This is a genomic window from Novosphingobium sp. HR1a (assembly GCF_015594425.1).
Taxonomy (GTDB): Bacteria; Pseudomonadota; Alphaproteobacteria; order Sphingomonadales; family Sphingomonadaceae; genus Novosphingobium; species Novosphingobium resinovorum_A.
Map to the genome: position 1 here is coordinate 1 of NZ_JABXWS010000067.1, position 57,671 is coordinate 57,671.

Below are 57,671 nucleotides of genomic sequence, written 5' to 3' on the forward strand. Positions count from 1 at the left end.
CAGGCGGTGGTGGAGGGGGATAAGCAGGCCCCCTCCGTCAGCCCTAACGGGCTGCCACCTCCCCATCGCTTCGCGACAGGGAGGATTTTTTGCGGCTACCTCGCGCCCCAACACCTCGTCACCCTGAACTTGTTTCAGGGTCCATTGCGCCGCAAACGCTGCGTCGGGACCAGTAAACCGCCGGTGCCATTTGCTGTTCTGCACTCCGGCACCCACTGCCCGATGGACCCTGAAACAAGTTCAGGGTGACGGCGTGGCACTGCTGCGGACTTTGTGCTCCCACCCTGGGATTCGGCACGAAAAAGGCCGGGCGATTGCTCGCCCGGCCTTTCCCTCCCCTCCAGGATCAGATCAGAAGCGCAGCGTCGCTTCCATGCCGAACTCCGGCGGACGCGGCGCCGAGGCGTAGAGGCACTGCTGGTTCGTGCCATACGTCGCGGTGTCGCGCTCGATGAACATGCAGCTCGCGGTCGCACCCGCGAGGCCCGAACCGGTCGCGCGCTGGTTGTTGAGGATGTTGCGGCCGAACAGCGCAAGGTCGATCAAATCGCTGGTCAGGTTGAGCCGCGCATCGACCGTCCAGGCCGAACGCACCTTCACCGTGTTCGACAACGTGGCGAAGTAGCTGCCGCGATAGCTGCCGTCGACACGCAGCGAGGGCAGGAAGCCACCGACTTCGGGAAGCTGGTACTCGCCGCCGACGAAGCCGTTCCAGTAAGGCACATTGGCCTGGGTCAGCCCGTCGAGCACCACCGAACCGTTCGTCGTCACCGGGAAACCCGCCGTCGAGCCCGAGCTGATCAGGATCGGGTTCGGATTGGTGAACTCCTGCTTGGCATAGCCGACCGAGCCGCGCAGCGTCAGCTGCGGGGTCACGCGCCAGTTGCTCTCTGCCTCGAAGCCGACGATGCGCGAGGAACCGACGTTGCCTACCGCCGAAACGGTTACGGTCTGGCCGGATACGGTGCGCTCCAGCGTGCTGACCAGCTGCTGGTCCTTCACCTCGTCATAGAAAGCCGCAAGGTTCAGCGTCAGCGCGCCGCCGAAGAAGCTGTTCTTGCTGCCGATCTCGTAGTTGTAGAGCTTTTCCGGGTCGGCATAGACCGGCTGGGTGACACCGCCCACCGTCACGTAACCGGCGCGCGCACTCTTCACGCCCTTGGAGAACAGCGCATAGAGCATGTTCTGCGGCGTCGCCTTGTAGCTGACGGTCACGCGGGGCGAGAAGTCCTTCGACACCTGCGAATAGTCGCTCGTGGTCGGGTAGAAGGCGCAGCTCGGACAGCTCGGCGCGAAGATCCTCTCACGCGCATAGCGGCCTTCGAGGCTGAGGGTCAGCTGCTGGGTGAAGTCCCAGTCGAGACCGCCGAAGATCGCGCGGTTCTCCAGCCGGTCGTCGCGGGTGCGGCCCGCCGGGTTGGCCGTGGTGGCGAAGGACGTGAAGCCGGTGTCGTCGCGTTCCCAGAAGTAGTAGGCGCCCACGCGCCAGCGCAGCGGCTTGTCACCTGGCGAAAGCAGCATCAGCTGGTGGCTGGTATTGGTGAACTTCTCGTAGGACGGGAAGGTGCCGAGCGAGGCGGCGCGCAGGGTCACTTCGTTGTTGGCAAGCGCCTCGCCGAAGACCTTGTCCTGGCCCACGCCGCTGGCGCGCGGGGCATTCGGCGCGTCGGCGGTGCGCGATTCATTCACGTAGCCGCCGCGATAGCTCAGTTCGTAGTCGCCGAACATCTTGGTGACGACGGCGCTGGCGAAGTAGCGGTCGCGCGCATAGCCGTCCGCGCCGCTGGTGCCGATGTTGTCGATGTCGGGATCGGGCAGGTACTTGGGGAAGATCGACCCGTTGCCGCGTGCGAAGGGCGCGGTGGCGATGCCCGACTGCACCCATTCGCGCGGCTGCTCGACGACTTGTGCGGCCACCGAGTCCCGGTCATGCTGGTACATGCCGCGCAGCTTGATCGAGAACGTGTCGTCGGGCTTGAAGTAGAGCGTGCCGGACACCGCCTGCGTGCGCTCGCGTCCGATCGGCGCGCCGCCGTCGCGCGACTTGGCGATGGCGCCGTTCTGGAACACCGAACCTGCGACCGAGGCCCAGAGCGCGTCCTTCACCAGCGGCGCGGTGACCGTGCCGCCGAAGTAGTAGCTGGCTTCCGGCGCGGAATTCATCAGGCTGCCGCGTGCCTTGACGAAGCCGGTGACCTCGTCGCCCGAAGGATCGACGGTGACGTAGTTGATCGCGCCGCTGTACGTGGCGCGGCCGAAGTTGGCGCTCTGCGGCCCTTTGATGACTTCGACGCGCTGCAGGTTCTCAAGGTCGAGCGAAGCCAGCTGGCCCGACAGCGCGACGCCGTCGATGAACACCGAGATGCCCTGATAGCGTTCGTCCGAAGTATTGGGCGCAAGACCACGCAGCGAATAGGCGGAAGGATCGTTGCGACCCGAGCCCGCGAAGAGGCTGAGGTTAGGCGTCACCTTCTGAAGATCGCGCACGTCGCGGATCTGCGCGCTGGCAAGATCGTCGCTGGTGAGGGCGGTAATGGCGAGCGGAACTTCCTGCAGCGTTTCCTTGCGGCTCTTGGCCGTCACGATGATCGCATTGGAAGAGACGTCTTCATCGGCGGCGACTTGCGCCAGTGCCGACGTACTGCAGAACATCATAGCGATTACTGCAATACCAACAGAAGATGAAACAGTCCTCATCATTACCAACTTCCCCTTGATGTGTTTGATTTTATCGATATGCGCTTGAGAGAACTCCAAGCTAAGTCATGTCGATTTCTCGACAACAATTTGTGATTTAATGTTCGCTAGGCGAGTATTATTCAAATCTTATCAGGTATAAATAAAACTTTATCTTGACAAATAGTGATGGGCATGGGCCGGCAGCGCAGCGCCGACCCACACCTCAACCCGCTGCGCCGATGCGCTTGCGCAGGACCGGGACCAGCCCCTCGCCGAACAGGCGCACGTCCTCGATCGTGTAGAAGCCGTTGAGCAGGAACCGGTCGACGCCGATGGCGTGATACTGCTCCAGCGCCGCCGCGACCTCGTCCGGCGTGCCGACCAGCGCGGTTGCATGGAGCCGTCCCTCGGTGGCGCGGGTCATGCCGGTCCACAGGCGTTCGTCCAGCCGATCGCCCATCGCCGCCTGCCGCTTCAGCGCCAGGGTGCCGGGATCGTTGTCACCCTTGTCGCGGCCGATCTGCCTGCCGCTCGCCAGATGATCCATGACGGTGCCGAGCAAGCGCTCCGCCTTCTCCCATGCCGCATCCTCGGTATCGGCGACGATGACCCGCATCGACATCGACACGTCGGGATCGCGCCCGTGCAGCGTCGCTTCCTGCTTGAAGCGCGCGATCGTCGCCCGGGTATCGGCAAGCGTCGCGGGGCCGATCGCATAGACGTCGCAGACTTGCGCGCCCATCTGCACCGCCGCGTCGGAGTTCCCCGCCCAGAACACCGGGATCTGCTCCTGTACCGGCTTCACCAGTGCGAAGGCGCCGTTGAAGCGATACCATTCGCCCGCGTGGTCGAAGGGAACCTCGCTCGACCAAATGCGGCGCAGGATCTCCACGTATTCGCGGCTGCGGTGGTAGCGTTGCTCCTTGGTCAGGTAGTCGCCGTCCGCCTGAGTCTCGACGTCGCTGGCGCCGGTGATGATGTGGACGCCCGCACGCCCGCCACTCGCCCGGTCGAGCGTCGCGAACATGCGCGCGGCCATGGTCGGCGCGATGAAGCCAGGGCGATGCGCGACCATGAATTTCAGCGTCTTCGTCACCGCCGCGATGTGCGCGGCGGTCGAGAGCGGATCGGGCCAGGTCGCCGTCTGCCCGACGAGGACGCGGTCGAAGCCCGCCTCCTCGTGCGCGACGGCATAATCGCGCAGAAACTGCGGGTCGTATACCCCGCGCACCGGATGGGCCTCGGAGGAATCCGCGAAGAAGTGAAGGCCGACGACTTCGAAGGCCATTACCGCACCTCCATCGCGGCTTCCCGCTCGGCCACCTTGCGGCGCAGGGCGGGAATGATGTCGCGACCGATGATCTCCGCGTCCCCGATCGGGTCGTAGCCGCGCAGGATGAACTTGTGCACGCCCGCGTCCCAGTAATCCATGATCGCGTCGACGAGCTGGTCAGGATCGCCGACAAGGGTGCCGCTGTTGCTGTGCGCGCCGCGGATCTCGTTGATGCCGTTCCAGAAGCACTTCTCCAGCCGTTCGCCCTTGCCGGCGAGTTCGGCCGTGCGCGCGAATCCGGCAGCGCTGGCGGCGACCTTGTTCTTCTCCGCCTTGCTCTCGAGCGCGGCGATGCGGCTCTTGAGGTCCGCCGCCTGCGCCCACGCCTTGTCTTCACTTTCCCCCACGACGAGGCGCAGCGAAACGAGGAAGTCGGGCTTGCGGCCCAGGGGCTGCGCGGCGGCGGTGACTTTCTGCACCACCTCGGTCATGCCCGCCACGGTATCGCTGAGCGTGGCGAAGACGTCGGCGCAGGCCGCGCCGGTAGCGATCGCCATCGGCGACATGCCGCCGAAGAACACCGGGATCGTGCCGTTCAGCGGCTTGATCTCGGCATAGCCGCCGTTGAAGCGATACCACTTGCCGTCGTGGTCCACCGGGGTCTCGCTCGCCCAGATGCGGCGCAGGATGTCGATGTATTCGAGGCTGCGGTCGTAGCGTTCCTCCTTGGTGTGGAAGTCCCCGTCGCACTGCATCTCGATGTCGCTGGCGCCCGTGATGACGTGGACGCCCAGCCGCCCGCCGAGCAGCCGGTCGAGCGTCGCCAGCATCCGCGCGGCCATGGTCGGCGCGATGAAGCCGGGTCGATGGGCGAGCATGACGCCCAGACGCTCGGTGACGGCGCCGACATAGGCGGCGGTGGTGAAGTTGTCCGGCATCGTCGCGGCATTGGCGATCAGCACGCGGTCGTAGCCCGCCGCCTCCTGCACTTTGGCCAGCTTCACGATGGCGTCGATGTCGTAGTGCGACACCGGCACCGGCGACAGTTCGGAGGCCATGTTGTGATTGATGAGACCGTTGATTTCTATCGGCATGCGCGTTCCCCTGGAATCTGCGCAAAGCCTATGTGCGCCTCCATGCATGGCCTCAGCAGCCGGGCGCATATCTCCGCATGACGGTTAGAATCCCCGCAATCGGCGCGTTTGCGGCGAAGAACGCATAGGATGATGCGGCGGACTCATGCCCCCTGCAGAAGCAATCTTGCAGCGATCAACTCCACAGAGCGGACATGCCTTCCTCGGACGGTTGTGTCCTGCACGCCAAGCGCATTGCATGCCCGCATGATCGAGGTCATTCCGATCTCTGACCTACCGGAACGATGCGCATGTCGACCTCCCTTTCCCGCCGTACCCTTCTTGCAAGCGCCTTGCTGGGCGCCACCGCCGCCTGTGCGGGCGGTGCATCGCGCAGCGTCGTCGCGGCACCGATGCCTGATCGCCGGACGTTCGACCTCACCGGTCCGGGCGAACGCACCATCTCGATCAGCGAGTGGGCGGGCACCAGCGGCAAGCGCGGGACGATCCTGTTCTCGCACGGCGCCCTGTCCGCGCCGTGGTTCTACGACCGCATCCTCCAGCCGCTGCTGGCATCGGGTTACCGGGTGCTCGCGCCGCTCCACGTCGACTCCGCGCAGCACCCGCACACGGCCGAGTACAAGGGCCTTGCCAGCTGGCGCTGCCGCATCGAGGACATGCGCACCCTCATCGCGCATATCGGCGACACGCCGTTCATCGCCATGGGCCACAGCTACGGCGGCCTGATCGCCACCGTTCTCGGCGGCGCGGCGGGCGTCATACCCGAAGGGATGGAAGGCCCGCTCATGTCGCGGCTCGCGACGAGCGTGGTGGCGTTCTCGCCTCCGCCGATGATCCCGGTGATGATGACGGCGGAAGGGTACGGCGCCCTCGCCGTGCCCGCGCTGATCCAGACCGGCACCATCGACCTGCTCCCCGGCATGACGCCGAGCGATGCGGAAGGATGGCGCGCGCACCTCGCCGCGTTCGACGCCGCCAAGCCGGGCGGGCACCGCTACGGCCTCGTGCTGGAGGGCGTGAACCACTACTTCGGCGGCGCGATCTGCGATTTCAGCCAGCCCGGTCCGATGCAGCTTGACGGGCTCAGCCACGCGAATGCGGTGGCGAGGCTGTTCCTCGACGCCTTCGCCAGCTGCAAGGCGAACGCCAAGGCCCTCGCGAGGCTCGACGCCGGGATCACCGACGCCCTCCCCATCCGCCTGATGCGGCGCTGAGGCCAGCGCTCGTGACTGACGTTCTGGGCTGGCGCAGGCTGCTGGGGGTGATCGCACCCTCGACCAACACCGTCGTGCAACCCGACATGGAGCGCATGCGCCCGCCCGGCGTCACCAACCATCTCTCACGCATACACGTCGAGGACCCGGTGGCGCTCTCGAACGAGGACTTCATCGCCGGAACCACCGCCATTGCCGAGAACACGCTGGACGCCGTGCGCTCAGTGATGACCTGCCGCCCGGACTATCTGGTGCTCGGCATGTCGGCGGTGACCTTCTACGGAGGCGTGGACGGCTCTCGCCGCTTCAAGGCCCGGATCGAGGCGGAAGCTGGGGTGGGCGCAACCACCGGGGCGGAGGCCGTCGCCGCCGCCCTGACCGCCGTGGGCGCGAAGGCGGTGAGTTTCGTCTCGCCCTACTACCCGGTGGCGAATGCCGAAGTCCGCCAGTTCCTTGAAGAATCGGGCTTTGCCGTCAGGCGCGACCGGGCGCTGCACTGCCGCCGCTGGACCGACATCGCCAAAGTCACGCCCGAAACGCTGCGCGAAGTCATCGCGCAGCTCGACGGTGACGACGTCGACGCCATCGTTCAGGTGGGCACCAACCTCTCCATGGTCGATCTCGCCGCCGAGTACGAAGTGACGCTCGGCAAGCCGGTGATCGCCATCAACACCGCGACCTACTGGCACGCCCTGCGCGCCTGCGGGATTTCGGACAAGCTGCCCGGCTTGGGTCGCCTGTTGAGCGAATTCTAGAACGACAAAACACGTCGTCATCCCCGCGCAGGCGGGGACCCATCTGATGCACTCTCCCGTTGCGCAATGGGATGGGTCGGGAGATGGGTTCCCGCCTGCGCGGGAATGACAAGATGAACAGACCACACATCGCAAATCCACCCTGCGGCCATATCACCAAACGGCATTAGGCCATCGCCCCGAGCCCCCGTGTTCTGCGTCTCAAGCACGAGTACGGAGAACCGCGTGGCAACAGGATCAGGTAGGGCGGCCCATGCAGGCGCCGCAAGTTCCAGGGCATGGTCGATCAGGATAGGGTCGCTGCTGATCCCCCTCGCCCATGCGGCGGGACAGAACGTCGTGACCGTCCTCGGCCTGCGGTTCATGACGGACAGTCTGGCGATCTCCGCCGGGACCGCGGGGCTCATCTTCGCCCTCGTGAAAATCTACGACGGCTTTCTCGACCCCACCGTCGGCGCGTGGAGTGATCGCTTCCAGTCGAAGTGGGGTCGCCGCCTGCCATTCCTCTTCGCGGGCGGACTGGCGATGCCGCTGGGCGTCGTCATGCTGTTCGGCGCACCCGACGTGGGATCGGTGCTGCTGACCGAGGCGTTCGTGACGCTGGCGCTGATCATCCACGCATCCGGCTATACGCTGATGACGATCCCCGGCTTCGCGATGGTCGTCGAAAGTTCCACCGACCCCGACGAGCGCGCCCGGCTCATGGCATGGCGCACTTACGGCAACGCGGTCGGCACCCTGCTCGGATCGACGCTGCCGACGTGGCTGCTGGGCATGATCGGGCCGGGCCGCCAGAGCCACCTCATCCTTGCGGTGCTGGTCGGCGCGATCGTCTTCGTCGCGACCACCGCCGCCGTACGTCTGCTGCGCGACGCCCCCCGCACGGCGCCGAGTGCCGAGGCCGCCCGCAAGCCGCGCGGCCGCTTCGAACTGTGGCGGCAACTGGTGGTGGTCTGGGCCAACAAGCCGTTCCAGATCCTCGCCATCGCGCATGTCTTCCTGCTGTTCGGCACCGTGATCGGGTCGGCCACCCTCGCCTACTTCACCCGCGTCGTGCTGAAAGTCGGCGATGCCACGCTGGGCACCTATTTCATGCTTTCGACTGTCGCGATGGTGCTGTCGATGCCGGCGTGGGTGTTCGGGTCGCGCCATCTCGGGCGCAAGGCGTGCTACATGATCGCCCTCGCCGTCTATGGCGCCAACCATCTGACCTGGCTGCTTGCCGGGCCGGGCGAGAGCACCCTCGGCATCGGCGCCCGTGCCCTCGTCGGCGGCTTCGCGGGCGGCGGCATGATCCTGTGCGCCTATGCCCTGCTCTCCGATGCCGTGCGCTACGATTTCGTCCGCAGCGGCGAGCGTCGGGAGGGCGCCTTCGCGGGCATCACCACGCTGCTGGACAAGCTGTCCTCCGCCGCCTCGCTGGCTGCGCTGGGCGCGTTCCTCTCGGCGATGGGCTACGTGTCCTCGGCCAGTGGTGCTTCGGGCGCGCAGGGTGCCGACGCGGAATGGGCGATCATGATGTGCGAGTCCGTGATCCCGGCGCTGGCGATGGCCGGTGCCTTCATCACGATGTGCTTCTACCGCCTCGACGCCGGGGAACTGGCGCTGGCGGAAACGACGGCAGCGCCCGCGCTTGACCCTGCGGTCGATCCCACGGGCGAGCCGACCTGAAGGAAACGGCAGCCCCGGCACTGACCGCCGGGGCTGCCGTATATCAATTCGCGTGAGGACGCTTTTCCACCAGAACCGCAACCGGAACATGCGGGATCGCCCGGCTTTCCTCCACGTCCGGCCGCCCGACATGGGCGCGCAGCTTCTCCGCGAAGAGTTCCGCCGAACGCTTGATCTCGGCATCCGCCCGGAACAGCAGTCCCGCGCGCAGAGGGCGCGGCATCCGCTCGACATTCAGCGCGACCGCGCCGGTGCCCTCCATCAGCGCATCGGGCAGCATGCCCAGCATGCCTTCCTCCAGTACCAGCGACTTCATGAACGAAACCGAGCTGGTCCTGACCCCGGCGGCCGGCATCCCGGCGTTGCCGACCGCGAAGTAGTTGCGAGTGGCTGCCAGCCAGTGCTTCTGGTCCAGCATCGCCCATGCCCAGCGCGTCAGCTCGGCGGGCGTGATACCGCTACGATGCGCAAGCGGGTGCCCGGGCGCGGCGTAGATCGAGCAGGACGAACTGCGGATCCGCTCATAGGCCAGCTTCTCCTGCATCGTCGTGGCCGGGACGGTGGTGAAGACGAGATCGACCTTGCGGTCCATCAGAGCGGGAACGGTCTCGTCAACATGCCCCTCGACGATCCGCAGCGATACGTCGGGATGCTCGCGCGTGAATTCCGCCACGACGGCGCGCAGACCCATCTGTGCCTGCAAGGGGCAGATCGCGGCCACCAGTTCCTCGCCCAGCCCGCGCTTGGCAAGGGCGATGCGCTGCTGCGCCCGCTCCTGCTCGTTGACCATGAGCCGGGCATGCTCGAGCAGAGCCGTGCCCGCCGCCGTCAGCTCGACCCCGCTGGAACGGCGGTCGAACAGCCGCGCATCGATCTCGTCCTCAAGGGTCTTGATGCTGCGGGTAAGCGCGGGCTGCGTCAGGAAGACGCGCTCTGCCGCCCGGGAAAAATTGCCCAGCTCCGCAACCGCAATGAAGTGCCGCAACTGACGAAGATCCATGATCCCACCTCAAGCCCTATGACGGAAAGAGGAAGGGGAACCCGGAGCCGCCCCCGGGTCCAGAATTTAACGCTTCCTCCCCGCTCTGCGGACAATCCCCCGCGCTTATTTCCCTGCTGCGGGTGCCGCCGGAAGTGCGTCGATCCATGCCTTGAGGTCGCGCCCGGTCTGCTCGGGCAGTTCGATCATCGGGTAGTGGCCGACGTCGGGATAGTGGATGATCTTCATCGGCGCATTGGCGAACATCACCCGCGCGTCGTCGGCCCGGTCCTTCGGGATGACGATGTCTCGGTCGCCCCACTGCAGCAGCACCGGCACCTTCACCGCCGCCGCCGCGTCGCCCGCACCGGACTTCCACACCGCCTTGGTGTTCGCCTCGTAATAGGTCTTCACCCGCGCGAAACCGCCGGGGATGTTGTTGGTCATGTAGTACCAATGGACCGTCTCGGGCTTCAGCCGCTCCGGACGCCCGTAGAGTTCGGCCAGCGAATGGCGGTAGAAGAACTCCGGCATGTAGTTGGGCACGAGGTTCGTGTGCACCCACAGGACCGATGAAACGAGAGCCGAAGTCTCGGTCGGAGGCGGCGCCTTGAGCGGCAGGGTAGAGACCGCCAGCGCGCGGACCTGCTCGGGATGGCGCGCCGTGTACATCGTCGCGATCGTCGCCCCGCTGGAGCTGGCGACGATGACGAACTTGCCAAGGCCCTTCTGCTTCACGAAGCGCTCGATCAGTTCCACGACGCTCGGCATCCCCTGCGAGGCACGCGGATCGACCGACAGCCCGTAAGGCGGCCAGTCGAAGCGGATGACGCGGTAGGAGCCCTTGAGCTGGTCGGCCCAGCCGTCCCAGATCCGCAGGTTCGACATGGAACTGTGGAGCATCAGGATGACCGGCCCCTGCCCTTCGTCGCGGACATGCAGCTTGACGTCGCCGACCATCTCGAACTTCGACGGCCCGGTCGCCTGCTCGGCCGCGACAGCCTCATAGCTGGGGTTCCACCAGCCAAGCCGCATAGTGCCCAGCGTTCCCGCCGCGACGAGCGCCACTGCCGCCACCACGCCGCCGACGATCCTGCCCACCCGGCGGCTGCCCTTTGCGGAACTGCTTTCGGCCCGATCCCTGACGCTCATCCATGATCCCCTGTGCTGAAACGCCGATGATGACGGGGAGCGCGGCGCGGCTCCAATCAGTAGATTGCAATGAGCCATACCCGCACCGCATGGCGCCACACTCCGCGAGCCAATGTCTCCGGCAGGTGGGCAAACGGCGCCTCACCCAAGAATAAGCGGCGGAAAATCGCGCTATCGAACGCTCCAAACCGACAGAGGGAGACCAAGATGCGCCACGCCCCGCCCCCGCCTTATGTCCTCGCCACGTGCGCCTCGGCGCCGCAGTGCGTGTTCGCGAATGGCGCCGTGGACCGCGCCGCGATCGACCACAACATCGCGCAGACCATCGCCTTGGCCGAGCGGGCGGTCGGTGATCACGGGGCACGGCTGGTCGTGTTCCCGCAGTTCGGCCTGACCGGCTATGCCATGGTTTCCCCCGAGGCCTGGCACGACGCCGCCTTCGCGCTCCCCGGCCCGGAGATCGAGCGCATCGCCGAAGCCTCCCGCCGCACCGGCGCATGGATCGCCGTCCAGGTGCCCGAGCGCCACGACGCCTTTCCGGGTCGCCATTTCCTCTCCTGCGTCATCGTCGGCCCCGACGACGGCATCGCCCTCGTCCACCGCAAGGGCTATTCGCTATCGCTGCGCACCAGCCCGATCGATGTGTACGAGCGGTTCGTGGAAGTCTTCGGCAAGGAGGCGTTCCACCCCGTGATCGACACGCCGATCGGCCGTCTCGGCGCGGTGATCGGTGCCGAACTCCATTGGCCGGAAGTGTGCCGCTCACTGGCACTCAACGGCACCCAAGTGGTACTTAACCCCATAGCAGCCGCCCCGCACCTCGACTATCTGCAGCGAGCAGGCGCGCTTCAGGTCCGGCCTGTGCGGGCCTTCGAGAACATGGTGTACCTCGCCGCCGCCAACATCTCCGGACCGGAAGACGCACCGCGCTCGACGATCTTCGACTACAAGGGCGTCTCGATCGCAAATCCCGCGCCCGATGCGCCGGACATCACGCTCGCAACGATCGACATCCCGGCGCTGGAAGCATGGCGGCGTGAGCCATCCGCCAATTTCCTCGCCCAGATCCAGGCCGACACCACGGTTCAACCTGATCCGAGCCATCACTGGCCTCGTAACGCATGGCCGGCGCATGCCCCCTCCGGCTTCGAAGATCTGATCGCGACGGAGGCGGCGGCATGGGACAAATTCAACGCCCAATGGGGATAGGCAACGGCTTGTTCGACCGATTGCATAGCGAACACGATTTAGATATACATATGACTGTGAAACATCCGATAAACAGCGAAGTATCGGCCAACTAATCATGAGTTTGAGGCCAGACAACGACCGGTTCAAGGCCCGCGATGCCGACGCCGTCATGACGTTTGGGCAACTGTGCGGGGCCCTGTCCTACTGCTCCGAGGCCACCCTTCGCGTCTTTGCGGGACAGGCCTTGCGCCATGCCCTAATCTCGGCACTTCGCCAGGAAGGACACGCCTTCACCGACATGCGCTTTCATGCCTGGTTCGCGGGCTTGACCACCTTGTCCGACGAAAGCCCCAGACATGCCCGCGACCCGCGATCTGTGTGCAGCGCGATCCTGACCGAACTTGCCAACTGGGACGATGCCATAGTCAGCCAGCTGGCAGAGCAGCTCAAGACCGCCCTACTGGCCCCGCTGGACAGTTCCGGGCACAACGCGAACGCCGAAGCCCACCGGATCGTCGAGGCCGCGCGCATGCTGGTTCGCGGATTGCCCTCGGCGGATTCCCCGGCCCCGCTTTCCGATCTCGCCGCATTGCACGACGCCCTTGCCTCCAGCATCGACTTTGCACCGTCTGAGCGAACGACCACGCGCCTCGCATTCGCTAATCGCCAGTTCGACGTCGCCATACCCGCTCCTCAAGCCCCCCTCTGGGCCATCGACATGCTCGCCGGGCGGCACTTGTGCGATGGACAAGGCTTGCGCATCGCCTTCCCCATGCCCGGCCTTGCGAGGCTGGAGGCCTTTGGCATGACCGATGGCCTTCGGCGACGCCAATCGGGCGCGCCGGGCCTGCTCGAAGCCGCTGGAAAGATGCTTTCACAGTTGCGCTCAGCACACGCCCTTGCGAGCTTCGTGCATGCTCCGGTGCCCGGGCGGCGCGGCAGTTCACGGGCGCCGATGCTGATGGAACTGCTCGCCGGGTTTGGCCCCTTGCGCTCAAGACAGATAGAAACGATGCTCGGCGCCTCACGCCTTGGCGTTACCGGTATGATCGAAAGTTGGGAGGCCCAAGGCGCGATCGGCCGAACGACGATCTCAGGTTCTCACCTGCTGGAACTGCGCGCGACGCCAAGGGACTTGCAAAGGCCCACCGCACCCGAGCCATCGGCATTCTCGGCCGGTGCTCTCGACGATTATGAGGCATCGCTCGAAGCGATCGATCGACTGCTGGCACGTCGCAACAATCTACCTCCCGTTGACGACGAAGACTGAAACGCCGCAAAATCGGCCTGCTCGGAGCGTATCGACTCCCAATTCAGCCCTGTGACCCGCTTTTGCGACCCTGCCGGAAAGCGCCCTTACAGCCCCGACAGGATCGCCCGACGACCACGGATATATAATTCGCCTCCCTGCGCTCAGAGACGCCCTCAGAGGAAATTCGAGTTTTTCGAGGCCAACACCTTATGATGTTGCCTCGATCGCGCTTCATCCCTCGATCAGCCCTCGGATCGCGCCAAGCAGTTCGTCCGTGGATGCGCCCGAGCGCGGAACGATCTTCAAGGTCAGTCCGCTTCGCGCCGAGCGGGCGTAGCGAAGCATCGGCTTCCCGTTCCCGGCCTTGACCACCAGTTCACCACCGCCGCTTTTCGTCTTGGCCACCGTCGCAGCGATCAGGCGCTTGGCGACTTCGGGGCCGGACAGCTTCACGCCAAGGTCGGTGCGCTCAGCGCACACCCCCCTGCCCTCTTCGACCATAAGCGCCAGCGCGCGCGGATCGCCGGTAAGCGGTTTGATGTCCCTTGCCACGCGCACGGTGATGTCATGGGTATCGGCAAAGACCGCCACGATCTCTTCGGGCAGACGCGCGACGTCGAGAAGACGGCTGAGCCAGGAACGCGAGATCTTCAGGTGCTCGGCCATCTCGCTTTGCGAGCCGTCGTAGAACTCATCCAGTGCCCGCATATACTCGTTGGCGCGCTCCCAGTCGGAAATGTCCTTGCGCGAGCGGTTCTCGATGTCCGAGACGCGGAACGCCTCCTCGTCCGACACGTGCTGGATGGTGACGAGGTATTCGTATTCGGGGTGATGATGCGTGCGCAGCCACTGCACGGTCCACCACCGGCGGACACCCGCGATGATCTCGTAGTCGTAATCAGGGTCGTTCGTCAGCCTGCGGACGATCGCCGGGATGCGCTGCTTCTTCGCCGAGAGGAATGCGTCGATCAGGTCCCGGCAACTCTCTTCATCGAGGTGATCGATGTCGCGATTGTGCAACCGCCAGGGGCGGCACCGAGCCGGGTCCACCCATTCGGTGCGGTCGGTCACGACCTTGCCCGAAGCGAGCCGCGCAAGGGTCTGGCTCCGGCTGGCCATGATGCTTTCGGACGGCGCCGAGGTGTCCAGCTCCGCATCCTCGAGCCCCTCGGTGAGGCTGCTCCCAAACCCGCGATTACCCTTTGCCATAGTCATTTCCCGTCCGCCGCAGCGTATAATCCTACCGCCGGTTGCCACGTGGCAACACCGGTATTCGTGTTCATTGTCGCCTTCGATCCAATTGCAGGCAATCACCGGATCGAATTTTACATCACTTTGAATTTATAGTGTTTTGTCGTTCGTTGCCACGTGGCAACAGATCAATCCACCTTCCCGGCGCGGCTTTCCCAGGTGCGCAAAACGTCCTGTTCAATGTCATGGCAGACGTCGTTGAGGAAGCGTACGCACCGATTATGGACCTCATGCGAGGTGACCGGGCGGTCGAGTTCGAAGACCGTCTTCATACGCGAACTGGCATTGTCGATCTCGGCGCTGACCTTGAGCACCGAGCCGATCATCGAGCCGCCGAACACCTGCCGCATCATCGCCAGGATCTCGCGGTGCATGGACTTGCTGTCGTCCACACGGCTGGCGACGAGGCGGATGAAATTGTAGGCAGGCCTCACCCTGCCCCCCAGCTGCTCCAGCTGCTTCATGGTGGTACGGGCCATGTCGATGAAAGAGACGGTCGATGCGAAGTCGATCACGCTGGGCGGCGCGGGGATGACCATGGCGTTGGCAGCCTGAAGCACGGCCATCGACACCATGCCCAGTGCCGGCGGCGGATCCATGACCACGATGTCGTAGTCGTCCACGACCTCGTCGATCGCCTGGGCAATGATGTCGATGATATCGAAGCTCTGGTTCTGGGCCAGGTAGCCGGCGATCTCGTACTCCAGGTTATAGAGCTTGAGATTGGCGGGGATCAGATCGAGCCCGAAGAAGTGCGTCTTGCGGATGATCGAACGCACGCCGAGCAGTTCGGGATTATGGAAGTGCCCATAGAGCGTGTCGTCCTCTCCGAGATCGACGTCCGGACGATAGCCGAACATCATCGTCGAGCTGGCCTGGCTGTCGCAGTCGATGAACAGCACACGGTAGCCGCGGATCGCGAAGTGCTGCGCCATATGCAGGGCGAGGGTGGACTTGCCGACGCCGCCCTTGAAGTTCGACACCGAAAGGATCGCCGGAGTATCGCCCGGCGCGCGCCACGGCCGCGTGCCGAAGACGGCGCGCATGTGATCGAGTTCCTCCAGCGTATATTGTACCCGGTGCCCGGACGCGGTGCGGTCTCGCTCGGGCAGGCGGCCGTCGCGCTCGGCCTCGCGGATCGCCGAGGCCGTCCGCCCGACCAGGGACGCTGCCTTGGAGATCGGGTAGGAGGGACCGACCTTGTGGCCGGTCTCCGGATCGAGCGCTCCGTCGCGGATACGCTTGAGAATGGTGAGAGCCTTGCGGTGAAGCAGGCCAAGGCTATCTTCCAGCAGTTCGTCGCCGCTGATGTCAGAAGGAGCAGGGGTCGTCGCCATAGATACCCGTCTTGTGAGTTTGAAGCCCGACCCTACCCGGGTTGGAAGTTTCGAGCAACGACCGTCCACCAGTGTTACAAAAGCACCGATGATCTCCGTGCTTTTTGCCCCGAAAAGAACGAAGGCGGCTATTGCCTCGATTCGCGCGACCGATGATCTCGGTGCCGTTGGCGACCTGCAGACGCAGAATCGCCCTTCAGGGGCAGCGCATCCCGGTCGTTTGCGAACGCAGGGGCGAGGTTTTCCCCAAAGACCGATGATGACGGTGCGCAGCGATGATGACGGTGCGTTTGAACGATGATCTCGGAGCGGTTGGGACCGATGATCTCGGAGCGCATACCTATTACAAGAATCCCTAATCAATATCCGATTCGCGAATCGGCTTGATTGAAAAACAGGGAAATTTGGCAGTGGCGCGAGAAAGGCACCGAGATCATCGGTGAGCTTGTAGGTTTCAACCGCCAATTCCTGCCGAAACTGCCAACCTCCTTGCCAATCAGGCCGAAACCTGTTGTCTAAGCGGGACATTACAGGTCCCTGAGTCGGGGCAGAGCAGGGCGACATGAACGGAGATAGCAGCAAGCCGATCGGACACCAGTACGCGCTCGCCATGCTCGATGGCGGCGAGGCGCGGGTGCGTTCACTTGCCCAGGCTGCCGGATCGCAATTGACGATGGATGCGTTTCTGCGCGTCCACGACGAGGAACCGGTTCCGGCGTTCCTCCATTCGGCGCTATGCGCCATGTCGCTGCCGACCAAGCGGCCCAAGGACGAGACCCAGCCCATCCTGCGCGAAGATGGCAAGTATGCGCTGGCCATCAATCCGCGTCCCGTACTGCAGACGGTGGACGGCAAGCCGGTGCTGCGCAGTCTCGGTGTGCCGTATGGCGCCTATCCGCGCGTCGCGCTCATCTATCTGCTATCGCAGGCCGTCTCGAAGCGGTCGCGGGACGTCTATCTCGGGCGCAACTTCACCGAATGGATGCGCAGGCTCGGCTACCAGACCGTGTCCTATGGACCGCGCGGCACGGCGAACCGCATGCGCGAGCAGGTCGATCGCCTGCTCGCCTGCGAATGGCAGATCCGCTGGGACGGCACAGAGGCTGGCGATAATGCTTTCGCGGTGCGCGACGTCAAGATTTCCAACGAATATGCCGGATCGCTCGAGAAGAACGGGGCCTTCGCGCGCGAAATCCGCATGTCAGAAGGGTTCTATTCGCACCTGATCGAGCATGCGGTGCCGCTCAACGAAGTCGCCATCCGCGAACTCAAGGGCACGCCCACGGCGCTCGACCTCTATACGTATCTGGCCTATCGGCTGCCGCGTATCGGCGTGGACAAGGGGCAGACAATCTCCTGGGACCAGCTGGCGCGCCACCTCGGCAACGACGCGGACAGCAAGCGTTTCCGCCAGACCGTGCGCGAGACCATGCAACTCGTCTCGGCAGTCTACCCGAACGCCAATATCGACATGTCCGGGCGAAAGGTCGTGCTTTATCCCTCGCCGGCGCCGCTGGAGCGCAAGCTGGTCGGACCGCATCTGCGGCTGCTGGGCGCTCCCGCGGCAAAAGAGGCACCGAGATCATCGGTCCCGGCGAAGGGCAGCAGCAAGCTTCGCCCGGATTCCGGAAATGCCGCGTCCGACGAACCCCTGCTCGACTTCCCGAACGGCAGCATGAGCTTCGGCGCGCGGGAAGCCGCGTTTCGCAAGATCGGCCTGGACAAGGGCCATCCCTGGGCGGTGGACCAGATGGCCGACGCATTCCGCGCCGGCTTCCCCGGGATTTCGCGCAAGCGCAGCGAAACCGAGTGGTTGCGGGTGTGGGACGCCTTCGTCGTCAGCTATGCCAGACGGCGTAGCGCTACCGAGGCCGAATGACCGATGATGTCCGAGCCGTTTGACGGCTGCGGGCACACCATGTCACTCGCCTGACAGTTCGATCAGGCTGCGGAAGTTGCGCGTCGTCGGAGAGGCATCGCGCAAATGCAGCATCAAGAGCTGGCTGGAGAACGGCATCTCGATCGACCGGAAGGTCAGCGTATCGACATTGAAGCGGGCAAGCGAACGCGACAGGATCGTGATCCCGAGCCCTGCGGCGGTAAGCCCCACGAGTGTACCGAAGCTGTCGGCCTCCAGCGACACGGTCGGACGGAAACCGAGTTCCTCGCAATGGAGGCCGAGCATCTCGTTGAAGCCGGCGCCGTTCATCGAACTGAAGAGGATCAACTGTTCGCCTTCGATGTCGGCCAGCGTAAGCGGGCGATCGTACCGGGTGAACGGGTGATCGCGGCGCATCGCCAGCATCATTCCCTCGCACTGGAGCGGAAGCATCTGCATCTGCGGCAGCAGCGTCAGCGGTGAGAAGGCGCGCAGGATACCGATGTCCAGCGTTCCGCGCTCGACGCCGCTGATCTGGTCCTCGCGCGGGAGTTCGTGCAGTTCGACGCTCACTTCCGGAAACTTCGCCCGGAACCGGGCGAGTGCGTCCACCACATAAGGGGTGAACGGCACCGAAGGCGAGAAGCCGAGGCTGAGACGGCCGACCTCTCCGGAATCCGCCAGTCGGGCAATGCGGGCGGCGCGATCGGCCTGCGCCAGCGTCTCGCGCGCGTGCGGCAGGAAATGCAAGCCGGCCCGGGTCAGCTTGACGCTCCTGCTGGTGCGTTCGAACAGGCGCACGCCCAGTTCGTCCTCCAGCGCGCGGACCTGCTGGCTAAGGGGAGGCTGGGAGATTCCCAGGCGCCGGGCTGCGGCGCCGAAGTGCAGTTCCTCGGCCACGCAGATGAAGTAGCGCAGGTGCCTGAGCTCCAAGGGTCATGCTCCGATTGATAGGTTTTGGATATTGATCATGCGTCCATATATATTGGACAGAAAAGATCCAAGCGCGCATCGGCGATCCCGTGAGGGGTTCCTCTCACGATGCGGCCGGCCAACACCGCTCCCGAACAACAAGGCGGGTGACCGATCCGTTTCCTGACCCGGCATCGCCGGCCGGGCTTTCGTCTTGCGCCTCGGGCGCGGCGGGGCAGGGCGGTGCGGTCGGTCTACGACGAGGATGGCGTTGAAGGGGTCGCGAGGCACGGATCGACCGTGTCTTCGCGGCGCATGGAGAAGTCGATGATCGGTATCGTCAAAGTCGCCCTGAACCGCCCGCTGACGTTCATCGTCATGGCCATCCTGATTGCCGTCGGCGGTATCCTCGCGGCGTTCAGAACGCCGGTCGACATCTTTCCCGAGATCAAGGTTCCGGTGATCGCGGTCGCCTGGCAATATGCGGGCCTGCCGCCGCAGGACGTCGGCGATCGCATGATCACCCCTTACGAACGCGTGCTGACCACCACCGTCAACGACATCGAACACGTCGAGAGCCAGTCCTACCAGGGCATCGGCATCGTCAAGATCTACTTCCAGCCGGGCGTCGATATCCGCACCGCGACGGCGCAGGTCACCTCGATCTCGCAGACGATCCTCAAGCAGCTTCCGCCGGGTGCGACGCCGCCGCTGATCCTCAACTATTCCGCTTCCACCGTCCCGATCCTACAGCTTGCGCTATCGGGCAAGGGGCTGACCGAGCAGCAGCTTTTCGATCTGGGCCAGAACCAGATTCGTCCGCGCCTCGTCACCGTGCCCGGCCTTGCCATGCCGTTCCCGTCCGGCGGCAAGCAGCGTCAGGTCCAGATCGACCTCGATCCGCAAGCGCTGCAGGCGCGCGGGCTTTCAGCGCAGGACGTCGGCAACGCCATTGCCGCACAGAACCAGATCAACCCAGCTGGTTTCGTGAAGATCGGTGCGACCCAGTACAGCGTGCGCCTCAACAACTCGCCGAGCACGATCGACGCGCTCAACGACATCCCGGTCAAGGTCGTCAACGGCGCCACCATCTATATGCGTGACGTCGCCTACGTGCGCGATGGCAGCGCGCAGCAGCAGAACATCGTGCATGTCGATGGCAGCCGCTCGGCGCTGCTGACCGTGCTCAAGAACGGCGCAGCCTCGACGCTGGCCATCGTTAACGGGGTGAAGGAGGCCATGCCTTCCATCCAGCAGACGCTGCCCGACACGCTCAAGGTCCTGATCGTGGGCGACCAGTCGCTGTTCGTGAAGGCGGCGGTCAGTGGCGTCATCCACGAAGGCGCGATCGCCGCCGCGCTGACCTCGCTGATGATCCTCCTGTTCCTCGGCTCCTGGCGCTCGACGGTGATCATCGCACTGTCGATCCCGCTGGCGGTGCTGGCCGCCGTCATGGCGCTGGCGATCTTCGGGCAGACGCTCAACGTGATGACGCTGGGCGGCCTTGCGCTCGCGGTCGGCATCCTCGTCGATGACGCGACGGTGACGATCGAGAACATCAACTGGCACCTCGAGCAGGGCAAGGGCGTCGTGGAATCCATCCTCGACGGCGCGGCGCAGATCGTGACGCCGGCGTTCGTCTCGCTGCTGTGCATCTGCATCGTCTTCGTGCCGATGTTCTTCCTGCCGGGCGTCGCGGGCTATCTTTTCGTGCCGATGGCGCTGTCGGTGGTCTTCGCGATGATCGCCTCGTTCATCCTGTCGCGCACGCTGGTGCCGACCATGGCGATGTACCTGCTCAAGCCGCATGCCCCGCACGGCGAGAACCATCACAACGCCGGAGAGCCAGGCTCGCGCAACGTGTTCGTCCGCTTCCAGCGCGGCTTCGAGGCGCGGTTCGAAAAGGTGAGGGCGGTCTACATCAGCCTGCTGCGCCGGGCGTTGGGATCGAGCAAGGGCTTCATGATCGGCTTCCTTGCGATCGTGCTCGTCTCGTTCGGACTGATGCCATTCCTGGGCAGCAACTTCTTCCCGGCGGTCGATTCCGGGCAGATCGCCATGCACGTGCGGTTGCCCGCAGGCACCCGCATCGAGACTTCGGCCTCGCGGTTCGAGGCGATTACCAGCGAGATCCGCCGGATCATTCCGGCAGAACAGCTTGGCACCGTCACCGACAACATCGGCCTGCCGGTCAGCCCGCTCAACACCATCTATTCGAACAGCGGAACGATCGGTCCGCAGGATGGCGACGTTCTGGTCACTCTCAAGGAAGGCCACCAGCCGACCGAGCAATTCGTCGATCGTCTGCGTGTGGAAATGCCGCGCCGTTTCCCCGGCGCCACGTTCGCCTTCCTGCCCGCCGACATAACCAGCCAGATCCTCAACTTCGGTTCGCCTTCGCCGATCGACATCCAGATCGCGGGCAAGGACCAGGACGCCGCGCGTATCTACGCGCACAAGCTGATGACCAGACTTTCGCGCATTCCCGGGATCGCCGACATGCGGCTGCAGCAGCCCGCGCGCTCGCCGCAGCTTGACGTGGAGGTCGATCGGGCACGCATCGGTCAGTACGGACTGAGCGAAAGGGACGTGACGACCAGCCTTGCCAGTTCGCTGGCCGGCACGGCGCAGACCGCCCCTCTGTTCTTCGTGAATCCGGAAAACGGCGTGTCCTATCCGGTCGTGGCGCAGGCGCCGGAGTATCAGGTCGGTTCGATGAACGCGCTGTCGGACATCCCGGTCTCGGGCACTGCCGGAACGCCCACGCAGCCGCTCGGCGCGCTGGCCTCGCTTACCCGGTCGAGCACGACCTCGGTGGTCTCGCACTATAACATCCAGCCCGTGATCGACATCTATGCGACCACGCAGGGCCGTGATCTCGGCAATGTCGCGGCCGCCGTACAGTCGGCCATAGATTCGCTCGAGAAGGAACAGCCCAAGGGTTCCAGCGTCACGATCCGCGGCCAGTACCAGACCATGAACACCGCTTTCTCCGGCCTCGGCTTCGGCTTGCTGGGGGCGATCTTCCTGATCTACCTGCTGATCGTCGTGAACTTCCAGAGCTGGGTCGATCCCTTCGTGATCATCACCGCGCTGCCCGCCGCGCTTGCCGGGATCGTATGGATGCTCTTCGCCACCGGGACCACGCTTTCGGTGCCTGCCCTTACCGGCGCGATCATGTGCATGGGCGTGGCAACCGCGAACTCGATCCTCGTCGTCAGCTTCGCGCGCGAAAAACTCGCCGAACTGGGCGATGCCACCAAGGCGGCGATCGAGGCGGGCCTCGTGCGCTTCCGCCCGGTGCTGATGACCGCGCTTGCGATGATCATCGGCATGGCGCCGATGGCGCTCGGGCTGGGCGAGGGCGGTGAGCAGAACGCCCCGCTCGGCCGCGCGGTGATCGGCGGCCTGATCTGCGCTACGATCGCAACCCTATTCTTCGTCCCTACCGTGTTCAGCTTCGTCCACCGCCGCCGCACCCATGGCGACGAGCAGACCCGTTCGATGGAAATGCAGCCCAGCCATGCTTGAACCCGAGATCACTGAAAACACCGCTTCCGTCCCCGGCCCGTCCAGCGGAACGCTGAAGAAGGTCGGCATCGGCGCCGCCGTCGTCGCGCTGGCCGTCGTCGCCTTCGGCGTCGCGAGCCGGATCAGCGCCACCAACGACCTCGAGGCGGTGGCCGCAGACGCTGCGGTTCCGACCGTCACCGTCGTTTCGCCCGCCACGGCCGAGGGCGGCGACGGGCTCGTCCTGCCGGGCACGATCCAGGCCTACAACAGCGCCGCGATCAACGCGCGGACCAACGGCTACGTCCGCCGCTGGCTGGCCGACATCGGCGATCACGTGAATGCCGGGCAAACGCTCGCCATCCTTGACGCGCCCGAGATCGACCAGCAGCTGGCACAGGCCAAGGCGGACTACCAGACCGCGCTCGCCAACCAGCGCCTTGCCGCGACGACATCGAAGCGCTGGCAGTCGATGCTGGCGCAGGATGCCGTCTCACAGCAGGAAGCGGACGAGAAGGCGGGCGACCTCGCGGCCAAGACCGCGCTGGCGAATGCCGCGCTGGCCAGCGTGCGCGAACTCAATGCAAAGCGCGGTTTCACCCAGCTTTCCGCGCCGTTCAGCGGTGTCGTCACCAGTCGCTCGGCCCAGATCGGCGCGCTGGTGGTGTCGGGTAACGCGGCATCGCAGCCGCTCTTCACCGTCTCCGACGTACACCGCATGCGCATCTACGTGCGTGTGCCGCAGGTCTACTCTTCGCAGATCCATGCGGGGATGAAGGCCAGCCTCGATCTGCCAGAATTCGCAGGCCGCGATTTCGAGGCGTCGCTGACCCGCTCGGCCAATTCGGTCGATGCCCAGTCGGGCGCCATGCTGGTCGAGCTGCAGGCGGACAATTCCGACGGTGCGCTCAAGCCCGGTGCCTTCGCCCATGTGCGCTTCGCCATCGACGGGGTCGGCGGCGGCCTGCGCCTTCCCGGCAGCGCGATCATGGCGGCGGAGGACGGCCCGAGCGTCGCGATCGTCGGCAAGGACGGGACGGTCACGCTGCGCCGCGTCACCATCGCCCGGGACGAGGGCAAGACCGTGCTGGTCTCGGTAGGCCTGAAGCCCGGCGACAAGGTTATCGATTCCCCGCCGGACTCCATCCGCACCGGTGACCGCGTCCGCGTCGCCGCGCCGGACGGGAAGGGCGCCAAGGAGGCCGGCGGCAATGGCTGACCCCATCGTTGACAGGGGCAGGGGCATGCTCGCCCGGACGCTGGGCCTGTCGGTCGCTCTCGCGCTGGGCGCCTGCTCGATGGCACCGGACTACCAACCGCCGCAGACCGCGGCGCCCGCGCAGTTCAAGGAAATGCCCGGCTGGGCTGCCGCGACTCCGCGCGATGCAGAGGGCAGGGGGCCTTGGTGGGACGTTTACGCCGATCCCACGCTGGCCGATCTCGAGGCACGCGCGGCCAAGGCCAGTCCGACCCTTGCGGCAGCCCTTGCGCGGTACGACGCCGCGCGCGCTGCGGCGCGGGTGGAGCAGTCCGATCTGTTCCCGCAAGCGGGCGTGAGCGGGCAGGCTTCGCGCGAGCGGCTGTCGGCGAACCGGCCGCTCAGCACCGGAAGCTCCCGCAAGTATAATGACTATACCGTGGGCGGGTCGATCGATTACGAGCTGGACCTGTGGGGCCGCATTCGCAACCAGGTGAAGGCGGCCACGGCGGAATCGGATGCGAGCGCCGCCGATCTCGCTTCCGCGCGCCTCAGTCTGCAGGCTGCGGTTGCGGACGCCTATTTCCGGCTTCGCGGGCTCGATGCGCAGGCGCAAGTGCTCGACCGTTCGGTCGAGGCTTTCGCCCGGGCTTATGACCTGACCGACAAGCGGCACACCGGCGGCGTCGCCTCCGGGATCGACGTCAATCGCGCCCGCACCGTCCTCGGCAATGCGCGCGCGCAAGTGGCGACGATCGCCAACCAGCGCGCCGCCACCGAGCACGAGATCGCCGCGCTCGTCGGCGAAGTGGCGTCCGGCTTCGATCTGCCGGTGGCGGTCGGCGATTTCGCGCCGCCCGCGCCTCCGGCGGCGACGCCGTCCGATCTGCTGCAGCGCCGCCCGGACATCGCCGCTGCGGAGCGGCGGGTCTTCGCCGCCAATGCCCGCATCGGCGTGGCCAAGGCGGCGTTCTTCCCCTCGCTGACGCTTGGTGCGGCGGGCGGGTGGGAAACCACCAATGGCCAGTTGCTGACGACGCCGAACACGTTCTGGTCGCTCGGTCCGCTCACCAGCCTGCTCACGATCTTCGACGGCGGCCGCCGCTCGGCGCAGGTCAAGATCTCGCGCGCGGACTACGAGGAGACGGCAGCGGACTACCGCGAAACGGTGCTGACCGCCTTCCGCCAGGTCGAGGATGCGATCGCGGCGATGCATCACCTTTCCTCCGCCGCCGTCGCGCAGAAGGAGGCGGCCGACGCCGCGCAGCGCACGCGGGACATTGCCATGTCCCGCTACCGCGACGGTGCGGCCGGTTACCTCGACGTGGTGACGGCGCAAACCGACGCTCTCGATGCTCAGCGCGCCTACATCTCAGTTCAGACGCAGCGGATGCAGGCGAGTGTAGCCTTCGTGAAGGCGGTTGGCGGCGGCTTGACGGAGTTTGGCGGCTCCATGTCGGGCGATTGAGCCAATATTAGGTCAGTTGAGCCGGAGTTCGCCCTGACGCGTTTCGCTTCTGCCCGGCGGGGCGGGCTGGGGCATGGCGGCCGATCGCCCCATCAGGCACCGGGCTCCGCCGACCAGCGTATAGACCGCATGCCGCCCGGCTCCGCGGTTCTGGTGATCGACGCGGAAGCCCTGGTAATGGCGCCGGACCAGTCCGGCCTGCACCAGTTCCGATACCGCGCGGCTCAAATTGGTCTTGCCCGATTTGCGGATACGCTCGTGCACTTCGGCGGCGATCACCGCTTGCGCTGCGGCCGGTTCAGCCGGGGCTCTGCCGGATGAGAGCAGATCAAGGCGCACTTTTTCAGCCAGAATCAGTCGCTTAGGATCGCGCGCACCCATCGGAGCGAGTGCGTCGCAAAGCCAGTCGCGCAGCAGGGTAGTGCGGCCCTCGCGCAGGATGAACGGCCCGGCGCTGCCATCGGGCCGCGCGATTTCCGCGATAAGGCTCAGCACCATGAAGGCATAGCGCGGCCGCGAACTTGTCTGTGCCACGCGGTCCAGCAGGTCCGCCATGTCGCTGGCCTGCCCGCGATGCGGGGAGAGGGGCGTGTGAAAGAACATAGCGAGGCAAAATAGAGCACATAAACGGAATCGTGAGAATCCCCTTTCCGGGCCGCGCTTCGCTTTGTCAGCAATGACACTTTACCGGCGGCAAAGTGTCACGGGTGAAGGTTTCCCATGAGCCGCTGATTCGAACATCACTGCGGACCTCTCAAGCCAATCCGCGCAGCGCCGTCATTTTGCGACATTTGATAGAATTGGTAAGACCGAATGCAATATTGCGCTCGGTCTTGGGCGCCTCAGCCAAGTGCATGTGCCGCGAACTTCGGCTGATTCCTGAGGAAAAGTGTCATTTCCGGCACTTACCTCATGTCTGATGGCGCGCGCTTCGACAAATCGCCACGGCGAATGGCAACAGGAGCATCATCGCCGGGAAGATGTTGGCCACCACTGCTTCATTCCAGGCGGCCCCCCTCGTATGGTCCGCAAGCCGATCACGGGACGAAAGTCTTGCAATTGGCCGGACAGGTTTCCGCTTCGAGGAGACCTGGGGAACAATGGCCCCGCCACAAGAACGGGGTGATCGCCGGTCATTTCCCGAACCGCGCGGCTCGCAGGCCGCGCGGGGGAACGGCCGGAACGGTAAGACCAATGATGGGGATGATGTGATGAGGCTGCTTTCGTCTGTACTTTTGTGTTCCGCCAGCCTGGCCGGTCTCTCGACCCCCGCCCTTGCGCAAAATGCGGATACTTCCGCTGACGAAGCGGTCGCCGGCAACGTCATCATCGTCCAGGCTCGCCGCCGCGACGAGGCGGTGCAGGATGTTCCGGCAGTCATCGACACGGTGACGGCGGACGACGTGGCCAAGCTCAACATCCGTGACTTCAAGGAAGTCTCCACCCTCGTCCCCGGCCTCCAGCTCACCACCGAGGCGAACGGCGTCGGCGGCGGCGGCCGCCTGCGCGGCGTCAACTTCGACGTCTCGGCCAGCGGCACCAACCCGACGGTCGAATTCTACTTCAACGACGCGCCGATCACGGCGGGCGTGATCCTGCAACAGATGTACGACATCGGGCAGATCGAAGTGCAGCGCGGGCCGCAGGGCACGCTGCGCGGTCGCGCCGCGCCTTCGGGCTCGATCACCATCGGCGCCAAGAAGCCCGACCTCTACTCGGTGGGCGGCTTCACCGATATGACCGCCAACGATATCGGCACGCTCAACTTCAAGGGCGGCTTCAACCTGCCCATCATCGAAGGCATCGCCGCGATCCGCGTCGCCGGTGTCTGGGACGAGAACGAGGCCGACCGCGTCCGCCCGATCACTTCCGCGCGCGATCCCTTCCAGCGCACCAAGAGCGGCCGCATTTCCGCTATCGTGCAGCCCACCGACTGGCTCAAGTTCGAGGGCATGTACCAGAAGATGGACCGCAAGGCCCGTCTCTACGATCAGGTCGCGTCCTTCAGCGAAGTGAACCCCGACGCAGCTGCGAGCCCGGTCTATATCGACAGTTCAGACCGCCGCTCGATCATGGAATCGCCGCGTCCGATCCACCAGATCTACGACATCTACAACTGGCGCGCGGAGGCATCGGGCTTCGGGCAAGTGCTGATCTATCAGGGCCAGCACTATACCCAGAAGATCACCGGCATCGAAAATTCGGACGAGGCCAACTTCTTTTCCGCCGGAACCGTTCAGGACACCTATTCGTCGCCCAAGGCGACCTCGCACGAAATCCGCCTGCAGAACGACGCGCGCATCGCTGACATCTTCGACTATGTCGTCGGCTTCTTCGACTACAAGAACGACAACCCGACGACCCTCAACCGCCCGACGATCCTCGGCTATCCGACGAGCGCGACGACCGGCGCCATTTTTGGCATCGTCAACACCGCCATCGACCGTACCAACACCAGCCACGAGCAGTCGTTCTTCGGCAACCTGACCGCGCACCTGGGTGAAGGGACCGAAGTTTCCGGCGGCGTGCGCCACATCTCCTACACTTCGCAAAACGGCCTGTTCATCAACGGCGCCTCGACCGCCACGACCGGGCAGGATGCGAAGAAGTGGATCTACTCCGCCTCGGTGAAGCACAACTTCTCGCCGGATTTCATGGTCTATGCGAGCACGGGAAGCTCCTGGCGTCCCGGCATCAACGTGGTCGGCGATTTCAGCCAGCGCATGTCGGAACTGGAGGACAGCTTCGTCAACCTGCCGCCGGAAAGCTCCAAGTCCTATGAACTGGGCTTCAAGAGCACGCTTATGGGCGGCCGCATGCGCCTGAACGCGACGGCCTACCACCAGAAGTTCAAGAACTATCCGTACCGCACCGGCGGGCGCGGGGTCTACTTCGTCGATTACACCAACCCGGACAACCCGGTGGTGACCCAGTTCAACTTCGTCGGCGCCGTCCCGGTCGAGGTCAACGGCATCGAGGGCGACGTTTCGATCGACGTGATGGACGGCTGGAACCTGGGTCTCGTCGCCAGCTACTCGATCGGCAAGATCAAGAGCGGCACGGTTCCGTGTAACGACCTCAACGGGGACGGCGTGCCGGACGTGATCACGTCCGCGCCTTCGCTGCCGGTTCTGCAGGCTGCGGTCGGCAGCGACAACATCTCGGCTTGCCAGGTCAACCAGCGCTCCGGCTTCCAGGCGCCGTTCAGCGCAACGCTGACCAGCGAATACAGCTTCGCGGTGAGCGATCACGTCAATGCGTACGTGCGCGGCCTGTTCAACTTCTTCGGCAGTTCGCGCGTCGATCCGGTGAACATTTACGACAACCTCGGCTCTTACGGTCTGGTCAATGTCTTTACCGGCATCCGCGACGCCAAGGGGGCTTGGGAAGTCTCGCTCTTCGCCAAGAACCTGCTGGACACCACCAAGACGCTGACCCGGACCGACCCGCTGTTCACGTCCTATCGCAACATTCTGGGGGGCGGCGCGGCGACCACGTTCACCAGCACATACAATGGCGTGACCACCACCGCCCCGCGCGAGTTCGGTATCAACGTCCGCTACGCCTTCGGTAGCCGCTGAGCCTTACTCCGTCGCCGATTGCCCCGCCAATAAAGCGGGCAATCGGCGGCGCAGCAGCGCCACGAACAGGCTGACCTTGGGGGAGAGGTGCTTGAGGCGTGGATAGACGGCCCAGATCGGTCCGTCGTCGGGACATTCTCCGGCGAGCACTTCCTCCAGCCGGCCCTCTGCGATCGCCGCTGCCGTATAGAACGCGGGCAACTGGCACACGCCCATGCCCTCCAGCGCCGCTTCCAGCACCATCGTTCCGTTGTTGCAGCGCCAGCGCCCTTCCGGACGAAAGGTTTCGCCGCACTGGAAGTGCCAGAGCGCGGCCGAGCCGACGAGACAGTCGTGCTCCTTCAACTCGGCGATGCGTTGTGGGCGTCCCTTCGCGGCGAGATAGGCGGGCGCGGCGGCGGTGACCATCGCCCGCGAAGCCACCCGTGTCGCGACGAGGCGCGAGTCCTCCAGATGCCCCGTGCGGATGGCGATGTCGTAGCCGTCGCGGATCAGATCGACGACGTCGTTGTCGAGGTCGCAGGCGATCGCGAGCCTGGGATGCTCACGCGCATACTCGCGCAAAACCGGGCCGATGAACCGCTCTCCCAATGTGTACGAGCAGGTGATGCGCAAGTTGCCGCGCGGGCTGCCCTGCGCGGTGACGGCGGCGATGGCGTCCTCGCGCTCGGAGATCAGGCGGCTGCCGGTCTCGTAGAAGATGCGGCCCGCTTCGGTCAGCCCCAGCGAGCGAGTGGTGCGATGGAACAACTGGCTGCCGAGCTTCGCCTCCAGCCGGGAAACGGCGCGGCTCATGTGCGTGACCGAAGCGCCGAAGCTGCGTGCGGCGGCGGTGAAGCTGCCGGTCCGCGCCACCGTCACGAATTCCTCGATGCCGTCCCAGGCTCCAATCACGATTTTTTCCACTCGGTTATAATGCTTTTCCCAAGAACCCCATTAACGACAATCCGGCAAGGCGCTAGAACCCGCGGCGAAAAGGAGACACCCCGCATGAAGACCCGCGCTGCCGTTGCCTTCGAGGCGAAGAAGCCGCTCGAAATCGTCGAAGTGGACCTGGAAGGGCCGAAGGAAGGCGAAGTCCTGGTCGAGATCATGGCGACCGGCATCTGCCACACCGACGCCTACACGCTCGACGGCTTCGACAGCGAGGGCATCTTCCCCTCGATCCTCGGCCATGAAGGCGCCGGGATCGTGCGCGCGGTGGGACCGGGCGTCACCAGCGTGAAGCAGGACGACCACGTGATCCCGCTCTACACGCCGGAATGCCGCCAGTGTAAGTCGTGCCTCTCGGGCAAGACCAACCTGTGCACCGCGATCCGCGCCACGCAAGGCAAGGGCCTGATGCCCGACGGCACCAGCCGGTTCAGCTACAAGGGCCAGCAGATCTTTCACTACATGGGCTGCTCGACCTTCTCGAACTTCACCGTCCTGCCCGAGATCGCGGTCGCCAGGATACGTGAGGACGCGCCGTTCCAGTCGTCGTGCTACATCGGCTGCGGCGTCACCACGGGCGTGGGCGCGGTGATCAACACCGCCAAGGTGCAGGTGGGCGACAACGTCGTCATCTTCGGCCTCGGCGGCATCGGCCTCAACGTGATCCAGGGAGCCCGCCTTGCTGGCGCGAACAGGATCATCGGCGTCGACATCAATCCCGATCGCGAGGAATGGGGCCGCCGCTTCGGCATGACCGATTTCCTCAATACGAAGGGCATGAGCCGCGAGGACATCGTGGCGAAGATCGTGCTGATGACCGACGGCGGCGCCGACTACACCTTCGACGCCACCGGCAACACCGAAGTGATGCGCACTGCTCTGGAAGCCTGCCATCGCGGCTGGGGCACTTCGATCATCATCGGCGTGGCCGAAGCGGGCAAGGAGATCGCGACGCGCCCGTTCCAGCTGGTCACCGGCCGCAACTGGCGCGGCACCGCGTTCGGCGGCGCCAAGGGCCGTACCGACGTGCCCAAGATCGTCGACATGTACATGACCGGCAAGATCGAGATCGACCCGATGATAACTCACGTCATGGGCCTTGAAGAAATCAACACCGCCTTTGATCTGATGCACGCGGGCGAATCCATTCGCTCGGTCGTGGTCTTCTGAAGAGGGAAATTTCGATGTTCACGCATATCATGGTCGGCGCCAATGACGTTCCGGCCGCCAAGACCTTCTACGATGCCGTTCTCGGCGCGCTCGGTCATGGCGAGGGCAACTTGATCGGCGAAGGGCACGGCGTCGGATACGCCACGTCTGGCGGCTTCTTCGCTGCGGTGACCCCGCGCGACGGCAATGCGCCGAGCTTCGCCAACGGCGGCACGATCGGCTTTGCCGCATCCGGTCCCGATGCGGTCGATGCCGCCCATGCTGCAGGTCTTGCTGCGGGTGGCACCTGTGAAGGCGCACCCGGCCCGCGCGAGATGTTCCCCGGTGCCTACGGCGCGTACTTGCGCGATCCGACCGGCAACAAGCTCTGCCTCTGGCAGGCACCGAAGGCCTGATGCGATGAGCCTGGAGACGATTTCCACCAACCGCAGCCACGGCGGCACGCAGGGCGTCTATCGCCACGACAGCGCCGAGACCAGAACGCCGATGACGTTCTCCGTCTTCGTGCCGGACCATGAGCCGGGCACGAAGCTGCCGGTATTATGGTATCTCTCCGGGCTCACGTGCACGCATGCGAACGTCACCGAGAAGGGTGAGTTTCGTGCAGCATGCGCGCAGCATGGCGTGATCTTCGTCGCGCCGGATACCAGTCCGCGCGGCGACGACGTGCCTGACGATGAGAGCTACGACTTCGGCAAGGGCGCGGGCTTCTACGTCGATGCGACGCGTGATCCCTGGGCGCAGCATTTCCGCATGCGCTCTTATATCGAGGCCGAATTGCCCGCGCTTGTTGCGCAGCATTTCCCGGCCGACATGGCGCGGCAGGGGATCACCGGCCACTCGATGGGCGGACATGGCGCGCTGACGATCGCGCTGCGTAATCCCGATCGCTTCCGTTCGGTCAGTGCGTTCTCGCCGATCGTCTCGCCGCTTAATTGCCCGTGGGGCGACAAGGCGCTGACGGGCTATCTTGGCAAAGACCGTGCCGACTGGCGCGCTTATGACGCCTGCGCGCTGATCGAGGACGGCGCGCGCGTTCCGGCGCTGCTGGTCGATCAGGGGACGGCGGACGGCTTTCTCGAAGAGCAACTGCGCACGCCCCTGCTCGCCGCAGCATGCGAGAAGGCGGGGCAGGCCGCGACGATCCGCATGCAGGAAGGGTACGACCATTCGTACTACTTCATCTCCACGTTCATGCCGCAGCACGTCGCCTGGCACGCGGAGCGCCTTCGCGCCTGAGGCTATCCGGCCCCAGCCCGGCCCGGTCTTGTCAACGCCCTGCCAGAATGACGGGCGCGATCTGGCGGCTGGCCACTTCGCGCAGGACGAAGCTGCTGCGGATGCGCCGCACATGGGGAAGCACCGAGAGTTCCTTTCGGTAGATCATGTCGTAATCCTCGAGCGACTGCACGTTGAGGATCATGAGGAAATCGGTGTCGCCCGTCACGAAGGCGCAGAATTGCATCGACGGGCTCTGCAGCACGGCGTTCTCGAAGTCCTGCAGCACCGATTCCGTCTGCGCTACGAGTTCGATCGAGACCATCACCAGCGTCCCGTACCCCAGCGAACGGACGTTGAGGTTCGCCGAATAGTGGGTGATGTAGCCCGCTTCCTCCAGGATCTTGCGGCGACGGGCGACCGCCGTGCTCGACAGATGGACCTTCTCGCCCAGCCACACGTCCGATGCGCGCCCGTCGGAAACGAGGGCACGCATCAGCTTGAGGTCGGTATCGTCGAGTTCATGCTGCGCGGGCTTGCCGCGCGCAGCATCCAGCCAGTGCAGTTTACCGGACTGCATATCCATCTTGTTGAGCGCCCCTTTTTTCAACTTCGAAACCATAGTGCCGAATGTCCTTTGGATTTCAAACAAAAGGGCGTGGGAGGGTGCGTTATTCCGACAGAATGTTGTCGAACCATCCGGTATCGCCACCAATCGGCATCCCGGCGGGAATCGGCGGGCGAGGGCGGCTGGTCTTGCCGATCTCGACCGAGAGGCGTTCGGGATCACGCAGCAGCGTGGCCATCGAGACCTGCCACAGCGCATCCTCGGAGCCGCCCTTCGCCTTCGCGAAGCCCGCAGCGGTTTCCTTGAGGTAGCCGTCGAGCAGGGCGGCGACGTCGGCGGGGGTATCGGCATCGGCCCGCGCGGTGGCCATGGCGAGCAGGGTGGCCTGCGAAATCCGGCGCGACACCGCATCGCCGTGCGCGGCCACGACCGGGGAGAGCTTGCCCAGCAGTGTGCCGACGCCGGGCTGGCCCGCATCATAGCCGTGCTGGATGTGCAGGCGCGTCAGGCGTGCGGGCGCGAGCAGGCTGTCGAGCGTGACTTGCGCGGCGACCTGTGCGGCGACGAGCGGATCGAAGACCGCCGCGCCCGCGCCGCGCATCACTTCGGGCACGGCTTCGGCATCGGGGCGGGCGCTGCTGCCGCTCGAAAGCATCATCGCCAGCGAGGCGGGCACTGTCAGTTCATGGGAGGAGAGGGTGCCGACAAGCGCGTCGATCGCTTCCAGCTGCTGCGCGGCAGGGACCGGAGAGGGCGCGCCGCGCCCGTCGCCGACGACGGCGTATTCATAGTTCACGCCGCCCACCAGCTTGCCGGTGGCATCGATCGAGTAACGGTGGAACAGCCAGATCGGCACGAACTTGCGCCTCAGGTTGGACAGCGGTTCGCCCGACACAAGCACGCCGGGGCCGAAGTTCGCCAGCGCGATGCGGCGCACCTCCATGGTGTGGGCGAGGTCAGCGGGGGTGTCGTTGCCCTCGGTCCACATGTTGACGCCGGGCACCGCGAGGTCGGGCGCGCGGCCATCGACGTCGGTACCGAAGATCAGCCCTGCCTTGTGGATCGCATCGGCCTTGGCGGCAGCCTCCGCATCCCCGTCCACGCCGGGGGCGGGCTGGCCGTAGAGCCAGTCCACGGTGAACTTGTCCCACTTGCCGATGCCAGTGGCGTAAGCGTCGCTGAGGTCCAGTTTGCCGCGGGTTATGGCGACCTTGGGCGCGGGGTAGTCCATCACCGAGGCGCGGTCCTGCAGGCTGGCCTTGAAGTTGTGGACGAAGCCGATCGCATGGCCGACCTCGTGCGCACCGAGCTGGCTGATGCGGGCGAGCGCGGCGCGGACAGGGTCGTTGGGGCCGCCGGTGTTGTTCTGCGCGGTGCCGACGAGACCCTCGAAGATGGTGATGTCCTGCCGCACGCGCAGGGCGCCAAGCACGACCACGCCCTTGACGATCTCTCCGGTGCGCGGGTCGATCACGCCGCCGCCGTAGGACCAGCTGCGGTTCTGGCGGTCGGTCCAGTTGACCACGTTGTAGCGCACGTCCTGCGGATCGACGCCGGGGGGCAGGATCTCCACCTTGAAGGCATCGACGAAGCCCGCCGCGTCGAAGGCGTCGGCCCACCAGCGCACGCCGTCGGCCAGCGCGGTGCGGATCGGATCGGGCGCGGCGCTGTCGATGTAGAAGACGATCGGCTTCTTGACCGGAGAGCGCGCGGCGGACGGGTCGGTCTTCTCCAGCCGGAAGCGGTTGGAATATTCGACCAGCATCGGCGTGCCCAGCGGGGTGCCGAAGTCATAGGCCTGCGTGGCGTGGCTGCCCGAGCGGATGTCGAACTTGCGCGGCACGAAGCCGGGTTCGGGCAGCGCGATCAGCGAGGAATGGACGGTGACGCTGACCGCGCGGCCATCGGGGGCGAGCGTATCGAGTTCGCGGCCCGCGCTGTCGGCGGTGAAGGTCTGGACCGTCTCCAGCTCGACGTTCTTCGGGAAGACCCTGACCGAGGCGGGATCGAGCGCGCTGAGCTTTTCCGACAGCTTGTAGCCCTTGGCGCTTTCGCCGATCGCGCCTGCCAGGTCCATCGCGTCGGTCATCAGCAGCGGGGTGAGGTCGACGGTGACGCCGCTCCCGTTCAGGTTGGCAGCCTCGCTCACCACGTCGAGCATGGCGACGGTGCTGAACGGGAAGCTGGCCTTCGCGCCCATCTGCACGCCCGCGTCGCCGCTGGCGCGGAAGCGCGGGTTCTCGAACACGACGGCGACCTTGCCGCCCATGCGACGGAAGGCGAGCACCTTGGTATCGCCCTGCATGCCCCGGTCGATGCGGATCGCGGCGGAACCGAGGCCGGTCTTGATCGCCTGCGTGAACAGGTAGCGGCCCGAAGTGCCGTCGGCGGCGGGGGCGGGCAGGGTGAACAGCACCTTGCCCTTGGCCGCATCGACCTGCACCGGCAGCAACGAGCCTTCGGCGGTGGAGGCGACCGCGACCGGCGCGGCCCATGCGGGAAGGACGCTAAGACACGCGGCAACTGCGCAACTTGCGGCAAGAACAGGCTTCATGCGGGTGACGAACGACATCGCGATTATTCCCCTTTTGGCGCTGGTGTGCGGCGCTGGTGGCGAGAGCGTGAACCCCTCATCTCGCCGTTGCAGCAAAGCCTAGCGCAAACCTCGCGCAGCTTCCCCGAACTTATCGGGGCGGAACTGCTTGGCGTTGATGAAATCCTGCGCAGATGGGGGAATGTGCGAGATAATCATGCGCAGGCGCGGCATCGCTTGCACATGTCGCCTAGTGGATCGCCGATGCTGCGCTGCATTTCGCGAATCAGGGCGCAATCGCGTTCGGGAAAATGCGCAGGTTGCAGGCCGCTCGCACCAATCTTGCGTTGATTGCGAAATTAACGATGAAATCCATCAAGTGATCGACAAAATAGACGCAACTTTCTTGGGATCATTCGCTCCCTTCCGGATAGTATCGACGGCATCAGGCAGCGATCCGGATCGGGGGCAAACCGAAATCCAAGACGGACGCTGCCGGATGATGGGGTTCCCGCAAGGGTAGGCGGGAACGGGGAATACGGGTCTTTCAGCAAGCGCTTTGCCGGCGCCGCCGCGAGGGCGGTGAGCACATCCGTGTGCCTGGAGGAACCGCGTCCATTCCCCGTCCGTCGGGATGAGGGTGCCTGTGGCGAGAGATTCGGTCACAGGGAGTTTTTCGCGATGCGCAATGTAGTCCAGGCCTCGGGCCGATCCTCGCAGCGCCGAGGCATGATGGAAACCTTTTCAGCGCGTTCGGTCCGTGCCCTGCTGCTGGCAGGCGCGGCAGTGCCGCTGCTGCTCGCCGCTCCGGCCATGGCGCAAGGCGCGCCGACGCCTGCGGATGAGGAGCCGGTCAACGACATCGTCGTCACCGGTTCGCGCATCGTCGGCGACGGCTACAGCGCGCCGACTCCGGTCGCGGTGCTGGGCGAAGCGGACATCGCCGCGCAGGCCCCCGCGAACATCTCCGACTTCGTGAACCAGATGCCCGCCATCGCCGGTTCGGGCACTTCGGGCACGGCGTCAGGCGGGCTTTCGAACGCGGGTGCGGGCATCAACTCGATCGGCTTGCGCGGGCTGGGCGTCGGCCGCACGCTGGTGCTGGTGGACGGCCAGCGCTCGGTCGCCTCGACCGTGGGCGGCACCGTGGACATCAACACCATCCCGCAGGATCTGGTGAAGCGGGTGGAAGTCATCACCGGCGGCGCTTCGGCGGCCTATGGTTCTGACGCGGTGGGCGGCGTCGTCAACTTCATCCTCGACACCGGCTACAAGGGCTTCAAGATCGGCGCCGACACCGGCATCTCGACCTATGGCGACGCCTTCAACTACCGCTTCACCGGCACCGCGGGCTTCTCGCTGCTGGACGACCGGCTACACCTGCTCACCAACGTCTCCTACTTCAAGCAGAACCGCGAGGAGGGGATCGACCGCGACTGGAACAATTCCGGCTACTTCCAGATCAACAACCCCGCCTACGTCGCCGGCAACGGCGAGCCGCAGCGCCTCGTCGGCAGCGGCATCGGTCCGGCGGGCTACACCTCGGGCGGCCTCATCACCAGCGGCCCGCTGCGCGGCACCTATTTCCTTGGCGAGGGGCAGACCGGGCAGCTCAACTATGGCACCGTCTCCAGCCCGTGGATGATCGGCGGCGACTGGCAGACCACACTCGCCGGCCATGTCGGCACCAACACCCTCGTTCCGCTCGATGAACGCCTGAGCGCATTCCAGCGCGTCGGCTTCGAGATCACGCCCGACATCGAGATCTTCGGGCAGTTCTCCTACAACCGCTCGGTCAGCGCGTCCTCGTACCAGCAGACTCCCAGCACCGGGGTGACCATTGCGGCGGACAATGCCTACCTGCTCAGCCAGTACCCCACCGTCGCGGCGCAGATGGCGACGCAAGGGCTGTCCTCGATCACGGTGGGCACCTCCAACGCGGGCTTCCCGATCCCGGGGAGCAACATCAGGCGTCAGGTCTATCGCGGCGTAATCGGCGCCAAGGGCAAGTTCGACCTGTTCGACAAGCCGATGAACTGGGACGTCTACTACCAGAAGGGCGTCACCAAGGCGCGCGAGGAGCTGACCAACACCTGGATGAACTCGCGCATGGCTCTGGCGCAGGATGCAGTGTTCGACGGTTCGGGCAACATCGTGTGCCGCTCTACCCTGACTAATCCGGGCAACGGCTGCGTGCCGATCGACCGGCTGGGCACCAATGGCCCTTCGCAGGCGGCGCTCGACTACATCTACAACGACGGCAACCAGCCGCTGCGCCACCAGACGATCAAGCAGGACGTCGCCGCCGCCACCATTTCGGGCAAGGCCTTCGCGCTTCCCGCCGGCGATATCGCCTTCGCTACCGGCGTCGAGTGGCGGCGCGAGCAGATCAACGGTTCGGTCGATCCGGTCTTCAACTCGGGCTGGCTCTACGGCAACTTCCGGGTCAACCAGGGCAAGTACGACGTGGCCGAGGGTTTCCTCGAACTCGACGTGCCGATCTTCGACGGGATGAACGTCAACGCCGCCGCGCGTGGGACGCATTATTCCACGTCGGGCTGGGTCGGCACCTGGAAGGTCGGCGCCAACTGGCAGGCGCTGGACTCGCTGCGCTTCCGCGGCACGCTGAGCCATGACATCCGCGCGCCCAACCTCGATGAACTGTTTGCTGCGGGCACTGCGCGTACCAATTCGGTGATCATCCCGACGGGCGCGAATGCCCCTCAGACCGGATCGCTGCAGTTCGTGCAGAATGCCTTCGGAAACCGTGCGCTCAAGCCCGAAGTGGCCGACAGCTGGACGCTGGGCGCGGTGTTCGAGCCCAGCTTCCTGCCGGGCGTCTCGCTTTCGTTCGACTACTACGAGATCAAGATCAAGGACGCGATCGGATCGATCACCGCGCAGCAGACGGTGGATCTGTGCTATGAACAGAACATCACCTCCTACTGCCCGAACATTCACTTCGTGAACGGGCAGCTGAGCACGATCGACCTCACCCCGATCAACTTCGCCCGCCAGCAGACCAAGGGCTTCGACATCGAGGCCAGCTATACCGCGCAGGTGGGCCCCGGCACCCTGCGCCTGCACGGGCAGGCCACGCACTATATCGAGAACGTGGTCGACGACGGCATCAGCTTCCCGATCGACTACGCGGGCGTGCTGGCGGGCGGCACGTATGCCTCGCCCGACTGGGTCTACCGCGTCAGCGCGTTCTACGATATCGATCCGGTCAGCCTGAACCTGGTGGCGCGGGGCTTCACCGACGGCGTCTACGGCAACGACTGGATCGAGTGCGATGGCGACTGCCCGGCCAGCACCGCACAGTACCGCACGATCAACGACAACTCGATCAAGGGCGCGGTCTACTTCGACGCCTCGGTGGACTTCAAGTTCCCGACGATGGGCGACGGCATCGGCCACCTGACCTTCATCGTGAACAACCTGCTGAACAAGGACCCGGTGCTCGTCGGCAACGGTCCGGACGGCAACAACGTACCCGCTTATGCCCAGACCAACCGCAGCCGCTACGACGTGATCGGCCGCACCTTCCGCGTCTCCGCCAAGGTCGAGTTCTAAGAGAGGATTTCGGATCATGAAGACCGTCAAACGCGCCGCGCTCGCCGCCGCCCTTGCCACCACCGCGATGATGGGCGCCCCTGCCCATGCCGCCGCGCCGCAGCCGCTCAAGGACGAGGTCGCCAAGGAAGTCGAGGCGCAGCGCAAGCAGATCCAGGTCATGGTCGACCAGATCTTCAGCTTCGCCGAACCCGGCTTTCAGGAAGTGAAGACCAGCGAATACCTCACCGGCATCCTCGAAAAGAACGGCTTCACGGTGACGCGCGGGGTGGCGGGCATTCCCACCGCCTTCACCGCCACCTGGGGCAAGGGCGGGCCGAAGATCGCGCTGGGCAGCGACATCGACGACGTGCTCGGCGTGTCGCAGACCCCCGGCCTGCCGTATCTCAAGCCCATCGTCGAAGGCGCGCCGGGGCATGGCGAGGGCCATAACTCGGGCATGCCGCTGATCGTCGCCGCGGCCATCGCGGTGAAGAAGGTGATGACCAAGCACGGCCTCGAAGGCCGCCTGATGCTCTGGCCCGGCGTCGCCGAGGAGCTGCTGGCGACCAAGGCCTATTACGTGCGGGCTGGGCTGTTCAAGGACGTGGACGCCTCGATCTTCACCCACGTCAGTTCCGATTTCTCGACCGGCTACGGCGAGATGGGGAACAACGGCATGGTCTCGGTCGAATACAGCTTCAAGGGCAAGACCGCGCACTCGGCGGGCATGCCGTGGGAGGGGCGCAGCGCGCTCGACGCGGTGGAGATCATGGACGTCGCGTGGAACTTCCGGCGTGAGCACCTGCCGCTGACGCAGCGCTCGCACATGATCATCACCAACGGCGGCGGCCAGCCCAACGTGGTCCCGGACAAGGCCAGCATCTGGTACTTCTTCCGCGAGCGGACCTTCGCCGATATCCGCAAGCTCTACGAGACCGGCAACGACATCGCCAAGGCCGCCGCGCTCGCCACCGGCACTACGGTGAGCCAGCAGACGCTGGGCTATGCCGCGCCCAACTTCGGCAACAAGCCGCTGGCCGAAGCTGCCTATGCCAACATCAAGGCGGTCGGCATGCCGCAGTGGAGCCCCGACGACCAGGCTTTCGCCAAGGCCGCGCAGACCTTCAACGACCGCAAGATCGAGCCGCTGAAGTCGGAAGTCGCCGAACTCTCGACGCCGGAGAACCGCAAGCCCTCCACCGGTGGCGGCTCGGACGATATCGGCGACATCATGTGGGCGGTGCCGACGATCACCATCCGCTTCCCCTCGAACATCCCCAACATGATCGGCCACAATTCCACTTCGGCTTTCGCCATGGCCACCCCGATCGCGCACAAGGGCGTCGAGGCGGGCGCCAAGGCGGTAGCGATGACCGTGCTCGACATCCTGACGACGCCGCAGCTGGTCACCGACGCCAAGACCTATTTCACCGACGTCCAGCTGAAGACCGACACCTACGCGCCGGTGCTGACCGACAAGGACGTGCCCGCGATCTGGCTGAACGAGCGCAACATGCAACTCTACCGGCCGATGATGGAGAAATACTACTACAACCCGGCGAAGTACCCGACCTACCTCGACCAGCTGGGCGTCAAGTACCCCACCCTGACGAAGCCGGCGGAGTAATCGGGATGCGCAGCAACACACATTCCTCTGCCTCCCCCACCCCCGTCATTGCGAGCGGCGAAGCCGCGCGGCAATCCAGGGCAGAGCCGCGCCGCTCTGGATTGCTTCGCTACGCTCGCAATGACGAGCGAGGGGGGGACGACCGGCGCCCTGGCGGGTACGGGTTGCGTACCTTGATCGCCGCCGCCCTTGCTGCGGCCTCGCTCATTCCCGGAGCGGCGCAGGCGGCTGCCGACCCGGCGCTCAAGCAGGAAGTCGCCGCCGCCGTCGAGGCGCAGCGCAAGCAGATCCAGGTCATGGTGGACGAGATCTACTCGTTCGCCGAACCCGGCTTTCAGGAGGTGAAGACCAGCGAGTACCTCGCCGGTATCCTCGAGAAGAACGGCTTCACCATCGTGCGCGGCGTGGCCGGTGTCCCCACCGCGTTCACCGCGACATGGGGCACCGGCGGGCCGAAGATCGCGCTGGGCAGCGATATCGACGGGCTGCTTGGCGTCTCGCAGGTGCCCGGCGTGGCGGAGGTCAAGCCGCTAACCGAGGGCGCGCCGGGGCATGGCGAGGGGCATAACTCGGGCATGCCGCTGATGGTCGCCGCCGCGCTTGCCGCCAAGCAGGTGATGACGAAGCACGGGTTGCAGGGCCGCTTGATGCTGTGGCCCGGCGTCGCCGAGGAACTGCTGGCGACCAAGGCGTACTATGTGCGCGCGGGAATGTTCAAGGACGTCGACGCCTCGATCTTCGCGCACGTCAACACCGGGTTCGGCACCGGCTGGGGTGATCTTGGCCTGACGGGCATGATCTCCGTCGAGTACGAGTGGAAGGGCAAGACCGCCCACTCGGCGGGCATGCCGTGGGAGGGCCGCAGCGCGCTCGACGGCGTGGAGCTGATGGACGTCATGTGGAACTTCCGGCGCGAGCATCTGCCGCTGACGCAGCGTTCGCACGACGTCATCACCAACGGCGGCGGCCAGCCCAACGTGGTGCCCGACAAGGCGAGCAGCTGGTACTACTTCCGCGACAAGGACTTCGCCTCGCTGCGCAACCTCTACGAAGTCGGCAACCAGATTTCCGAGGCTTCGGCGCTGGCCACGGGCACCACGGTCAGCCGCAAGGTGCTGGGCTTCGCCGCGCCGAACTACGGCAACAAGCCGCTGGCCGAGGCGCTCTACGCCAATATCGAGACGGTGGGCGTACCGCAGTGGTCCGCCGCCGATCAGGCCTTTGCCAAGGCGGTGCAGGTGAAGAACCACCTCAAGGTCGCGCCGCTGCCCGACAAGGTGGCGCCGCTCTCCACCCCGGACTTGCGCGGCGATGCCAGCTTCGGCGGCTCGGACGACATCGGCGACGTGATGTGGACGGTGCCGACGGTCACCATCGGCTATCCGGCGAACATTCCCAACGTGATCTTCCACCACGCCACCGCCGCGATGGCGATGGCCACGCCGATCGCGCACAAGGGCACCGTCGTCGGCGCCAAGGCGGTGGCGATGACGATCCTCGATCTCGTCACCACGCCGCAGATCATCACGGAGGCCAAGACCTGGATGAAGGACGTCCAGCTCAAGGACCAGAAGTACGATCCGCTGATCGCCGCCACCGACATGCCCGCGATCGACCGCAACGCGCGCACGATGGCGCAGATCCGCCCCGCGATGCAGCCCAGCTACTACGATCCGAAGAAGTACGATTCCTACCTCCAGCAACTGGGCATCGATTACGAGGCTTCGGGTCGCGAAACCTCCGGCGCGGGCAGCTAGCCCCCCAGCGCGCCAACCGGCCGGGGTCACGAACACCCTGACAAGAGCCAACTGCCCCGGCCGGTTCTTTTCCTTACGATATCCTCCTTCCCACGAAGGGACCTGCAGATGGCACGCATCATCGTCATCGGCGCCGGCATCACCGGCGTCACGGCCGCCTACGCCCTGCTTTCGCGCGGGCACGAGGTCACCCTGGTCGAACGGCACCGCTACCCGGCGATGGAGACGTCCTTCGCCAATGGCGGGCAGCTTTCCGCCAGCAATGCCGAAGTGTGGAACTCCATGGCGACGATCACCAAGGGCCTGCGCTGGCTGCTGCGCCCCGACGCGCCGCTGCTGTTCAACCCGCGCCCCTCGCTGCACAAGTATTCGTGGATGGCGCAGTTCGTCGGCGCCATCGGCAGGCACCACGCCAACACCGTGGAAACCACCCGCCTTGCCATCGCCGCGCGCCGTCACCTGTTCGACATTGCGGAGCGCGAGGGCATAGATTTCGACCTCTCGCGCTGCGGCATCCTCCATTTCTATCGTAACGCCGAGACGTTCGAGGCGGCCCGGCGTGGCAACGTGCTGCTGCGCGAAGGCGGGCTGGAGCGCGAGGAAGTCTCGCCCGCCGATATCGCCCGCATCGAACCGATGCTCAGGGGCGATTTCTGCGGCGGCTTCTTCACCCCGTCCGATTCCACGGGGGACATTCACAAGTTCACCACCGGCCTCGCCCGCGCCTGCGCCCGCCTCGGCGCGCGGTTCGTGCTGGGCGGCGAGGTGGACGGCATAGCGCTTCGGCCCGACGGCGTGTCGGTCCGGCTGCAGGCGGCGGGCGGCCTTGGGGAAGGATCCGATACCGGCCGCCTGCAGGACTTTTCGACCGATGATCTCGGTGCCGAAACGGTCGTAGAGGGGGACATGGTGATGGTCTGCGCCGGGGTCGCCAGCCGCGCGCTGGCGGCAAAGCTGGGGGACCGAGTCAACATCTACCCGGTCAAGGGCTACTCGATCACCGTCATGCTGAACGACGACGAGAGCCGCGCCGCCGCGCCCGAGGTCAGCCTGCTCGACGAGGACGCCAAGATCGTCACCAGCCGCCTCGGCGCGGACCGTTTCCGGGTGGCGGGCACGGCGGAGTTCAACGGCTTCAACCGCGACATCCGCGCCGACCGCATCCGCCCGCTGGTCGACTGGAGCGAGCGGCACTTCCCCGGCATGAGCACGCGCCAGGTGGTGCCGTGGGCGGGCCTCAGGCCGATGACGCCGACGATGATGCCCTTCGTCGGCCGGGGACGGCATCCGCGCGTGTTCTACAACACCGGGCATGGGCATCTGGGCTGGACGCTTTCGGCGATCACGGCGGAACTGGTCGCGCAGATGATCCCGCCGGATGAGGCCGAACAGCGCCGCAGCGCCTGAGGCGTCAGGCCGTCAGCGTTTCCGAACGCGCGTCCACGAGGACCCGGTTGCGCCCTTCGCGCTTGGCACGATAGAGCGCGGCGTCGGCGGCCTTTATAAGCGTGGAGCCGTCGCGCTCCATGCTGTCCTCCCACGATGCGATGCCGAAGGACATCGTCAGCGATCCCAGCGCGCGGCCGCCCTGATGGACGATCAGTTCACTGATCGACTGGCGCACGGCGTCCACCCGTGCGGCGAGGGTGACTGCCGAAGTGCCGGGTGCGATGATCGTGAATTCCTCGCCGCCGAAGCGGCAGACGACGTCGCCGTCGCGGAAGCGGCTGCGCATTTCTGTCGCCACCGCCTGCAGCACGGCGTCGCCGGCATCGTGGCCGAACTCGTCGTTGAAGCGCTTGAAGTGATCGACGTCGCACATGACGAGGCTGAGCGGGCTGCCTGAACGCGAGGCTCGGGCGATTTCCAGCGCCAGCGTCTCTTCCATGTAGCGCCGATTGAACAGGCTGGTGAGCGGATCGCGGATGGTCTGCTCGCGCAGACCGCGCTGGAGGCGGTGGTTGACGAGGGCGGAGGCGATGTTCTCGGTCAGCACCGTCAGGCGGAAACGGTTCTCGGTTCCGACCACGCCCTTGAGGTAGAGCACGCCGATAACCTCGCCTCCCGCCAACAGCGGTTCGCAATGGTAATGGTCGGTCTGGTTGCCGACATGGGCGCAGACGATGTCGGAATCGGGCTCGACGACGAAGTGGCTCTGGCCTCGGCGCAGAGCCCAGCACTGATCGGGCGCGAAGCCTGATGAGGCAACATCCAGCCCACCCCAGGCCGCGATCGGCACCAGCAGGTTGCGCGAATTGTTGTGGGCGTAGAGCGCGCCCGGGATTTCGGGTAGCACGCGCGGGACGAAGACGCGGATGATCGATGCCAGTTCGTCGTCGGTGCGGGCGGCCTGCATGCGATGGGCCATGCCGCCGAGCAGTTCGATCACCTCGCCACGTTCGCGCAGGACTTCGGTGTTGCGGCTGAGTTCCGCATTGGCGACGTGGAGGCGATCCTGGCTTTCGTGCTGGTCGGCGACGGCGCCCTCCAGTTCCTCGGCCATGGCGTTGTAGCCGTTTGCCAGCCGTTCGAACTCGCTCGATTCCATGTGGGCATCAATGCGCGCGGCGCGGTCGCCCGCGCCAAGCTGGCCCATGACCGTCATCATCGCATCGACCGGGCGGCGGATGCGCCGGATCAGCGTGGCCGCGGTGTAGCCGACGAAGATCATCGTCAGCGGCACGCCGCCCAGCACCAGCCAGGTGATGTAGCTCAGGCGTTTGTCCACAACGTCGGTTCGCGTCGTCGACAGGGCGCGTTCCTCGTTGAGCAGGTCGCTCACGCGCGCCTCGACGAGTTGCATGAGATAGCGCCCGCGTCCCGATGCGACGGCGGCCTGTGCGCCGGTGAAATCACCCGCGCGGGTCTGCTTGGCGATCTGCTCCAGCAGGTCCGCGCGCTGGCCGATGAGGGTGCGGATCTGGACGGCGCGGTCGTTCTGGGCGGGATTGTCCTTGGTGAGGATGACAAGCTCGCCTGCCGCCGCTCGCGCCGCGCCGACTTCGGCCTCTACCGTCTCGCCGAATTCGGGGTTGTGCGTAAGGGCAAAGCCACGCTCGCCGGATTCCGCTTGTTGCAGATGCCCCATCGCGCGGTTTGCGGTCTTGAGCACCTGCGAAGAATGGATGACCCACGCGAGGCTGGCGCGCGTCTGCGCGGACCCTTCGAGCAGCAACCCTGCGAGCAGTGCCAGCAACAGGCACAGCACGCTGCACAGGATGACGATGCGACGCGACAACGACCCGACCAAGGGAATCTCCGTATAAGCGGGAGATAGAGCCCTCGGTCATCTGCCGCCGCGTTGCAATCGAAATTACAAAACTGAAATGTGACTTGAACGCGGCGGCAGGCGGTCTATCGGCACGTCAGGCGATGGTCGGCACGATCCCGCCTTCGACGCGGATCGCCGCGCCGTTGGTGATGGCGCCGAGCGGGCTGGCGAGCAGCGCGACCTGCGCCGCGATCTCGTCAGCTTCGATCAGACGGCGGATGAGCGACAAGGGGCGCAGCTTGGCGAAGAATTCCGCCTCGCGCTCGGCTTCCGGCGCATCCTTGTTGTCGACGACCGAACGGATGAACTCGACGATGCCTTCCGAGCGCGTCGGCCCGGGCATGACCGAATTCACCGTCACGCCGGTTCCGCGCGTCTGCTCTGCAAGGCCGCGCGCGATCGCTAGTTGGGCGGTCTTGGTCATGCCGTAATGGATCATCTCGCCGGGGATCACGAGCGCGCTTTCGCTGGCGATGAAGATCACGCGGCCCCAATCCTGTTTCAGCATCTTCGGGAAGTAGTGGCGGGCAAGGCGCGCGCCGCTGACGACGTTGACTTCGAAGAAGTGGTGCCAGTCCGCGTCGGTGATCTCGGTGAAGGGCTTGGCTTCGTAGATGCCGAGGTTGTTGACGAGGATATCGGCCTGCGGGACCGCGGCGATCAGGGTTTCGGCACCCTCGGCGGTTGCAGGGTCGGCGAGCACGGCGCGTACCTTGCCGCCGTTCGCCGCCGCCGCGCCGACTTTGGCTGCGGCTTCGTCGAGTTTCGCCTGATTGCGGCCGGAGATGACGACGTCCACGCCCTCGGCAGCGAGGCGCTCGGCGATGGCGAGGCCGATGCCGGCGGTCGAGCCGGTGACGAGTGCGGACTTGCCGGTGAGCTTGAGATCCATGACGTGATGTTCCTTCTGGTGTGGCCGGAACCTAGGTGCTCGCAGGATTGATGACTAGTGAGAGGTGGGGCATATCAGAAGTGAATCAGAATCACGGATCACGCGATGGACAACCGCTTCGGCGAAATGCAGATTTTCCTCGCCGTGGCACAGGGCGGCAGTTTTGCCAGTGCCGCCAAGGCGCTGCGCCTGACGCCCTCGGCGGTGAGCCGCGCCACGGCGCGGCTCGAGGGGCGGCTGGGCGTGCAACTTGTCTCGCGCACCACCCGGGCTCTGGCCCTGACTGCGGAAGGGGAAGTTTATCGCGGCCGGGTTGCGGGCCTCGTCGCGGAAATCGACGAGGTCGAGCGTGGCTTCGGTTCGGCGGAAGAAGCGCCTCGGGGGCCGCTGCGGATCAATGCCTCGGTGCCGTTCGGCATGCAGTGTCTGCTGCCGATCCTTCCGCGCTTTCGCAGGGCCTGTCCCGGGGTCACGGTCAATCTGGCGTTGTCCGATACCCTGGTCGATCTGGTGGAGGAGCGGGCCGACCTTGCCATCCGCATCGGCCCCTTGCGCGATACCGGCCTCAAGGCCAAGAAACTGGGGCGCAGCATGATGGCCGTTGTCGCAAGCCCCGAATATCTGCGCGAGCATGGCGAACCGGCGCATCCGCGCGACCTGGCGGACCACGCCTGTCTCCAGTTCAGCTTCCGCCGCTCGATCGATACATGGCCGTTCCGGGTCGATGGAGCGCTGGTGCAAAGGCCGATCGAGGCCGCCTTTCTGGGAAATTCCGGCGAAGTCGTGCGGATGATGGCGGTTGCGGGCGGCGGGATTGCCCGGCTGGGCCGGTTTCATGTCGCCGCTGATCTTGCGGCGGGAAGGCTGGTCGAAATCCTGACGCCATTCAATCCGGGCGACCATGAGGACATCCACGCCCTCTACGTCGGCCATCGGCGGCTGGCCTCGCGCATCCGGGCATTCCTCGATTTCCTTGATCGGGAACTGGTGCTGCCGGGAACGGGCTAGCGGGCGCGGCGGCCGGTCCTCCAGTTGAGCGTGGCGACGGTCAGCGCGGCGCCCAAGCTCAGTTCGCCGAGCCAGGCGATCGTGCCCATGGCAAGACCGAGCAATGCCGCGCTTACGGTCCAGCCTGCACCGAGCAGCAGCCATCCTGCCATTCGTACCGGCTGCATTTGCGCCTCCGTCAGCGATTTGCCGAGGAGATCGCGCTGGTGCCGCTTCATGGCGGCGGCCAGTGCAAGGAACCCGGCGAAGGCGATGAGGGCGGGAAGAAGATGCATCATGCGCTCGTCGCCTGGCGGGATGTTGCGCGCGGTTTCCGGCCGAGCGTCGCCTTGGCCCGCGCCCGGGCACTTTTCACGGCGGCGAGAAGGAAGCCGGCGGCAAGCAGCAGCATGACCAGATCGAAGGCAGCGAAAGTCCAGTCGCCTGCCAGCAGGCTGGGGAGCAGTCCGCGCGAAGTCGTCAGTGCATTGACGAGGGGTATGGCCACGAAGCAGGCACCGGCCATCGCCAGCGTCTCGGTCCACGCGCGGCCGGCGGGCCGTAGCATTCCCCATAGTCCGACGCCGAACCACGCGAGGAACAGGCTGTCGATTTCATGCTCGGCGCGGTCGGCCATTTCGAGGGGCAGCAGGCGGTTGGCGAGGAAGTAGGCCGCGATACCCGTCGCCAGTCCTGCGATGGCGGCAATATTGAGCCGCTCGACGATACGGAAACCCATGTGCGGGCGCGAGGGATCGGGCAGCCGTGCGCGCCGTTTCACGGTCCACAACACAAGGCCGCTGCCGACCATCACCGTCCCGCCGAGACCGCTCAGGAAATAGAGCCAGCGCAGGCCCCACTTGGCGAACCGGCCGGTGTGCAGGCCGATCATCACGCTCTCCGTTGCCAGTGCGGCTCCGGCGGCGCGGTGGGAGCCGATCGGGCGACCCGTGGCGCCTTCAAACGACGCCGTCTGCCCGCGCGCGCCGAATGGCGCTTCGGCGGCGCGGTTCATATCGATCCGGGCGGCGGCATCGTTGGGGTTGGCGATGCTGATATAGCCGACCCGCTCTCCGTGCCATTGGGCGGATGCTCGGCGGACCAGCGGCGCAAGATCGACCAGCGCGGCGTGTCTGCCGCTGGCCTCCACTTCGGCTGTACGCCCGAAGACCGCTTCGGAGAAGGCGGCGGGCGCTGCATAGTTGGCCGCGATGCCCCAGGGCATATACATCGACGCAAGCGTCACCAGCCCGGTGAAGGTGATCATGAGATGGAAGGGCAGCGCCAGCACGGCGGTGACGTTATGTGCGTCCAGCCAGCTTCTTTGCCCCTTGCCGAAGCGCAGCATGAAGAAATCGGCGAAGATCTTCTTGTGCGTGATCACGCCCGAGAGGATCGCCACCAGCATGAACATCGCCGCGACGCCGACAAGGTAGCGTGCCCACAGCACCGGCATGTAGTGCAGGTCGAAATGGAAGCGGTAGAGGAAGAAGCCGCCGCGCGTTTCTCGCGTGGTGATGGCACGGCCGTCACGGTCGAGCAGGGCGCTGGTCTCGCTCCGTTTCGCCGGGCGTTCGCCGGAAGGCTGCCAGTAGACTTGCGTGGTGGCGCTGCGGCTGTTGGGAAGGGAAATGTACCAGCTCTTCGCATCCGGGGCGACGGTGTTCAGATAGCGCATCGCACCTTGCGCGGCGATTGCCGGGTCGGCGTCGCCTGTCACTTCGGGCTGCATCCAGCGGGTGATCTCGTCCTGGAAGTAGGCTGCGGTCCCGGTGGCGAACATTGCGAAGAGCAGCCATCCGAGGAGCAACCCGCTCCAGGTATGAAACAATGCCATCGATTGGCGAAGGCTGTCCTTCATATCCGCCCTCCCATCGAGAGGGAGAACCACAATGCAGCGCCGAGCAACAGTCCGGAGCCTGCCAGCCACAGCCAGAGCCTGACCACCGAACGCGCTCCGAAGGCCACGAGCGCGAGCACGGCGAACAGGGCGAAGGAGGCTAGGGTCGCGGCCACGCTTGCATTGGCCGGATCGACGCCCAGCCCCTGCCAGAGCAGCCGCGCAAGACAGGCTGTCGCAACGGACGTCAAAAGGTAGTTGGCGGGTATCGCCGCAATCAGCCGCGCGGCGATCTCGCAGCGACCGATGGTGCCGTTGCGTACGGTCATCGGCGAATTGCCGCCATGCGAATTTTCACGGAACCCCCTAATCGTTGACGTAACGATGTTATTGCGACGCACTCGCAATATTCGCTAGTCGCGGTACGGGGCGTTGTCAACGGATGGGCGCGCGGCCCTAGCCGGTGGCTGGGACTTCCTTCAGGCAGTGCATCGAACGAAGGCGCGGCATCGGAATGCGCAGGGAAAAGGCTTCACCCTGCCATGCGCGCTCGACGATCCAGCTGTCTTCGTCAGCGCGCAGTGCATAAGTTCCGCGTGCGAACAGATCGGGCCGTTCACGCCGCCGGTCTAGCAGGACGCGGGTAAGCTCCAGCTTGCGCGCGGACAGGGGAGGCACCTTGCCCGATGCCATTGCGTTCCAGTCGATCGGACGGCGATTGTCCGGGTCGGTCAGCCCGATCGCCAATATCTCGCTGCCCTGGTAGACGTCGGGAATGCCGGGCGCGGTCAGTTGCAAGGCGGTCTGTGCCAGCACGACGGTTTCGATCGCGGCTTCGAACTCGCCGCGCAAATGGGCTGGCAGCAAGGCGCCGGCCGCCAGTTCGCGATGGAGCGTGCGGCACAGCTCTGCGACGGCAGCCTCCGCCGCCTCGTCGGGTGCCTCGTGCCGCGACATGTCCTTGCCTTCCCGCATCGCCTTCGCGATGTGCGCGTCGATACGTTCCGCCGCATCAGGTTCGGCGCGCAGCATCAGGGCCGTCTGCAGGGCATAGAGCGCCCATTGTTCCGGAACCCCCGCTTCCTGCGCGCGGCGCCGTGCATCGGCATAGAGCCCTCGCACAAGGTCCGGGAAATAGCCCAGCGCGATGAGGACGGCGCGCGCATCTGCCGAGCGCTTGGTGTCGTGGGTGGACACCGCATCCAGCGCGAGGGGTGTCAGGTCGGCACGCCTGGCCATGGCGGCGGCGAAGCCGGCAGCGTCGATGGTATCGAGTTCGGGTTCGGCACCCACTTCGCATAGCGGCAGAAAGGCCACGCTGCGGAAGAACACGGTGTCTTCCTCGGACTTCGCGGTCAACGCACCGGTCAACTGTTCGAAGCGGGCGGCAAATTTGCGTGCCAGCATATCGTCGGGCGCGCGCAGCAGATCGATCAGGCTCGCGGCCATGGGGTCCTCCGCCGCTGGGCCGATGGCCTCCGCGATCTGGGGGGTAAACGAGGCCAGATCGGCCGCGTAGGAGCGGTATACCGGCCAGATCGTCGCCAGCCGGCAGATCGCTTCCGTTATCTGTGGCCGAGTCTGCTCGCCGAGTGCGAGTGCTGCCAGCGCGGCACCCGTCACGCGGCTAAGTTCGGGCGTGAAGACCTCCTCCAGCAATTCCTGGCGGACCTTGCGGACTTCCTGTCCGTAGTCACGCGGGACGGCATCGGTCGACGCTTCGCGCACCGCCGCCAGGCCTTCGGGAGACGTCAGAAGGCGGGTAAGCGGGGTGATGAATTCGTAGCCGCTCATGCCTTCAACCGGCCAGGCAGTAGGCAGTTCTTCACCGGCCTTGACGATCTTTTCGACCCATATCGGGGTGTCGCCCACTGCATCGCGCAGGCGCTGAAGGTAGCCGCCGGGCCGTGCCAGTCCGTCGATGTGATCGACGCGCAGGCCCTGGATATGGCCTGCATCGACCTGATCGATGATCCAGCGGTGAGTCAGCGCGAAGACCTCGGGGTCTTCCTGAAGGACGCCGATGAGGTCGGTGATGTTGAAGAAGCGGCGGTGGACGATACTGTCCGCGCTTGTCCGCCAGTCTCCCAGCGACCAGTGCTGCTCAGCCAGCAGGGCGCGGAGAGTCGGCGCGTCCAGCGAGCGCGCTGCGCCGCAGAGATGGCGGGAAAGGTCGGTCGGGCGCAGTGGATATTCGCGTTCGTAGACACGCAGGCGTGGGTCATCGCCATCTCCCGCCAGAGCGACCTGATCGGCTGGCAGCAGGTCTTCGATGGTTCCGTCGAGGACCGGAAAGTGCAGCGGCCCGGCTTCCCAGTCGATGTCGAAGATGCCGGCGTGCGCGCTGTCGCGGCCATGGCGCAGCACGTCCGCCAGCCACGGGTTTTCGGGAGTGAAGCCCATGTGGTTCGGCACGATGTCGATCACGATGCCGATCCCGGCGAGCGTCGCCGCCTGGCTCAGACGCTCGAAGGCTTCCTCCCCGCCCAGCGCCGGGTCGATGCGGGTGGGATCGATCACGTCGTAGCCGTGGGTCGAGCCTGCAGCGGCGTGGAAGGGCGGGGACAGGTAGAGGTGGCTGATGCCCAGCGTCCCCAGCCACGGCAGCAGTTCGCGCGCCTTGTCGAGGTCCACGCAGTTCCGTAGCTGGAGCCGGTAGGTGGCGACGAAGGGTATCGCTTGCGGCATCGGCATCACTCCGGTGAAACGGTCATCGACAGCGCGAAAGGGCTCGACGCATCGGCAAGCAGCAGGATCGGGCCGGAGAGGGACTCGAATGGGGTGGTGGAGCCGCCCAGTTCGGCCCGCAGCCGCAGCGTTCCCGGCGCGAAGGACCATTGCGCCCCGATGCCGGAGCCCTCCTGCCGAACGGCGGCGATCGGCTGCGGGTTCCGGGCGAGCAGGGGCGTCACATGCGTCCGGCGCAGGTCGAGCAATTCGCGCACGAAGGCTTCATGCTCCTGCTGGTCGGCCCGGACGGGACGGCCGATGCTGGACGCCATGAACGTCTCGGGCGCCACCGGGTCGGGAACCTCGCCGCCGAAGCTGCTGAAGCGGGCGAATTCCTGCGCCCGGCCCTTGCGGACGGCGTCGGCGAGGTCGCCCTTGAAATCGACGAAAAACTGGAAAGGCGCATCGGTGAGGAACTCGTCGCCCATGAACAGCATCGGCGTGAAGGGCGTCAGCAGGGTGAGCGCGGTCATCACGCGGTAGGCATGGCGGTCGGTGGCGAGGTGGTGCAGCCGCTCGCCGCGTGCGCGGTTGCCGACCTGATCGTGATTGCCGAGGAAATTGACGAAGGCGGTGCGCGGCAGGTGCGTCGAGGGTTCGCCGCGCGGGGTGTCCTCGCCATTCTCGCGAGGCTGGCCCTGTTCGACGTAGCCATCGGCGAGTGCTGTGGCGATGTCGGCGACCGGGTCCACCGCGAAGGGGGCGTAGTAGCTTTCTTCCTCCCCGGTCAGCAGGCAGTGGACGGCATGGTGCCAGTCGTCGTTCCAAGTGCCGTCGTAGGGCGCATCGACGGTGAAGTAGCGGGCGAGGTTGCGTTCGTCCTCGGTGACGAGGTGGATCGGGCGGCCGAAATCGCGGGAGCGGATGCGCGCGGCCAGTTCGTCGAGGAAATGGGTTTCGGAATGGTCCTCGATGGCGTGCACCGCGTCGAGGCGCAGGCCGTCGAGGCGGTATTCGTCCAGCCAGTGCAGGGCGTTGGCGATGAAGTATTCGCGCACGGCCGGGGCCTCGAAGGCGATTCCTGCACCCCACGGTGAGGCACGCTCAGGGTGGAAGAATGAGGGGCACCACGCGCCGAGGTAGTTACCGGAAGGCCCGAAGTGGTTGTAGACCACGTCCAGCATCACGGCGATGCCGTGGCTGTGAGCCGCATCGACCAGCGCGCGCATCTCGTCCGGCGTGCCGTAGGCGGGGTGCGGGGCGAAGGGGAGGACGCCGTCGTAGCCCCAGCCCCGGTCGCCCTCGAACTGGGCGACGGGCATGATCTCGATCATCGTCACGCCGAGGTCGGCGAGGCGCGGCAGTTCGGTGATTGCGGCGGCGAAGGTGCCTTCCTCGGTGAAGGTGCCGAGGTGGAGTTCGTAGACTATCGCCTCATGCCAAGGGCGTCCCGGCCATGGGTGTCGCCAGTGGTAGGTCGCCGGATCGACCAGCATCGAGGGGCCGTGCACGTCGCCGATCTGCGCCCGCGCGGCGGGGTCGGGGTAGGGCGTGCCCTCGATGACCCAGCGATAGGCGTCTCCGGCGGCGGCCTCGCCCTCGAACAGCCACCAGCCCTGCCCGGCAGACTGCGCGGGCATTGCCATGCCGCCCACTTCCAGCCGGGCCTCCTCCGCGTCCGGCGCCCAGAGGCCGAAGCGCCAGCGACCGTCGCCCAGAGGCTGGGCGCCCCAGTGCGTTGCCATCACGCGGGGCGGAATAGGCAGAGGCTGCCGGGCGAGATCGCGGCGGCCTCGCGGTCGACCGGCTCCTCGGTGAAGGGATCGTCGCGCGCGGTGTCGAGCAGGCGCACCCACTCGCCCTCTGGCAGCGTGAAGTCGAGGCCATCGCCCGCGTTGACTACGGTGAACAGCGGGCGCCCGCCGTCGAGGAAGACCTCGCGGGTCGAGTAGTCGAGCAGCATGCCGAGCACGCGCAGGCCTTGCTGGCCCCACAGTTCGCCGTCCATCGCGCGGCCGTCCGGCTGGAACCAGGCGATTTCCAGACGCTCGTTGTCGCCGGTCTCGCCCATCAGGAAGTTCTCCTGGCAGAGCACCGGGTACTGGCGGCGCAGGGCGATCATACGGCTGCAGAAGTCGAGGAATGCGTCGTCCCGGCTCTCCCAGTCGAGCCAGCCGAGTTCGTTGTCCTGGCAGTAGACGTTGTTGTTGCCGTGCTGGCTGTTGCCGATCTCGTCGCCCGAAAGCAGCATCGGCACGCCCTGGCTGACCATCAGCGTCGCCACCATGGCGCGGCGGCGGCGGGCGCGGGCGGCGGTGATGGCCTCGTCGTCGGTGGCCCCTTCGGCGCCCATGTTGTCGGAGAGGTTGTTGTCGTGCCCGTCCGCGCCGCCTTCGCCGTTGGCCTCGTTGTGGCGGTCGTTGAACGAGACGGTGTCCATCAGCGTGAAGCCGTCATGCGCAGCGAGGAAGTTGATCGAACTGGTGGCGCCGCGATCCGAGTGGTTGAACTGGACCGGCGAGCCGATCAGGCGCTGAGCGATGTCGCCCACCAGCCCCTCGTCGCCGCGCCAGAACGCGCGGGTGTCGTCGCGGAACTTGTCGTTCCATTCGCGGAACGGGTGCGGGAAGCCGCCGACCTGATAGCCGCCCATGCCGATGTCCCACGGCTCGGCGATCAGCTTGACGCCGGCAAGGATCGGGTCCTGCCGGATCGCGTCAAAGAAGCCGCCTTCGCGGTCGAAGCCCGCTTCCTCGCGGCCCAATGTGGAGGCGAGGTCGAAGCGGAAGCCGTCGACGTGCATCACCTGCACCCAGTAGCGCAGCGAATCGAGCACCATGCGCATGACCATCGGATGCGCCACCGCCAGTGTGTTGCCGGTGCCGGTGTTGTCGAAGCTGAAGCGCGGGTTCTCGGGGCTCAGCATGTAGTAGGCGGCGTTGTCGAGGCCGCGGAAGCTGAGCGTCGGGCCTTTCTCCGAACCTTCGGCGGTGTGGTTGTAGACCACGTCCATGATGACCTCGATCCCCGCCTTGTGGAACCGCTTCACCATGTCCTTGAACTGGCGGATGGCGCGCGGGGCGACGTCGCCGCCGCGCAGGAAACGCGGTTCCGGCGCGAAGAAGCCGAGCGTCTGGTAACCCCAGTAGTTCGACAGGCCCTTGTCCAGTAGCATGCGGTCGTCGAGAAAGAACTGGCTGGGCAGCAGCTCGATGGCGCTGACGCCCAGCTTGCGGAGGTGGTCGAGGATCGGTTCGCTGGCCATGCCCTCGTATGTGCCGCGCAGGGCTTCGGGGACGTCGGGGTGGGTCATCGTCAGGCCGCGCACGTGGGCCTCGTAGATCACCGTCTCGGTCCAGGGGCGGGAGAGGGACTTGTCGCCTTCCCAGTCGAAGTCCGGGTCCTGCACCACGCTCTTGACCATGAACGGGGCGGAATCGCGGGCGTCGAACGTGGTGTCGTCGCCCGTCGTCAGGTCGTAGCCCCAGAGCGCGTCGTCCCATTGCATCGCGCCGGAAACCTCGCGGGCATAAGGGTCGAGCAGCAGCTTGTTGGGGTTGAAGCGGTGGCCGCTCGCGGGATCGTAAGGGCCGTGGGCGCGCAGGCCGTAGAGCTGGCCGGGCTTCACGCCGGGGAGGTAGCCCGAGAAGATCGAACCTTCCCGCGATGGCAGTTCGAGGCGGGCGGTTTCCTCGGTGCCGTCCTCGGAAAACAGGCACAGTTCGATCGCTTCGGCATTTTCGGAGAAGACGCCGAAATGGGTGCCCTCGCCGGTATATTCGGCGCCGAGTTCATGGATCATCCGCTCGGGGCGGGAAAACGCGATGTCGGCGGGATGGTCGGTAGCTGGGCCCTGCGTCACGTGCTGCCTCCTGCATGATGCTGCATCCGCTAACACGCATGGGGGGCGGGAGGTTCCGGGCAGGTTTACACGGTTGACACGGTCCAGAGGGAAAAGGTGTCACCTTGGGCCGGAAAGTGTCACCTTAGGTGCACAAGGTGACACATTTTGCGGACAATGTGTCACCTTGTGAGGAGAAAGTGTCGCCTTGCGGTGTAACCTTGTGCAGCTGGAAGCGATCGGGCGGGGTATGGGCGCATCGTACCGCGCCGCCCGTCCTGTAGGAAAGCGCCGCTCCTTTATGTGAACAAGGCCCAGCCCGCGAAGGCCCCTCCCGCGACCAGCGCGGGCGTCACCCAGGCCCCCTTGATCCGCCACACGACCGCCAGGGCCACCGCGAAGATCGCGAGCGCACCGAGCGGGGCGGTCACGCGCAGTCCGGTCGCATAGGCAAGCTGCACGAAGGTGGCGGCGATGATCCCCACCACGGCGGCGGCTATGCCTTCGAGCAGGCGGTGCAGCGCCGGATTCTCGACGATGGCCTCCAACCGCTCGAACAGCACCAGCGAGAAGGCGAAGGCGGGCAGGAACATCCCCGCAGTGATGGCCAGCGCGCCGCTCACCCCGCCGGTGACATAGCCCACGAAAGTCACGAAGATCACCAGCGGCGCAGGCAGCACTCCGGCGAGCGCGATCCCGTCGAGGAAGGCGCCGTCGCCGATCCAGCCCCGCCCGACCGTATCCGAGCGGACATAGGGAATGGCCGTATAGGCCCCGCCGAAAGTCAGCAGCCCGCCTTTGAGCCCGGCGACGAACAGCGCGAAGGTCGTGACGGGAATGCCCTGCACGGCATGCAGGCTGTCACCAGAGCCGGAAAGCAGGTGGATCGCGGTCGCCAGCGCGAGGGCGACCGCAAGGATCGCGCAAGCCACCAGCGGCCGATGCGACACGGCATAGGTCAGTCCGCCCGCCGCCAGCAGGATCCAGAACGGCACCCCCAGCAGGGTCAGGACGAGACTTGCGGCCGCGATCACGCCGAGCAGCGCGTTCTCGACGATATGGTGTCCGATGCGGACCACCGCGCGCAGGATGATCGCGAGCACCGCGACCTGCACGCCGAGAAGCGCGCCCGCCAAAGTCAGGTTTCCGGCGACCCAGGTGACGTAGGCCCATCCCGCGACCAGCATCAGCACCAGCCCCGGCAGCATGAAACCCAGCCCGGCCAGCAATCCGCCGATCCGCCCGCGCGCGATCATGCCGAGATGGACGCACAGTTCATGCGCCTCCGGCCCCGGCAGCACCTGCAGGACCGCGAGCAGGCGATTGAAGCGGCCCTTGTCGATCCAGCGCTCGTCCTCGACCAGCGCCTGACGCAGCATGGCGATCTGCGCCACCGGCCCGCCGAAGGCCAGCGCGCCGAACCGCAGGAACTTGAGGAACAGCGCAGGCAGCGAAAGGGTGGGCGGCGCGATAGTGATGGAGGCGGTGTTGGTCGTCATGCAAGTGCTCCGCAGGCCGCAGGTACGGCTGATGGAGCGGACTTGGACGTTGCCGTCTGACCGGGCGTCCGCGCGTGCCCGTTGGTGGGATTTCAGCGCAATGGCGGGGGGAAGTCAAGGCGTGAGGGCGCGCACGTTGCGCTTTGCCCACCCCGCTGCGACTAACTTCGCCTTCGGCTCAGCAAGTCTCGCTGCCCCTCCCGCAAGCGGGCGGGGTAAACCGCTTTCGCCCTCCCGCTCGCGGGAGGGCCGGGAGGCTTGGCCCGAAGGGCTTAGCCGGACGGGGTGGGCCAGCTCGCAGGCGGTTTACCACCCGAAAGCCAGAATAGGGGCATTCCGGTGCCGCCCCATTACGGACATGAGGCCGCGTCGTACGACTTCTCGATGTTGTCAAAATTTCGCAAAGAGTGGTTAGTATCGGCGCTTGGATGGCTCGCGAACGAAGAAGGAATGCCAAATAACCATCCTCTGCGAGGATTCGCGAAATAGGAAATCCATAAGTATGGCTAAACACTGTTGCGAAATGATGCGATCTAATATCGAGAATAATTGCGACGATCATGAAGACCGTTTTGATTGCCCGGACTCCTTGATCCACTATTCCTATCAAGCAGATAGTTACGGGCTAATTATCCATGACGGTGGAAGTTCGATCATCGGGATTTCGTATTGCCCTTGGTGTGGAGCCAAGCTGCCGAACGGATTAGATTGAGTCCACTTCCCACTCGAAGTCGTCATTCAAACACCATCTTCATCCCAGCCTCGCCGAGACGCCGCGACGTGACGAGAGCGGTCCCAGCCTTCGCTGGGATGACGGACTGTATCGGCACCATCAGCGCGCACCCAAACAAAAACGGCCCGCCCTTTCGGGCAGGCCGCTCTCGCATCACAGCAGTCGTCGCTTAGCCGAC

The 57,671-nt window shown here is 65.6% G+C and carries 42 protein-coding genes (1 of these 42 running past the window's edge); 20 read left to right on the forward strand and 22 right to left on the reverse strand.

Features of this window, described 5'->3' with window-relative positions:
- Positions 1–249 (forward strand): hypothetical protein (locus HWN72_RS18860; protein WP_211150965.1); only part of this gene is annotated, 249 nt, incomplete at its 5' end.
- A gap of 102 nt (positions 250–351) precedes the next feature.
- On the opposite strand, the gene HWN72_RS18865 is transcribed toward HWN72_RS18860, so the two are convergent.
- The 3 genes from HWN72_RS18865 to HWN72_RS18875 all read right to left on the reverse strand — a co-directional run bounded on the left by HWN72_RS18865 (position 352) and on the right by HWN72_RS18875 (position 5,046).
- Positions 352–2,652, reverse strand: coding sequence for a TonB-dependent receptor (locus tag HWN72_RS18865; RefSeq protein WP_211150966.1), 2,301 nt, complete (start codon positions 2,650–2,652; stop codon positions 352–354).
- Positions 2,653–2,902: 250 nt separating this feature from the next.
- Positions 2,903–3,967 (reverse strand): LLM class flavin-dependent oxidoreductase, encoded by a 1,065-nt coding sequence (locus HWN72_RS18870; protein WP_211150967.1) that lies wholly within the window; start codon positions 3,965–3,967, stop codon positions 2,903–2,905.
- Positions 3,967–5,046, reverse strand: coding sequence for an LLM class flavin-dependent oxidoreductase (locus tag HWN72_RS18875; RefSeq protein WP_008832654.1), 1,080 nt, complete (start codon positions 5,044–5,046; stop codon positions 3,967–3,969). The genes HWN72_RS18870 and HWN72_RS18875 overlap by 1 nt, the downstream gene beginning before the upstream one ends.
- Before the next feature lie 290 nt (positions 5,047–5,336).
- Between HWN72_RS18875 and HWN72_RS18880 the strand changes: the two genes are divergently transcribed.
- The 3 genes from HWN72_RS18880 to HWN72_RS18890 all read left to right on the forward strand — a co-directional run bounded on the left by HWN72_RS18880 (position 5,337) and on the right by HWN72_RS18890 (position 8,686).
- Complete coding sequence (locus tag HWN72_RS18880; RefSeq protein WP_211150968.1) at positions 5,337–6,260, forward strand: alpha/beta fold hydrolase; 924 nt, start codon at positions 5,337–5,339, stop codon at positions 6,258–6,260.
- Between the two features lie 11 nt (positions 6,261–6,271).
- Complete coding sequence (locus tag HWN72_RS18885) at positions 6,272–7,015, forward strand: arylmalonate decarboxylase (protein WP_008832652.1); 744 nt, start codon at positions 6,272–6,274, stop codon at positions 7,013–7,015.
- A gap of 225 nt (positions 7,016–7,240) precedes the next feature.
- Positions 7,241–8,686, forward strand: coding sequence for an MFS transporter (locus tag HWN72_RS18890; protein WP_172705176.1), 1,446 nt, complete (start codon positions 7,241–7,243; stop codon positions 8,684–8,686).
- Positions 8,687–8,729: 43 nt separating this feature from the next.
- Here the strand turns inward: HWN72_RS18890 and HWN72_RS18895 are convergent, their stop codons facing one another.
- Together HWN72_RS18895 and HWN72_RS18900 are read right to left on the reverse strand one after the other, a co-directional pair.
- Positions 8,730–9,686 carry a LysR family transcriptional regulator gene (locus HWN72_RS18895; protein ID WP_051586947.1) on the reverse strand — a complete coding sequence of 319 codons (957 nt, stop codon included), beginning with the start codon at positions 9,684–9,686 and terminating at the stop codon, positions 8,730–8,732.
- A 105-nt stretch (positions 9,687–9,791) separates the two neighbouring features.
- Positions 9,792–10,817 (reverse strand): alpha/beta fold hydrolase, encoded by a 1,026-nt coding sequence (locus HWN72_RS18900; protein WP_211150969.1) that lies wholly within the window; start codon positions 10,815–10,817, stop codon positions 9,792–9,794.
- Positions 10,818–11,024: 207 nt separating this feature from the next.
- Here HWN72_RS18900 and HWN72_RS18905 point away from each other — a divergent pair, with 207 nt between their 5' ends.
- On the forward strand, positions 11,025–12,026 hold the full coding sequence (locus HWN72_RS18905; protein ID WP_211150970.1) for a nitrilase-related carbon-nitrogen hydrolase: 1,002 nt from the start codon (positions 11,025–11,027) through the stop codon (positions 12,024–12,026).
- A gap of 97 nt (positions 12,027–12,123) precedes the next feature.
- Positions 12,124–13,278, forward strand: a complete 1,155-nt coding sequence (locus HWN72_RS18910) for a hypothetical protein (protein ID WP_036527084.1) — start codon at positions 12,124–12,126, stop codon at positions 13,276–13,278.
- A 213-nt stretch (positions 13,279–13,491) separates the two neighbouring features.
- Here HWN72_RS18910 and HWN72_RS18915 read toward each other — a convergent pair whose 3' ends face one another.
- Together HWN72_RS18915 and HWN72_RS18920 are read right to left on the reverse strand one after the other, a co-directional pair.
- Positions 13,492–14,469: a ParB/RepB/Spo0J family partition protein gene (locus HWN72_RS18915; RefSeq protein ID WP_008831479.1), complete on the reverse strand. Its 978-nt coding sequence runs from the start codon at positions 14,467–14,469 to the stop codon at positions 13,492–13,494.
- Between the two features lie 170 nt (positions 14,470–14,639).
- The gene (locus HWN72_RS18920) at positions 14,640–15,848 is read right to left on the reverse strand and encodes an AAA family ATPase (RefSeq protein WP_008831478.1); all 1,209 of its coding nucleotides are present in this window, start codon (positions 15,846–15,848) and stop codon (positions 14,640–14,642) included.
- Positions 15,849–16,410: 562 nt separating this feature from the next.
- On the opposite strand from HWN72_RS18920, the gene HWN72_RS18925 reads away from it, so the two are divergent.
- Positions 16,411–17,727, forward strand: a complete 1,317-nt coding sequence (locus HWN72_RS18925; RefSeq protein ID WP_008831477.1) for a replication protein RepA — start codon at positions 16,411–16,413, stop codon at positions 17,725–17,727.
- Between the two features lie 42 nt (positions 17,728–17,769).
- Here the strand turns inward: HWN72_RS18925 and HWN72_RS18930 are convergent, their stop codons facing one another.
- Complete coding sequence (locus HWN72_RS18930) at positions 17,770–18,660, reverse strand: LysR family transcriptional regulator (RefSeq protein ID WP_008831476.1); 891 nt, start codon at positions 18,658–18,660, stop codon at positions 17,770–17,772.
- Positions 18,661–18,966: 306 nt separating this feature from the next.
- Between HWN72_RS18930 and HWN72_RS18935 the strand changes: the two genes are divergently transcribed.
- The 3 genes from HWN72_RS18935 to HWN72_RS18945 are packed head-to-tail and all read left to right on the forward strand — an operon-like array spanning position 18,967 to position 24,815.
- Positions 18,967–22,170, forward strand: a complete 3,204-nt coding sequence (locus HWN72_RS18935) for an efflux RND transporter permease subunit (protein ID WP_036527186.1) — start codon at positions 18,967–18,969, stop codon at positions 22,168–22,170.
- Positions 22,163–23,368, forward strand: coding sequence for an efflux RND transporter periplasmic adaptor subunit (locus HWN72_RS18940; protein WP_008831474.1), 1,206 nt, complete (start codon positions 22,163–22,165; stop codon positions 23,366–23,368). The genes HWN72_RS18935 and HWN72_RS18940 overlap by 8 nt, the downstream gene beginning before the upstream one ends.
- Positions 23,369–23,393: 25 nt before the next feature.
- Positions 23,394–24,815, forward strand: a complete 1,422-nt coding sequence (locus tag HWN72_RS18945) for an efflux transporter outer membrane subunit (protein WP_211150978.1) — start codon at positions 23,394–23,396, stop codon at positions 24,813–24,815.
- 12 nt (positions 24,816–24,827) lie between these two features.
- Here the strand turns inward: HWN72_RS18945 and HWN72_RS18950 are convergent, their stop codons facing one another.
- On the reverse strand, positions 24,828–25,418 hold the full coding sequence (locus HWN72_RS18950; RefSeq protein WP_248006126.1) for a hypothetical protein: 591 nt from the start codon (positions 25,416–25,418) through the stop codon (positions 24,828–24,830).
- Between the two features lie 608 nt (positions 25,419–26,026).
- On the opposite strand from HWN72_RS18950, the gene HWN72_RS18955 reads away from it, so the two are divergent.
- Entirely contained in the window at positions 26,027–28,396 is a 2,370-nt protein-coding gene (locus tag HWN72_RS18955; protein WP_211150971.1) for a TonB-dependent receptor, read from the forward strand.
- 3 nt (positions 28,397–28,399) lie between these two features.
- Here HWN72_RS18955 and HWN72_RS18960 read toward each other — a convergent pair whose 3' ends face one another.
- The gene (locus tag HWN72_RS18960; RefSeq protein ID WP_289357217.1) at positions 28,400–29,290 is read right to left on the reverse strand and encodes a LysR family transcriptional regulator; all 891 of its coding nucleotides are present in this window, start codon (positions 29,288–29,290) and stop codon (positions 28,400–28,402) included.
- Between the two features lie 96 nt (positions 29,291–29,386).
- On the opposite strand from HWN72_RS18960, the gene HWN72_RS18965 reads away from it, so the two are divergent.
- The 3 genes from HWN72_RS18965 to fghA are packed head-to-tail and all read left to right on the forward strand — an operon-like array spanning position 29,387 to position 31,738.
- Positions 29,387–30,499 (forward strand): S-(hydroxymethyl)glutathione dehydrogenase/class III alcohol dehydrogenase, encoded by a 1,113-nt coding sequence (locus HWN72_RS18965; protein ID WP_008831469.1) that lies wholly within the window; start codon positions 29,387–29,389, stop codon positions 30,497–30,499.
- A gap of 14 nt (positions 30,500–30,513) precedes the next feature.
- On the forward strand, positions 30,514–30,894 hold the full coding sequence (locus tag HWN72_RS18970) for a VOC family protein (protein WP_008831468.1): 381 nt from the start codon (positions 30,514–30,516) through the stop codon (positions 30,892–30,894).
- A 4-nt stretch (positions 30,895–30,898) separates the two neighbouring features.
- Positions 30,899–31,738 (forward strand): S-formylglutathione hydrolase, encoded by an 840-nt coding sequence (gene fghA / locus HWN72_RS18975; RefSeq protein WP_211150973.1) that lies wholly within the window; start codon positions 30,899–30,901, stop codon positions 31,736–31,738.
- A gap of 31 nt (positions 31,739–31,769) precedes the next feature.
- Here the strand turns inward: fghA and HWN72_RS18980 are convergent, their stop codons facing one another.
- Positions 31,770–32,339 (reverse strand): Lrp/AsnC family transcriptional regulator, encoded by a 570-nt coding sequence (locus HWN72_RS18980; RefSeq protein WP_008831466.1) that lies wholly within the window; start codon positions 32,337–32,339, stop codon positions 31,770–31,772.
- Positions 32,340–32,388: 49 nt separating this feature from the next.
- On the reverse strand, positions 32,389–34,857 hold the full coding sequence (locus tag HWN72_RS18985) for a zinc-dependent metalloprotease (RefSeq protein ID WP_211150974.1): 2,469 nt from the start codon (positions 34,855–34,857) through the stop codon (positions 32,389–32,391).
- Between the two features lie 642 nt (positions 34,858–35,499).
- On the opposite strand from HWN72_RS18985, the gene HWN72_RS18990 reads away from it, so the two are divergent.
- From HWN72_RS18990 to HWN72_RS19005, 4 genes are all read left to right on the forward strand, one after another.
- A complete protein-coding gene (locus tag HWN72_RS18990) occupies positions 35,500–38,394 on the forward strand; it encodes a TonB-dependent siderophore receptor (protein ID WP_248006127.1) in 2,895 nt (964 codons plus the stop codon).
- Positions 38,395–38,410: 16 nt separating this feature from the next.
- Positions 38,411–40,003 (forward strand): amidohydrolase, encoded by a 1,593-nt coding sequence (locus tag HWN72_RS18995; protein WP_211150975.1) that lies wholly within the window; start codon positions 38,411–38,413, stop codon positions 40,001–40,003.
- 164 nt (positions 40,004–40,167) lie between these two features.
- The gene (locus HWN72_RS19000; RefSeq protein WP_036527108.1) at positions 40,168–41,760 is read left to right on the forward strand and encodes a peptidase dimerization domain-containing protein; all 1,593 of its coding nucleotides are present in this window, start codon (positions 40,168–40,170) and stop codon (positions 41,758–41,760) included.
- 108 nt (positions 41,761–41,868) lie between these two features.
- Positions 41,869–43,167 (forward strand): D-amino acid dehydrogenase, encoded by a 1,299-nt coding sequence (locus HWN72_RS19005; protein ID WP_036527111.1) that lies wholly within the window; start codon positions 41,869–41,871, stop codon positions 43,165–43,167.
- Positions 43,168–43,171: 4 nt separating this feature from the next.
- Here the strand turns inward: HWN72_RS19005 and HWN72_RS19010 are convergent, their stop codons facing one another.
- Both HWN72_RS19010 and HWN72_RS19015 read right to left on the reverse strand, forming a co-directional pair.
- Positions 43,172–45,010 (reverse strand): diguanylate cyclase, encoded by a 1,839-nt coding sequence (locus HWN72_RS19010; RefSeq protein ID WP_008831460.1) that lies wholly within the window; start codon positions 45,008–45,010, stop codon positions 43,172–43,174.
- Between the two features lie 115 nt (positions 45,011–45,125).
- A complete protein-coding gene (locus tag HWN72_RS19015; protein ID WP_008831459.1) occupies positions 45,126–45,923 on the reverse strand; it encodes an SDR family NAD(P)-dependent oxidoreductase in 798 nt (265 codons plus the stop codon).
- A 105-nt stretch (positions 45,924–46,028) separates the two neighbouring features.
- Here HWN72_RS19015 and HWN72_RS19020 point away from each other — a divergent pair, with 105 nt between their 5' ends.
- A complete protein-coding gene (locus HWN72_RS19020) occupies positions 46,029–46,931 on the forward strand; it encodes a LysR family transcriptional regulator (RefSeq protein WP_036527113.1) in 903 nt (300 codons plus the stop codon).
- Here HWN72_RS19020 and HWN72_RS19025 read toward each other — a convergent pair.
- From HWN72_RS19025 to chrA, 7 genes are all read right to left on the reverse strand, one after another.
- Positions 46,928–47,209: a DUF3325 domain-containing protein gene (locus tag HWN72_RS19025; protein ID WP_036527116.1), complete on the reverse strand. Its 282-nt coding sequence runs from the start codon at positions 47,207–47,209 to the stop codon at positions 46,928–46,930. The genes HWN72_RS19020 and HWN72_RS19025 overlap by 4 nt on opposite strands.
- Entirely contained in the window at positions 47,206–48,771 is a 1,566-nt protein-coding gene (locus HWN72_RS19030) for a PepSY domain-containing protein (RefSeq protein WP_036527118.1), read from the reverse strand. The genes HWN72_RS19025 and HWN72_RS19030 overlap by 4 nt, the downstream gene beginning before the upstream one ends.
- Positions 48,768–49,079 carry a hypothetical protein gene (locus HWN72_RS19035; RefSeq protein ID WP_008832197.1) on the reverse strand — a complete coding sequence of 104 codons (312 nt, stop codon included), beginning with the start codon at positions 49,077–49,079 and terminating at the stop codon, positions 48,768–48,770. The genes HWN72_RS19030 and HWN72_RS19035 overlap by 4 nt, the downstream gene beginning before the upstream one ends.
- Positions 49,080–49,206: 127 nt before the next feature.
- Positions 49,207–51,438, reverse strand: coding sequence for a malto-oligosyltrehalose synthase (treY, locus tag HWN72_RS19040; RefSeq protein WP_248006128.1), 2,232 nt, complete (start codon positions 51,436–51,438; stop codon positions 49,207–49,209).
- A 5-nt stretch (positions 51,439–51,443) separates the two neighbouring features.
- A complete protein-coding gene (gene treZ / locus HWN72_RS19045; RefSeq protein ID WP_211150977.1) occupies positions 51,444–53,165 on the reverse strand; it encodes a malto-oligosyltrehalose trehalohydrolase in 1,722 nt (573 codons plus the stop codon).
- Positions 53,165–55,282 carry a glycogen debranching protein GlgX gene (gene glgX, locus HWN72_RS19050; protein WP_081799082.1) on the reverse strand — a complete coding sequence of 706 codons (2,118 nt, stop codon included), beginning with the start codon at positions 55,280–55,282 and terminating at the stop codon, positions 53,165–53,167. Before glgX ends, treZ begins: the two co-directional genes overlap by 1 nt.
- A 278-nt stretch (positions 55,283–55,560) precedes the next feature.
- Complete coding sequence (gene chrA, locus HWN72_RS19055) at positions 55,561–56,760, reverse strand: chromate efflux transporter (protein WP_036527127.1); 1,200 nt, start codon at positions 56,758–56,760, stop codon at positions 55,561–55,563.
- Between the two features lie 502 nt (positions 56,761–57,262).
- Here chrA and HWN72_RS32020 point away from each other — a divergent pair.
- On the forward strand, positions 57,263–57,472 hold the full coding sequence (locus tag HWN72_RS32020; RefSeq protein WP_081799083.1) for a DUF6980 family protein: 210 nt from the start codon (positions 57,263–57,265) through the stop codon (positions 57,470–57,472).
- A 190-nt stretch (positions 57,473–57,662) separates the two neighbouring features.
- Here the strand turns inward: HWN72_RS32020 and HWN72_RS19060 are convergent, their stop codons facing one another.
- Positions 57,663–57,671, reverse strand: partial view of a ferredoxin--NADP reductase gene (locus HWN72_RS19060; protein WP_008829865.1) — the 3' portion only. Its footprint extends 837 nt past the window's final position; only the last 9 of its 846 coding nucleotides appear in the window; its start codon lies off the right edge, out of view — the gene reads right to left on this strand; its stop codon occupies positions 57,663–57,665.

What these genes read in the sequence shown, in the direction of transcription:
- HWN72_RS18865 (WP_211150966.1), bottom strand. Translation starts at nt 2,652, where the DNA reads ATGTTCTGCAGTACGTCGGCACTGGCGCAAGTCGCCGCCGATGAAGAC.
- HWN72_RS18870 (WP_211150967.1), bottom strand. Translation starts at nt 3,967, where the DNA reads ATGGCCTTCGAAGTCGTCGGCCTTCACTTCTTCGCGGATTCCTCCGAG.
- HWN72_RS18875 (WP_008832654.1), bottom strand. Translation starts at nt 5,046, where the DNA reads ATGCCGATAGAAATCAACGGTCTCATCAATCACAACATGGCCTCCGAA.
- HWN72_RS18880 (WP_211150968.1), top strand. Translation starts at nt 5,337, where the DNA reads ATGTCGACCTCCCTTTCCCGCCGTACCCTTCTTGCAAGCGCCTTGCTG.
- HWN72_RS18895 (WP_051586947.1), bottom strand. Translation starts at nt 9,686, where the DNA reads ATGGATCTTCGTCAGTTGCGGCACTTCATTGCGGTTGCGGAGCTGGGC.
- HWN72_RS18900 (WP_211150969.1), bottom strand. Translation starts at nt 10,817, where the DNA reads ATGAGCGTCAGGGATCGGGCCGAAAGCAGTTCCGCAAAGGGCAGCCGC.
- HWN72_RS18905 (WP_211150970.1), top strand. Translation starts at nt 11,025, where the DNA reads ATGCGCCACGCCCCGCCCCCGCCTTATGTCCTCGCCACGTGCGCCTCG.
- HWN72_RS18910 (WP_036527084.1), top strand. Translation starts at nt 12,124, where the DNA reads ATGAGTTTGAGGCCAGACAACGACCGGTTCAAGGCCCGCGATGCCGAC.
- HWN72_RS18915 (WP_008831479.1), bottom strand. Translation starts at nt 14,469, where the DNA reads ATGGCAAAGGGTAATCGCGGGTTTGGGAGCAGCCTCACCGAGGGGCTC.
- HWN72_RS18920 (WP_008831478.1), bottom strand. Translation starts at nt 15,848, where the DNA reads ATGGCGACGACCCCTGCTCCTTCTGACATCAGCGGCGACGAACTGCTG.
- HWN72_RS18925 (WP_008831477.1), top strand. Translation starts at nt 16,411, where the DNA reads ATGAACGGAGATAGCAGCAAGCCGATCGGACACCAGTACGCGCTCGCC.
- HWN72_RS18935 (WP_036527186.1), top strand. Translation starts at nt 18,967, where the DNA reads ATGATCGGTATCGTCAAAGTCGCCCTGAACCGCCCGCTGACGTTCATC.
- HWN72_RS18940 (WP_008831474.1), top strand. Translation starts at nt 22,163, where the DNA reads ATGCTTGAACCCGAGATCACTGAAAACACCGCTTCCGTCCCCGGCCCG.
- HWN72_RS18945 (WP_211150978.1), top strand. Translation starts at nt 23,394, where the DNA reads ATGCTCGCCCGGACGCTGGGCCTGTCGGTCGCTCTCGCGCTGGGCGCC.
- HWN72_RS18950 (WP_248006126.1), bottom strand. Translation starts at nt 25,418, where the DNA reads ATGTTCTTTCACACGCCCCTCTCCCCGCATCGCGGGCAGGCCAGCGAC.
- HWN72_RS18955 (WP_211150971.1), top strand. Translation starts at nt 26,027, where the DNA reads ATGAGGCTGCTTTCGTCTGTACTTTTGTGTTCCGCCAGCCTGGCCGGT.
- HWN72_RS18965 (WP_008831469.1), top strand. Translation starts at nt 29,387, where the DNA reads ATGAAGACCCGCGCTGCCGTTGCCTTCGAGGCGAAGAAGCCGCTCGAA.
- HWN72_RS18970 (WP_008831468.1), top strand. Translation starts at nt 30,514, where the DNA reads ATGTTCACGCATATCATGGTCGGCGCCAATGACGTTCCGGCCGCCAAG.
- fghA (WP_211150973.1), top strand. Translation starts at nt 30,899, where the DNA reads ATGAGCCTGGAGACGATTTCCACCAACCGCAGCCACGGCGGCACGCAG.
- HWN72_RS18980 (WP_008831466.1), bottom strand. Translation starts at nt 32,339, where the DNA reads ATGGTTTCGAAGTTGAAAAAAGGGGCGCTCAACAAGATGGATATGCAG.
- HWN72_RS18985 (WP_211150974.1), bottom strand. Translation starts at nt 34,857, where the DNA reads ATGTCGTTCGTCACCCGCATGAAGCCTGTTCTTGCCGCAAGTTGCGCA.
- HWN72_RS18990 (WP_248006127.1), top strand. Translation starts at nt 35,500, where the DNA reads ATGCGCAATGTAGTCCAGGCCTCGGGCCGATCCTCGCAGCGCCGAGGC.
- HWN72_RS18995 (WP_211150975.1), top strand. Translation starts at nt 38,411, where the DNA reads ATGAAGACCGTCAAACGCGCCGCGCTCGCCGCCGCCCTTGCCACCACC.
- HWN72_RS19005 (WP_036527111.1), top strand. Translation starts at nt 41,869, where the DNA reads ATGGCACGCATCATCGTCATCGGCGCCGGCATCACCGGCGTCACGGCC.
- HWN72_RS19015 (WP_008831459.1), bottom strand. Translation starts at nt 45,923, where the DNA reads ATGGATCTCAAGCTCACCGGCAAGTCCGCACTCGTCACCGGCTCGACC.
- HWN72_RS19020 (WP_036527113.1), top strand. Translation starts at nt 46,029, where the DNA reads ATGGACAACCGCTTCGGCGAAATGCAGATTTTCCTCGCCGTGGCACAG.
- HWN72_RS19025 (WP_036527116.1), bottom strand. Translation starts at nt 47,209, where the DNA reads ATGATGCATCTTCTTCCCGCCCTCATCGCCTTCGCCGGGTTCCTTGCA.
- HWN72_RS19030 (WP_036527118.1), bottom strand. Translation starts at nt 48,771, where the DNA reads ATGAAGGACAGCCTTCGCCAATCGATGGCATTGTTTCATACCTGGAGC.
- HWN72_RS19035 (WP_008832197.1), bottom strand. Translation starts at nt 49,079, where the DNA reads ATGACCGTACGCAACGGCACCATCGGTCGCTGCGAGATCGCCGCGCGG.
- treY (WP_248006128.1), bottom strand. Translation starts at nt 51,438, where the DNA reads ATGCCGCAAGCGATACCCTTCGTCGCCACCTACCGGCTCCAGCTACGG.
- treZ (WP_211150977.1), bottom strand. Translation starts at nt 53,165, where the DNA reads ATGGCAACGCACTGGGGCGCCCAGCCTCTGGGCGACGGTCGCTGGCGC.
- chrA (WP_036527127.1), bottom strand. Translation starts at nt 56,760, where the DNA reads ATGACGACCAACACCGCCTCCATCACTATCGCGCCGCCCACCCTTTCG.
- HWN72_RS32020 (WP_081799083.1), top strand. Translation starts at nt 57,263, where the DNA reads ATGGCTAAACACTGTTGCGAAATGATGCGATCTAATATCGAGAATAAT.